General features: G+C 64.6%; 50 protein-coding genes (1 of these 50 only partly in view). 42 read left to right on the top strand and 8 right to left on the bottom strand.

Annotated elements, in window-relative coordinates:
* The 3 genes in view from ACUJB0_RS16035 to ACUJB0_RS16025 are tightly spaced (at most 3 nt apart) and all read left to right on the top strand, a layout consistent with a single transcriptional unit that may run on beyond the window.
* Positions 1–3793 carry the 3' portion of a DUF3683 domain-containing protein gene (locus ACUJB0_RS16035; RefSeq protein WP_444846101.1) on the top strand. It extends 215 nt beyond the left edge of the window, so 3793 of the gene's 4008 nt are visible here — the last part of the coding sequence; its start codon lies off the left edge, out of view; the stop codon is at positions 3791–3793.
* Complete coding sequence (locus tag ACUJB0_RS16030; RefSeq protein ID WP_444846100.1) at positions 3793–4221, top strand: HIT family protein; 429 nt, start codon at positions 3793–3795, stop codon at positions 4219–4221. The genes ACUJB0_RS16035 and ACUJB0_RS16030 overlap by 1 nt, the downstream gene beginning before the upstream one ends.
* 3 nt (positions 4222–4224) lie before the next feature.
* Positions 4225–4650, top strand: coding sequence for a gamma-butyrobetaine hydroxylase family protein (locus tag ACUJB0_RS16025; RefSeq protein ID WP_444846099.1), 426 nt, complete (start codon positions 4225–4227; stop codon positions 4648–4650).
* A gap of 5 nt (positions 4651–4655) precedes the next feature.
* On the opposite strand, the gene ACUJB0_RS16020 is transcribed toward ACUJB0_RS16025, so the two are convergent.
* Positions 4656–4946, bottom strand: a complete 291-nt coding sequence (locus tag ACUJB0_RS16020; RefSeq protein WP_444846098.1) for a hypothetical protein — start codon at positions 4944–4946, stop codon at positions 4656–4658.
* Positions 4933–5421, bottom strand: a complete 489-nt coding sequence (locus tag ACUJB0_RS16015) for a PIN domain-containing protein (protein ID WP_444846097.1) — start codon at positions 5419–5421, stop codon at positions 4933–4935. Before ACUJB0_RS16015 ends, ACUJB0_RS16020 begins: the two co-directional genes overlap by 14 nt.
* Before the next feature lie 131 nt (positions 5422–5552).
* On the opposite strand from ACUJB0_RS16015, the gene ACUJB0_RS16010 reads away from it, so the two are divergent.
* The 12 genes from ACUJB0_RS16010 to ACUJB0_RS15955 all read left to right on the top strand — a co-directional run bounded on the left by ACUJB0_RS16010 (position 5553) and on the right by ACUJB0_RS15955 (position 17746).
* Entirely contained in the window at positions 5553–6851 is a 1299-nt protein-coding gene (locus ACUJB0_RS16010) for an alpha/beta hydrolase family protein (RefSeq protein WP_444846096.1), read from the top strand.
* A 40-nt stretch (positions 6852–6891) separates the two neighbouring features.
* The gene (gene ubiE, locus ACUJB0_RS16005; protein ID WP_117014382.1) at positions 6892–7626 is read left to right on the top strand and encodes a bifunctional demethylmenaquinone methyltransferase/2-methoxy-6-polyprenyl-1,4-benzoquinol methylase UbiE; all 735 of its coding nucleotides are present in this window, start codon (positions 6892–6894) and stop codon (positions 7624–7626) included.
* A gap of 13 nt (positions 7627–7639) precedes the next feature.
* Entirely contained in the window at positions 7640–8551 is a 912-nt protein-coding gene (locus ACUJB0_RS16000) for a Tim44 domain-containing protein (protein WP_444846095.1), read from the top strand.
* Positions 8552–8642: 91 nt separating this feature from the next.
* Positions 8643–9245, top strand: a complete 603-nt coding sequence (locus ACUJB0_RS15995; protein WP_444846094.1) for a ubiquinone biosynthesis accessory factor UbiJ — start codon at positions 8643–8645, stop codon at positions 9243–9245.
* Entirely contained in the window at positions 9242–10810 is a 1569-nt protein-coding gene (ubiB, locus tag ACUJB0_RS15990; protein ID WP_444846093.1) for a ubiquinone biosynthesis regulatory protein kinase UbiB, read from the top strand. Before ACUJB0_RS15995 ends, ubiB begins: the two co-directional genes overlap by 4 nt.
* A gap of 1 nt (position 10811) precedes the next feature.
* Positions 10812–11420, top strand: a complete 609-nt coding sequence (locus ACUJB0_RS15985; protein WP_444846092.1) for a methyltransferase domain-containing protein — start codon at positions 10812–10814, stop codon at positions 11418–11420.
* Positions 11421–11493: 73 nt separating this feature from the next.
* Entirely contained in the window at positions 11494–11781 is a 288-nt protein-coding gene (locus tag ACUJB0_RS15980) for an FmdB family zinc ribbon protein (RefSeq protein ID WP_444846091.1), read from the top strand.
* A gap of 59 nt (positions 11782–11840) precedes the next feature.
* Complete coding sequence (locus ACUJB0_RS15975; RefSeq protein WP_444846090.1) at positions 11841–12467, top strand: DUF502 domain-containing protein; 627 nt, start codon at positions 11841–11843, stop codon at positions 12465–12467.
* Positions 12468–12516: 49 nt separating this feature from the next.
* Positions 12517–14316 carry an aspartate--tRNA ligase gene (gene aspS / locus ACUJB0_RS15970; protein WP_444846500.1) on the top strand — a complete coding sequence of 600 codons (1800 nt, stop codon included), beginning with the start codon at positions 12517–12519 and terminating at the stop codon, positions 14314–14316.
* A gap of 49 nt (positions 14317–14365) precedes the next feature.
* Positions 14366–14824, top strand: a complete 459-nt coding sequence (gene nudB, locus ACUJB0_RS15965; RefSeq protein WP_444846089.1) for a dihydroneopterin triphosphate diphosphatase — start codon at positions 14366–14368, stop codon at positions 14822–14824.
* Positions 14825–14918: 94 nt separating this feature from the next.
* Positions 14919–16871, top strand: a complete 1953-nt coding sequence (locus ACUJB0_RS15960; RefSeq protein ID WP_444846088.1) for a M10 family metallopeptidase C-terminal domain-containing protein — start codon at positions 14919–14921, stop codon at positions 16869–16871.
* A 59-nt stretch (positions 16872–16930) separates the two neighbouring features.
* Positions 16931–17746 carry an endonuclease/exonuclease/phosphatase family protein gene (locus tag ACUJB0_RS15955; protein ID WP_444846087.1) on the top strand — a complete coding sequence of 272 codons (816 nt, stop codon included), beginning with the start codon at positions 16931–16933 and terminating at the stop codon, positions 17744–17746.
* 15 nt (positions 17747–17761) lie between these two features.
* On the opposite strand, the gene ACUJB0_RS15950 is transcribed toward ACUJB0_RS15955, so the two are convergent.
* Positions 17762–18556, bottom strand: a complete 795-nt coding sequence (locus tag ACUJB0_RS15950; RefSeq protein WP_444846086.1) for a substrate-binding periplasmic protein — start codon at positions 18554–18556, stop codon at positions 17762–17764.
* An 88-nt stretch (positions 18557–18644) separates the two neighbouring features.
* Between ACUJB0_RS15950 and clsB the strand changes: the two genes are divergently transcribed.
* Positions 18645–19808 (top strand): cardiolipin synthase ClsB, encoded by a 1164-nt coding sequence (gene clsB / locus ACUJB0_RS15945; RefSeq protein ID WP_444846085.1) that lies wholly within the window; start codon positions 18645–18647, stop codon positions 19806–19808.
* Complete coding sequence (locus tag ACUJB0_RS15940) at positions 19805–20188, top strand: RNA-binding S4 domain-containing protein (protein WP_161087518.1); 384 nt, start codon at positions 19805–19807, stop codon at positions 20186–20188. The genes clsB and ACUJB0_RS15940 overlap by 4 nt, the downstream gene beginning before the upstream one ends.
* Here the strand turns inward: ACUJB0_RS15940 and ACUJB0_RS15935 are convergent.
* Positions 20185–21501, bottom strand: coding sequence for an MFS transporter (locus ACUJB0_RS15935; protein ID WP_444846084.1), 1317 nt, complete (start codon positions 21499–21501; stop codon positions 20185–20187). The two genes, ACUJB0_RS15940 and ACUJB0_RS15935, sit on opposite strands and share 4 nt — an antisense overlap.
* Complete coding sequence (locus ACUJB0_RS15930; RefSeq protein ID WP_444846083.1) at positions 21501–22520, bottom strand: LacI family DNA-binding transcriptional regulator; 1020 nt, start codon at positions 22518–22520, stop codon at positions 21501–21503. Before ACUJB0_RS15930 ends, ACUJB0_RS15935 begins: the two co-directional genes overlap by 1 nt.
* A 180-nt stretch (positions 22521–22700) precedes the next feature.
* Here ACUJB0_RS15930 and ACUJB0_RS15925 point away from each other — a divergent pair, with 180 nt between their 5' ends.
* From ACUJB0_RS15925 to ACUJB0_RS15820, 22 genes are all read left to right on the top strand, one after another.
* The gene (locus tag ACUJB0_RS15925) at positions 22701–25550 is read left to right on the top strand and encodes a TonB-dependent receptor (protein WP_444846082.1); all 2850 of its coding nucleotides are present in this window, start codon (positions 22701–22703) and stop codon (positions 25548–25550) included.
* A complete protein-coding gene (locus tag ACUJB0_RS15920) occupies positions 25537–26832 on the top strand; it encodes a BNR repeat-containing protein (RefSeq protein WP_444846081.1) in 1296 nt (431 codons plus the stop codon). The genes ACUJB0_RS15925 and ACUJB0_RS15920 overlap by 14 nt, the downstream gene beginning before the upstream one ends.
* A gap of 96 nt (positions 26833–26928) precedes the next feature.
* On the top strand, positions 26929–28080 hold the full coding sequence (locus tag ACUJB0_RS15915) for a glycoside hydrolase family 88/105 protein (RefSeq protein ID WP_444846080.1): 1152 nt from the start codon (positions 26929–26931) through the stop codon (positions 28078–28080).
* 9 nt (positions 28081–28089) lie between these two features.
* Entirely contained in the window at positions 28090–29343 is a 1254-nt protein-coding gene (locus ACUJB0_RS15910) for a DUF2264 domain-containing protein (protein WP_444846079.1), read from the top strand.
* A 1-nt stretch (position 29344) separates the two neighbouring features.
* Positions 29345–30556, top strand: a complete 1212-nt coding sequence (locus ACUJB0_RS15905) for a DUF4861 family protein (RefSeq protein ID WP_444846078.1) — start codon at positions 29345–29347, stop codon at positions 30554–30556.
* Positions 30557–30783: 227 nt separating this feature from the next.
* Positions 30784–31404: a TetR/AcrR family transcriptional regulator gene (locus ACUJB0_RS15900; RefSeq protein ID WP_117014361.1), complete on the top strand. Its 621-nt coding sequence runs from the start codon at positions 30784–30786 to the stop codon at positions 31402–31404.
* Between the two features lie 55 nt (positions 31405–31459).
* Positions 31460–33250, top strand: coding sequence for an acyl-CoA dehydrogenase C-terminal domain-containing protein (locus ACUJB0_RS15895; RefSeq protein ID WP_444846077.1), 1791 nt, complete (start codon positions 31460–31462; stop codon positions 33248–33250).
* Between the two features lie 18 nt (positions 33251–33268).
* On the top strand, positions 33269–35668 hold the full coding sequence (locus ACUJB0_RS15890) for a 3-hydroxyacyl-CoA dehydrogenase/enoyl-CoA hydratase family protein (protein WP_444846076.1): 2400 nt from the start codon (positions 33269–33271) through the stop codon (positions 35666–35668).
* A gap of 57 nt (positions 35669–35725) precedes the next feature.
* Positions 35726–36175: a PaaI family thioesterase gene (locus ACUJB0_RS15885; RefSeq protein ID WP_026334897.1), complete on the top strand. Its 450-nt coding sequence runs from the start codon at positions 35726–35728 to the stop codon at positions 36173–36175.
* 44 nt (positions 36176–36219) lie between these two features.
* Positions 36220–37416: an acetyl-CoA C-acyltransferase gene (locus tag ACUJB0_RS15880; protein WP_444846075.1), complete on the top strand. Its 1197-nt coding sequence runs from the start codon at positions 36220–36222 to the stop codon at positions 37414–37416.
* A gap of 70 nt (positions 37417–37486) precedes the next feature.
* Positions 37487–38266, top strand: a complete 780-nt coding sequence (locus tag ACUJB0_RS15875) for an enoyl-CoA hydratase (RefSeq protein WP_444846074.1) — start codon at positions 37487–37489, stop codon at positions 38264–38266.
* A 265-nt stretch (positions 38267–38531) separates the two neighbouring features.
* Positions 38532–41276, top strand: a complete 2745-nt coding sequence (locus ACUJB0_RS15870; RefSeq protein WP_444846073.1) for a type VI secretion system Vgr family protein — start codon at positions 38532–38534, stop codon at positions 41274–41276.
* Entirely contained in the window at positions 41273–42934 is a 1662-nt protein-coding gene (locus ACUJB0_RS15865; RefSeq protein ID WP_444846072.1) for a hypothetical protein, read from the top strand. The genes ACUJB0_RS15870 and ACUJB0_RS15865 overlap by 4 nt, the downstream gene beginning before the upstream one ends.
* Positions 42931–43530: a hypothetical protein gene (locus ACUJB0_RS15860; RefSeq protein ID WP_161086314.1), complete on the top strand. Its 600-nt coding sequence runs from the start codon at positions 42931–42933 to the stop codon at positions 43528–43530. Before ACUJB0_RS15865 ends, ACUJB0_RS15860 begins: the two co-directional genes overlap by 4 nt.
* A gap of 20 nt (positions 43531–43550) precedes the next feature.
* A complete protein-coding gene (locus ACUJB0_RS15855) occupies positions 43551–43817 on the top strand; it encodes a PAAR domain-containing protein (RefSeq protein ID WP_161086315.1) in 267 nt (88 codons plus the stop codon).
* 225 nt (positions 43818–44042) lie between these two features.
* The gene (locus ACUJB0_RS15850) at positions 44043–44453 is read left to right on the top strand and encodes a BPSL0067 family protein (RefSeq protein ID WP_161086316.1); all 411 of its coding nucleotides are present in this window, start codon (positions 44043–44045) and stop codon (positions 44451–44453) included.
* Between the two features lie 7 nt (positions 44454–44460).
* On the top strand, positions 44461–44895 hold the full coding sequence (locus ACUJB0_RS15845) for an STY0301 family protein (RefSeq protein WP_444846071.1): 435 nt from the start codon (positions 44461–44463) through the stop codon (positions 44893–44895).
* A 260-nt stretch (positions 44896–45155) separates the two neighbouring features.
* Positions 45156–45626 carry a hypothetical protein gene (locus tag ACUJB0_RS15840; protein WP_444846070.1) on the top strand — a complete coding sequence of 157 codons (471 nt, stop codon included), beginning with the start codon at positions 45156–45158 and terminating at the stop codon, positions 45624–45626.
* Between the two features lie 94 nt (positions 45627–45720).
* The gene (locus ACUJB0_RS15835) at positions 45721–46794 is read left to right on the top strand and encodes an SGNH/GDSL hydrolase family protein (protein ID WP_444846069.1); all 1074 of its coding nucleotides are present in this window, start codon (positions 45721–45723) and stop codon (positions 46792–46794) included.
* Positions 46795–46901: 107 nt separating this feature from the next.
* Positions 46902–49277 carry a beta-L-arabinofuranosidase domain-containing protein gene (locus ACUJB0_RS15830; protein WP_444846068.1) on the top strand — a complete coding sequence of 792 codons (2376 nt, stop codon included), beginning with the start codon at positions 46902–46904 and terminating at the stop codon, positions 49275–49277.
* Positions 49278–49378: 101 nt separating this feature from the next.
* On the top strand, positions 49379–49978 hold the full coding sequence (locus ACUJB0_RS15825) for a PEP-CTERM sorting domain-containing protein (protein WP_444846067.1): 600 nt from the start codon (positions 49379–49381) through the stop codon (positions 49976–49978).
* 137 nt (positions 49979–50115) lie between these two features.
* Positions 50116–52206 carry a DUF6600 domain-containing protein gene (locus ACUJB0_RS15820; protein WP_444846066.1) on the top strand — a complete coding sequence of 697 codons (2091 nt, stop codon included), beginning with the start codon at positions 50116–50118 and terminating at the stop codon, positions 52204–52206.
* Positions 52207–52216: 10 nt separating this feature from the next.
* Here the strand turns inward: ACUJB0_RS15820 and ACUJB0_RS15815 are convergent, their stop codons facing one another.
* Positions 52217–52987, bottom strand: a complete 771-nt coding sequence (locus ACUJB0_RS15815) for a substrate-binding periplasmic protein (RefSeq protein ID WP_444846065.1) — start codon at positions 52985–52987, stop codon at positions 52217–52219.
* Between the two features lie 179 nt (positions 52988–53166).
* Between ACUJB0_RS15815 and pnuC the strand changes: the two genes are divergently transcribed.
* Complete coding sequence (gene pnuC, locus ACUJB0_RS15810) at positions 53167–53760, top strand: nicotinamide riboside transporter PnuC (protein WP_444846064.1); 594 nt, start codon at positions 53167–53169, stop codon at positions 53758–53760.
* Positions 53761–53819: 59 nt separating this feature from the next.
* Positions 53820–55367, top strand: a complete 1548-nt coding sequence (locus ACUJB0_RS15805; protein WP_444846063.1) for a methyl-accepting chemotaxis protein — start codon at positions 53820–53822, stop codon at positions 55365–55367.
* A 33-nt stretch (positions 55368–55400) separates the two neighbouring features.
* On the opposite strand, the gene ACUJB0_RS15800 is transcribed toward ACUJB0_RS15805, so the two are convergent.
* Positions 55401–56204 carry a response regulator transcription factor gene (locus tag ACUJB0_RS15800; protein WP_444846062.1) on the bottom strand — a complete coding sequence of 268 codons (804 nt, stop codon included), beginning with the start codon at positions 56202–56204 and terminating at the stop codon, positions 55401–55403.
* 319 nt (positions 56205–56523) lie between these two features.
* On the opposite strand from ACUJB0_RS15800, the gene ACUJB0_RS15795 reads away from it, so the two are divergent.
* Positions 56524–57018, top strand: coding sequence for a winged helix-turn-helix transcriptional regulator (locus ACUJB0_RS15795; protein ID WP_117014348.1), 495 nt, complete (start codon positions 56524–56526; stop codon positions 57016–57018).
* Positions 57019–57022: 4 nt separating this feature from the next.
* Here the strand turns inward: ACUJB0_RS15795 and ACUJB0_RS15790 are convergent.
* A partial coding sequence (locus ACUJB0_RS15790) for an anti-sigma factor family protein (RefSeq protein WP_444846061.1) occupies positions 57023–57516 on the bottom strand: 494 nt, incomplete at its 5' end.

Genomic DNA, 57516 nt, shown 5'->3' with positions numbered 1-57516 from the left:
CGATATCTGGGCCGTCCGCCGCAATCCGTACCTGCAGGACGACATGCTGGACAACCCGAAGCGCCGCCAGGAACTGATCGACGCGCTGCATCACCGCCTGGCCGAGGTGGACAAGCGTCGCCTGACGGTGGACGATACCGGCGACGACGCGGCGCGCGAACGCAGCCTCAACGTCGCCAAGCTGCTGCGCGCGGCCGGCAAGGCGGTGGCCGACTTCGGCGAGGAATTCAAGCAGGTCTACGATCTGCGCAAGCGCACCTATAAGGTGCTGGGCCGCTACACCGACAAGCACAACATCTGCTTCGACGGCATGAAGCGCATCTCGCACGTGACCGACGCCACCGACTGGCGCGTCGAGTATCCGTTCGTGGTGCTGACCCCGGACACCGAGGAAGAAATGGCCGGCCTGGTCAAGGGCTGCATCGAGCTGGGGCTGACCATCATCCCGCGCGGCGGCGGCACCGGCTACACCGGCGGCGCGATCCCGCTGACGCCGATGTCGGCCGTGATCAACACCGAGAAGCTGCTCAACATGGGGGCGGTGGAAATGAAGGTGCTGCCCGGCCTGGACCGCGAATACGCGACCATCTACACCGGCGCCGGCGTCATCACCAACAAGGTGTCGGAAGCGGCCGAGAAGGCCGGCTTCGTGTTCGCGGTCGATCCGACCTCGGCCCACGCCTCCTGCATCGGCGGCAATATCGCGATGAACGCGGGCGGCAAGAAGGCCGTGCTGTGGGGCACCGCGCTGGACAACCTGGCCTCGTGGCGCATGGTCGACCCGAACGGCGACTGGCTGGAAGTCACGCGCCTCGACCACAACCTGTCGAAGATCCACGACACGCCGCTGGCCCGCTTCAAGCTGGAGTGGACCCATCCGAGCGCGCGCGGCGAAGCCAAGGGCGAGCCGTTCAAGACCGAGATTCTGGAAATCGAAGGCCGCAAGTTCCGCAAGGAAGGCCTGGGCAAGGATGTGACCGACAAATTCCTGGCCGGCCTGCCGGGCATCCAGAAAGAGGGCTGCGACGGCCTGATCACCTCGGGCCGCTGGATCCTGCACAAGATGCCGAAGTTCGCCCGCACCGTCTGCCTGGAGTTCTTCGGCCAGGCGCGCGACGCGATCCCATCGATCGTGGAAATCAAGGATTACCTGGACGGCCTGCCTGCCAAGGGCGAGCAGTTCAGCACGCTGCGCCTGGCCGGTTTGGAGCACCTGGACGAGCGCTACCTGCGCGCGGTCGGCTACGCCACCAAATCGAAACGCGGCGTGCTGCCGAAGATGGCGCTGTTCGGCGACATCGTCGGCGACGATGAGAACGCGGTCGCCATGGCCGCGTCGGAAGTGGTCCGCATCGCCAACACCCGCGTGGGCGAAGGCTTCGTGGCCGTCAGCCCCGAAGCGCGCAAGAAATTCTGGCTGGACCGCGCCCGCACCGCCGCCATCGCCAAGCACACCAACGCCTTCAAGATCAACGAAGACGTGGTGATTCCGCTGAACCGCATGGGCGAGTACACCGACGGCATCGAGCGCATCAATATCGAACTGTCGATCAAGAACAAGCTGCAACTGGCCGATGAGCTGCAGCAGTTCTTCGCCGCCGGCAATCTGCCGATCGGCAAGAGCGACGACGCCGACGACGCCGTGGGCGACGCCGAAATGCTGGGCGACCGCGAGCAGCAGGCGCAAGCGTTGCTGACCCAGGTGAAGGCGCGCTGGACCTTCCTGCTGGCCGAGCTGGACAAGCCGCTGACCGCCGTCACCGCGCAACTGGCCGAGCTGGGCCTGGAGCGCCTGCTGCCGGTGTTCGAGGAGCGCCTGAAGACCCAGCCGGACGCGACCTTGTTCGACGTGGTCCAGGACCGCACCATCCGCATCACGTGGAAGCAGGAAATCCGCGCCCAGCTGCGCCAGATCTTCAACGGCGCCGCCTACAAGCTGATCCTGGACGAAGCGACCGCCATCCACAAGCGCGTGCTGCGCGGCCGCGTGTTCGTGGCGCTGCACATGCACGCTGGCGACGGCAACGTGCACACCAACCTGCCGGTCAACTCGGATCACTACGAGATGCTGCAGCTGGCGCACCAGGCCGTCGCGCGCATCATGACGCTGGCCCGTTCGCTCAACGGCGTGATCTCGGGCGAGCACGGCATCGGCATCACCAAGCTGGAATTCCTGACCGAAGAGGAAATCGGCCCGTTCCGCGACTACAAGATGCGCGTCGATCCGGAAGGCCGCTTCAACAAGGGCAAGCTGCTGAACCTGGCCGGCATGGAAGCCGATTTGTCCAACGCCTACACGCCGTCGTTCGGCCTGATGGGCCACGAATCGCTGATCATGCAGCAAAGCGATATCGGCGAGATCGCCAACAGCGTCAAGGACTGCCTGCGTTGCGGCAAGTGCAAGCCTGTCTGCTCGACGCATGTCCCGCGCGCCAACCTGCTGTACTCGCCGCGCGACAAGATTTTGGCGACCTCGTCGCTGATCGAAGCCTTCCTGTACGAAGAGCAGACCCGCCGCGGCATCTCGATCAAGCACTGGGAAGAATTCGAGGACGTGGCCGACCACTGCACGGTCTGCCATAAATGCGTGACCCCATGTCCGGTCAACATCGACTTCGGCGACGTGTCGATGAACATGCGCAACCTGCTGCGCAAGATGGACAAGAAGAGCTTCAATCCCGGCAAGTCGGCGGCGATGTTCTTCCTTAACGCCACCGATCCGGCCACCATCAACGCCACCCGCGCGGCGATGGTGGGCATCGGCTACAAGGCCCAGCGCCTGGGCAACGACTTGCTGAAGAAATTCGCCAAGAAGCAGACCAAGGCGCCGCCGCCGACCGTGGGCAAGCCCAAGGTGCGCGAGCAGGTGATCCACTTCATCAACAAGAAGATGCCGGGCGGCCTGCCGAAGAAAACCGCGCGCGCCTTGCTGGACATCGAGGACGACAAGGTCATCCCGATCATCCGCAATCCCAAGGCCACCAATGCCGACACGGAAGCGGTGTTCTACTTCCCCGGCTGCGGCTCGGAGCGCCTGTTCTCGCAGGTGGGGCTGGCCACGCAGGCCATGCTGTGGGAAGTGGGCGTGCAGACCGTGCTGCCGCCGGGCTACCTGTGCTGCGGTTATCCGCAGCGCGGCTCGGGCGAGTACGACAAGGCCGAGAAGATGATGACCGATAACCGCGTGCTGTTCCACCGCATGGCCAACACGCTCAACTATCTGGACATCAAGACCGTGCTGGTCTCCTGCGGCACCTGCTACGACCAGCTGGCGACCTACGAGTTCGACAAGATCTTCCCGGGCTGCCGCATCATGGACATCCATGAGTACCTGATGGAGAAGCAGGTCAAGCTGGAGGGCGTGACCGGCACGCGCTATATGTACCACGAGCCGTGCCACACGCCGATGAAGATGCAGGAGGCGACCAAGACCGTCAACTCGCTGATCCAGACGCACGATAACGTCAAGATCGAGAAGAACGACCGCTGCTGCGGCGATTCGGGCACGCTGATGATCGCGCGTCCGGACATCTCGACGCAGGTGCGCTTCCGTAAGGAAGAGGAAGTCATCAAGGGCGCGGACAAGCTGCGCGCCGACGGCTTCGAGGGCGAGGTGAAGATCCTGACCAGCTGCCCGGCCTGCCTGGGTGGCGTGTCGCGCTACAGCGAGGACGCGGGCACGACGGCCGACTACATCGTGGTCGAGATCGCCAAGCATCTGCTGGGCGAGAACTGGATGGCCGACTACGTCAAGCGCGCCAACGACGGCGGCATCGAGCGGGTGCTGGTGTAATGGCCTGCGACCTGTGCAAGCTGCTGGCGGCGCCGGGTGCGGCGCTGGTCTGGGGCGACCATCAGCTGTCGGTGGTCGCCGTGGACGAGGCCGAGTATCCCGGCTTCACGCGCGTGGTGTGGAACGCGCACGTCAAGGAAATGACCGACCTGTCGCCGGCTGAACGCAGTCGCGTGATGGAGGTGGTGTGGGCGGTCGAGTCCGCACAGCGCGCGGTGATGGCGCCGGAAAAGATCAACCTCGCCAGCTTTGGCAATATGACGCCGCACGTGCACTGGCATGTTATACCGCGCTACGTGGACGACGCGCACTTTCCGAATCCGACCTGGGCTGTTGCACAGCGCGCGTCGGCGCCGGAGGTGCTGGCGGCGCGCCGCGCGCTGCTGCCGGCCCTGCACGCGGCGATCATCGAACGTTTGAAAGCATAAATCATGAGCAAGCAACCGACCGGCCTGACCGTCCACAACAAATCCAAGGTGCTGGATATCGCATTTGACGACGGCGCTTCGTTCTCGATTCCGTTCGAGCTGCTGCGCGTGTATTCGCCGTCGGCCGAGGTGAAGGGACACGGGGAAGGGCAGGAGGTGCTGCAAGTGGGCAAGCGCGAGGTGGGCATCGCGGCGATGGACCCGGTGGGCAACTACGCGGTGCAGCCGACCTTCACCGACGGTCACAATACGGGCCTGTACACCTGGGACTACCTGTACAAGCTGGGCAACGAGAAAGACGCCTTGTGGGCCAACTACATGGACCGTTTGCACGCGTCCGGCTTCGAAGGCGACAGCGGCCGCGAAACCGGCGTCACGCTGACCGGCCCCGGTGCGCAGAACCACAAGGGCTGCGGCCACAAGCATTAAGCTTCTCAACGAGTGACATGCTCACGCAGCACGTAGGCGAAGATCGCTCGTACATGCAGAGGTAGCTCGCGTAGTGCCTCGATATTAATGGATGGGGCGGGGCTGGAAGACGGCGGTTCGAAAGCCGGTTTCCGGGTTTTCCCCCAATCCCTGTACGGTGACATTTCCACCTGTCGTTTGCGTTCTGCCCTGTCGCGCGCGATCTCATCATGCAGCGCGTCTATCTCGGCCCGCGACTTTTCGTCTAATTCCGGAATTTCCAGGTCGGGCGGAATTTCCACGTCATATATTTTCATAGCGATTCTCCATCAGTTCAAAGGGTGTTACCAGTTCGGGCAGATGAAGCCTCTGCGCGTTGATTAGTATCCTTAGAAGTCGGAATTGCCCGGCGTTGGCGATGTCCCGGCAATTCCACGTGAGCAGAATTTCGCTCCGGTTCTGCGCGGCACAGGCAATGTGCTCGGCGGATTTCATGGCTCTTGCGTTTAGACCGCCTCCGCAGATTAAAAGTTCGGCAATGCCTTCCGTTCGGCCGCCATCGGGTAACCGGGGCAAGAATTCAATCTTTCTCAAGCGGCGTGACATGCTGAGCGGATCGCCGTGCTTTATTTCTGCGATGACGTACTCGGAAACATAAGTGTTGGTTGCGTCGCAGCGGGTATTCCACCCAAGCTGCGTCAGCTGTTGACAGGCACGGATGATCGGATTCGGACTTGGCGGATCGGCCAGGTGCAAAATGACAGAAGTGTCGAGATAGACGGTGGGTGGCATGGTGGAACCTCCGATGGCTTCAGCCAGATTAGCCCGTCCGGTTGGCTGCGGCTTCGGCTAAATCAAACGGATTTCATCAAGCTGTCACAGCGCCGTGCGATAGTTGGCGGTTTCGCTTGATGGGAGTTGGCATGAGGGATGTTTGCAGAGGTTTGTTGCTGGCGCTGGCCTTGATCGCCGCGCCTGTGCGCGCCCAGGAGTACTTCGGTGATGCGCGGCCCGATGCGCCGGAACTGGCGGCGCGCGGCCCCTTGCCGGTTGGCGTGCGCACGTTGACGGCCGAGCACACGGACCAGCTCGACATCCTGCGCTACAGCGACACTAATCCCAACCCGCGCTACAGCCGCAAGCTGACGCTGGAAGTCTGGTATCCCGCCCAGCTCCAGCCCGGCCAAAAAGAACATACGGTTTATACCGATGTGCTCGGCTCCGGTCCGAACGACCCGGCCCGTCCCAACACCCCGTTCACCTTCAACGGCCGAGCCGCGCGCGACGCCGCGCCGCAGGCCCCGGCCGCCACCGCGCCGGCCGGCGGCTATCCGCTGGTGATCGTCTCGCACGGCTATCCCGGCTCGCGCCTGCAGATGAGCTACCTGACCGAGAACCTGGCCTCCAAAGGCTACATCGTGGTGGCGATCGACCATCCCGAATCGACCCGCGCCGACAAGGCCGGCTTCGCCAGCACGCTGCTGAACCGCGCGCAGGACGACCTGTTCGTGCTGCAAACCGTGGCCGCGTGGAGCCAGCCCGGCAGCGGCAACTTCCTGTCCGGCCTGGTTGACGCCGACAACACCGCGCTGGTCGGCTACTCGATGGGCGGCTACGGTGTGCTCAACACGGTGGGCGCCGGCGTCAGCCCGGCGGCGGTGGCGTTCGTCCCCGGCGGCAAGCTGACCGTCAACCAGCAGGGCAACGCGCAATACGAGGCACGGCGCGATCCGCGCATCAAGGCGGTGGTGGCGTTCGCGCCATGGGGCGGCGCGCACAAGGTGTGGGAGCCGGCCGGGCTGGCCGGCGTGCGCACGCCGACGCTGTTCGTCAGCGGCGACCAGGACGACGTGGCCGGCTACCAGGACGGGGTGCTGCGCCTGTTCGAGGGCGCGATCCACGCCGACCGCTACCTGCTGACCTACCAGGGCGGCCGCCACAACTCGGCGCCGAACCCGCCGTCGCCGGCCATGCTGGCCAACTTCGACGACTTCATGTCCTATGCCGAGCCGGTGTGGGACAGCCGCCGCATCAACAACATCAACCAGCATTTCGTCACGGCCTTCCTCGGCATCCACCTCAAGCAGCAGCCGTTCCAGCCCTACCTGGACCTGCCGCCGCTGGGCGCGGACGGCACCATCAAGCCCGATCCGGGCCTGTGGAAGGGTTTTCCCAAGCGCGCCGCGTTGGGACTGGCGTGGCGGCACCTGCCGGCGCAGTAGCGTCTTGTATAATGCAGGCAAACTAACAGGCCTGCCTATCATGACCAATACCACTCACTTCGGTTACAAAACCGTCGCGGAAGACCAGAAGGTCCGCGAAGTCGCCAAGGTTTTCCATTCTGTCGCCGCCAAGTACGACATCATGAACGACGTCATGTCGGCCGGCCTGCACCGCATTTGGAAGATGTTCACCATCGCCAATGCCGGCGTGCGTCCCGGTTTCAAGTGCCTGGACATCGCCGGCGGCACCGGCGACCTGGCCAAGGTGTTCGCCAAGCAAGCCGGCCCGACCGGCGAAGTCTGGCTCACCGACATCAACGAATCGATGCTGCGCGTCGGCCGCGACCGCCTCTTGAATCGCGGCCTGATGACCCCCACCTTGTTGTGCGACGCCGAGAAACTGCCGTTCCCGGACAATTATTTCGACCGCGTCAGCGTCGCCTTCGGCCTGCGCAACATGACCCACAAGGACCAGGCGCTGGCGGAAATGCGCCGCGTGCTCAAGCCGGGCGGCAAGCTGCTGGTGCTGGAATTCTCGAAGGTGGCCGAGCCGCTGCAGAAGCCCTACGACATCTACTCGTTCAAGGTGCTGCCGTGGATGGGCCAGAAGATCGCCGGCGATGCCGAGAGCTATCGTTACCTGGCCGAATCGATCCGCATGCACCCGGACCAGGAAACGCTGAAGACTATGATGGAAGAGGCGGGCCTGGAACGCGTTACGTATTACAACCTGACGGCGGGTGTGGCCGCTTTACACACCGGTATCAAACTGTAGTCATAGGAATAGCATGTACGTCAAGAAAATCCTGATCGGCGCCGTGCTGGCCGTGTCCGCACTGTCGATGTTGGCCGAGGCGACCGCCCGTCCAATGGGCGGCGGCCGTACGATCGGGCGCCAGTCGCAAAACGTCAGCCGCATGCCGCCGGCCACCGCGCCGGCGCCAGCGCCGCGCCAGGCCGCTCCCGCGCCTGCACCGGCCGCTCCGGCCGCGATCCCGCCGAAGCCGGCCAGCCCGTGGAAGGGCATCCTGGGCGGCGCGCTGCTGGGTCTGGGCATCGGCGCCTTGTTCTCGCACTTCGGCATGGGCGGCGCCATCGGCAGCCTGTTCGGCACGCTGATCCTGCTGGCGCTGATGGGCGGCGTGGTGTTCCTCATCGTTCGCCTGGTCCGTGGCCGCGGTCAGCCGGCGCCGGCCGCGTTTGGTGGCAATGGCGGCGGCAATGTTTACCAGATGCAGCCAAGCCGCACGCCGGACATCGGCTCGCGCCTGCAGCCTGAGCCGGTGCAGCAGGCCGCCGCACCGGTTGCCCACACGCCGTGGGGTGTGCCGGCCGACTTCGACGCGCCGTCCTTCCTGCGCGTGGCCAAGAGCAATTTCATCCGCCTGCAAGCGGCCTGGGACAAGGGCGATTCGGCCGACATCCGCGAATTCACCACCCCCGAGGTGTTTGCCGAGCTGAAGATGCAGATCAGCGAGCGCGGCGCGCAGAAGGACTACACCGACGTCGTCACCATCGACGCCGAGCTGCTGGGCATCGAGACCAGCGAGCAAGATTACCTGGCCAGCGTCAAGTTCACCGGCACCATCAAGCCCGCGCCGGATGCGCTGGCCGAGCCGTTCAACGAGGTGTGGAACCTGTCCAAGCCGGTCTCCGGCGCATCCGGCTGGATGCTGGCTGGCATTCAACAACTTGCGTAATTGCCGTAAATTCCCGGCAAGCTGGTAAGATCAGGACCGCCCGTATTTCCGGGCGGTTTTGTTTTGCGGTTTTTGTTTTCATGGTTAGCAAATGACACCACCGAATTTCTCCGCCGCGGCGCCGGCCAGCGCCGCCATCAACCACCTGCTGGCGCAGGAGCCGTGGGCGCGCAAGGAACTGCTGCGCCACGCCGGCAAGATCGCCGCCATCGACACCGGCGCCGTCGTGCTGCGCCTGCGCGTGACGGCCGACGGCATGCTGGAGGCCGCGCCGCCCGAGGAACCGGCCCGCGTGACCATCCGCGTCAAGCTGTCCGACCTGCCGCTGATCGCGCAGAACCGCGAGCGCGCCTTTTCCTACGTGCAGATCGAGGGCGACGCCGAGTTCGCCAACGCCATCTCCAACCTGAGCAAGTCGCTGCGCTGGGAAGCCGAGCACGACCTGGAGAAAGTGGTGGGCCCGATCGCCGCCGTGCGCATGGTGTCCGGCGCCAGGTCGGTATTTGAAGCGATCAAGACCGGCCACCAGAAGCTGGCCGAGAACGTCGCCGAATTCCTGCTCGATGAAAAACCCGTGCTGATCCGCCCGCAAACGGTGGAAGCCTTCTCGGCCGACGTGGTGCGCCTGCGCGACGACGTCGAGCGCGCCGCCAAGCGCCTGGCCAAACTGGAACAGAAACTGGATCCCAAATGATGTTGAAATTCTTACGCCTGCTGAAGATCCTGCGGGTATCGGTGCAGTACGGCCTCGACGAAATCGCCATCTCCGGCCTGAAAAAGCCGCGCATCGCCAAGCTGATCGACACCGTGTTCTTCTGGCGCGACCTGTCGGCGCCGCGCGGCGTGCGCCTGCGCATGGCGCTGGAGGAACTGGGCCCGATCTTCGTCAAGTTCGGCCAGGTGCTGTCGACCCGCCGCGACCTGATCCCGGGCGACCTGGTCGAGGAACTGTCGCGCCTGCAGGACCGCGTGCCGCCGTTCGATTCCGACCTGGCCATCGCGCAGATCCGCAAGTCGCTGGGCGCCCACCCCGACCAGCTGTTCGCCCACTTCGAGCGCACGCCGGTGGCGTCGGCCTCGATCGCGCAGGTGCACTTCGCCACGCTCAAGGACGGCAAGCAGGTCGCGGTCAAGGTGCTGCGTCCGGGCATGAAGAAGTCCATCGACGAGGACGTCGCGCTGATGCACATCGCCGCCGAATGGATAGGCCGCATCTGGTCCGACAGCAAGCGCCTCAAGCCGAGGGAAGTGGTCGCCGAGTTCGACAAATACCTGCACGACGAGCTGGACCTGATGCGCGAGGCCGCCAACGCCAGCCAGCTGCGCCGCAACTTCGCCGACTCCCAGCTGCTGCTGGTGCCGGAGATGTACTGGGATTACTGCTCCAGCAGCGTGATCGTGATGGAGCGCATGCACGGCATCCCGGTCTCGCAGATCGACCGCCTGGAAGCGGCCGGCGTGGACCTGAAAAAACTCTCCAGCGACGGCGTCGAGATCTTCTTCACGCAGGTGTTCCGCGACGGCTTCTTCCACGCCGATATGCATCCGGGGAACATCCTGGTGTCGATCGATCCGCAGAGCTTTGGCCGCTACATCGCGCTCGACTTCGGCATCGTCGGCACGCTCAACGATTTCGACAAGGACTACCTGTCGCAGAACTTCCTGGCCTTCTTCCGCCGTGACTACAAGCGCGTGGCCGAGGCTCACATCGAGTCCGGCTGGGCGCCCAAGGAAACCCGCGTCGACGAGCTGGAGTCCGCCGTGCGCGCCTGCTGCGAGCCGATCTTCGACCGGCCGCTGAAGGACATCTCGTTCGGCCAGATCCTGCTGCGCCTGTTCCAGACCTCGCGCCGCTTCAACGTCGAAGTGCAGCCGCAGCTGGTGCTGCTGCAAAAGACGCTGCTCAACATCGAAGGCCTGGGGCGCCAGCTCGATCCCGACCTGGACCTGTGGAAGACCGCCAAGCCCTACCTGGAAAACTGGATGGCCGAGCAGGTCGGCTGGCAGGGCATGTGGCAGCGCCTGAAGGCGGAAGCGCCGCGCTACACCCACGTGCTGCCGCAACTGCCGCGCCTGCTGCACCGCGCGCTGGAGCAGCAGGGTGAGCGACCGTCCGATAACGGCGAGCTGATCAAGGTGCTGATCCACGAGCAGCAGCGCACCAACCGCCTGCTGAGCCTGGTGATCTACTTCGCCTGCGCGTTCGGCGTCGGCGTGGCCGGCTACCAGCTGTACCTGCGCTGGCATCACTTCGTCTGACATGGTCGACTTCGCACAGCGCGATCCGATGTCGCCGGCGTTCTGGGACGAGCGCTTCGAGCGCCAGTTCACGCCCTGGGACCGGGGCGGCGTGCCGCAGGCGCTGCGCGAGTTCGCCGCCACCAGCGCGCCGCTGACCACGCTGATACCCGGCTGCGGCTCGGCCTACGAGCTGGCCTTCCTGGTCGACGCCGGCTGGGACGCGGTGGCCATCGATTTCTCGCCGGCGGCGGTGGCGGCCGGCAAGGCGGCGGTCGGCCCGCACGCGGCGCGCGTGGTCGAGGCCGATTTCTTCACATGGCAGCCGCAGCGGCCGCTGCAACTGATCTACGAGCGCGCCTTCCTGTGCGCCTTGCCGCGCGCGATGCGGCCGCGGGTGGCGGCGCGCTGGGCGGAACTGCTGGCGCCGGGCGCGCTGCTGGCCGGCTACTTCTTCTTCGACGAGGCGCCCAAGGGTCCGCCGTTCGGCATCGTCCGCGCCGAGCTGGACGCCTTGCTGCAAGCCGGCTTCGAGTGCATCGCGGACGATGCCGTCAGCGATTCCATCCCCGTGTTCAAGGACAAGGAACGCTGGATGATCTGGCGCCGCCGGGGCGAAATCGGCGGCTGATGGCGGGAAACAGGCAGCTTGCCGGCAAAAAGCTTTATAATTCAGGGTTTTGATGATTTTTGCGGAGTAATAGATGCCGATCTACGCCTACCGCTGCGAGGCATGTGGTTTTGCCAAGGATGTCTTGCAGAAGATTTCCGACCCGCAGCTGACTGTTTGCCTGTCGTGCGGCAAGGAAACGTTTAAGAAACAATTGACTGCCGCCGGCTTCCAGTTGAAGGGCTCGGGCTGGTACGTGACCGATTTCCGTGGCGGCACGCCGCCGGCGACCGGGACCGCGACCGGACCGGCCACGCCTGCGCCGACGGAAACGCCGGCCGCCGCGCCGGCCGCCCCGTCCGGCGGCAAGAAGTCGGACTAAACGCGGAATAAAACGCGGGCTGAAGCCCACCGCAGCCACACCCACTCCAAGAGTAATCGATGCGTAAATATTTCATTACCGGCTTGCTGGTCCTGGTGCCTCTGGCGATTACCGCCTGGGTGCTGAACCTGGTCATTGGCACCATGGACCAGTCGCTGCTGTTGCTGCCGACGGAATGGCGGGCGGATATGCACAAGCTGATCGGCTTCGACCTGCCGGGCTTGGGTGCGCTGCTGACGATCCTCATCGTGTTCCTGACCGGCCTGCTGACCAACAACCTGGTCGGCAACTACGTGGTCAAGCTGTGGGAAAAACTGCTGACCCGCATCCCGGTCGTCAGCTCGCTGTATTCCAGCGTCAAGCAGGTGTCGGACACGCTGTTCTCGTCGTCCGGCAACGCCTTCCGCAAGGCGGTGCTGATTCCGTACCCGCACCAGAACTCGTACACCATCGCCTTCCTCACCGGCACCCCCGGCGGCGACGTCAAGAACCATCTGGTGGGCGACTACGTCAGCGTCTACATCCCGACCACGCCGAACCCGACGTCGGGCTTTTTCCTGATGATGGCGCGCAAGGACGTGGTCGAACTCGACATGTCCGTGGACGCCGCCCTGAAGTACATCGTGTCGATGGGTGTGGTGGCGCCGGAAGACGCGCCCAAGATCATCGACACCGCCGGCAAATAAAAGATTAACTGAGTAACTTAACCTGAACCGAGAAATAAACATGTCCTCAATGCGTACTCACTACTGCGGCCTCACCACTGAAGCGCTGCTTGGCCAAACTGTCAGCCTGTGCGGCTGGGTACATCGTCGCCGCGACCACGGTGGCGTGATCTTCATCGACCTGCGCGACCGCGAGGGCCTGGTGCAGATCGTCTGCAATCCGGAACAGGCTGAAGTATTCAAGGCCGCCGAAGCCGTACGTAACGAGTTCTGCCTGCGCGTCACCGGCGTGGTCAAGGATCGCCTGGCCGGCACCGTCAACGCCAACCTGGCATCGGGCAAGATCGAAGTCATCTGCTCGCAGCTGGAAGTGCTGAACCCATCGGTTGCCGTGCCGTTCCAGCTGGACGACGACAACCTGTCGGAAACCACCCGCCTGACCCACCGCGTGCTGGACCTGCGCCGTCCACAGATGCAGAACAACCTGCGCCTGCGCTACAAGGTCACGATGGAAGTGCGCAAGTACCTCGACGACCTGGGCTTCATCGACATCGAAACCCCGATGCTGACCAAGTCGACCCCGGAAGGCGCGCGCGACTACCTGGTGCCGTCGCGCGTCAACGCCGGCAACTTCTTCGCGCTGCCGCAATCGCCGCAGCTGTTCAAGCAGCTGCTGATGGTCGCCAACTTCGACCGCTACTATCAGATCACCAAGTGCTTCCGCGACGAAGACCTGCGCGCCGACCGCCAGCCTGAATTCACCCAGATCGACTGCGAGACCTCGTTCCTGACCGAACAGGAAATCCGCGATCTGTTCGAGGACATGATCCGCAAGGTGTTCCGCAACACCATGAACGTCGAACTGCCTAACCCGTTCCCGGTGATGGACTTCGCCGAAGCCATGGGCAAGTACGGTTCGGACAAGCCGGACATGCGCGTCAAGCTGGAATTCACCGACCTGACCGAGGTGATGAAGGACGTCGACTTCAAGGTGTTCTCGGGCGCCGCCAACCTGCCTAACGGCCGTGTGGTCGGCCTGCGCGTACCGAAGGGCGGCGACATGCCACGTTCGGAAATCGACGCCTACACCCAGTTCGTCGCCATCTACGGCGCGCGCGGCCTGGCTTACATCAAGGTCAACGAGAAGGCCAAGGGCCGCGACGGTCTGCAATCGCCGATCGTCAAGAACCTGCACGACGCCGCGCTGGCCAAGGTGCTGGAACTGACCGGCGCCGAAGACGGCGACCTGATCTTCTTCGGCGCGGACAAGGCCAAAGTGGTCAACGACGCCATCGGCGCGCTGCGCGTCAAGATCGGCCATTCGGAATTCGGCAAGAAGGCCGGCCTGTTCGACGACGTCTGGGCGCCGCTGTGGGTGATCGACTTCCCGATGTTCGAATACGACGAAGAGTCGGACCGCTGGACCGCGACCCACCACCCGTTCACCGCGCCGAAAGACGGCCACGAAGACTGGCTGGAAACCAATCCGGGCGCCTGCATCGCCAAGGCCTACGACATGGTCCTGAACGGTTGGGAACTGGGTGGCGGTTCGATCCGTATCCACCGCGAGGAAGTGCAGTCGAAAGTGTTCCGCGCCCTGAAGATCGACGCCGACGAAGCCCGCCTGAAGTTCGGCTTCCTGCTCGACGCGCTGCAATACGGCGCGCCGCCGCACGGTGGCCTGGCGTTCGGCCTGGACCGTATCGTGACCCTGATGACCAAGTCCGATTCGATCCGCGACGTGATCGCCTTCCCGAAAACCCAGCGCGCGCAGGATCTGCTGACCCAGGCGCCGTCGGAAGTGGACGAAAAGCAGTTGAAGGAACTGCACATCCGTCTGCGCGCCGCCGAGCCGAAAGTGGCAAGCTAAATCTTTGCAATGGAAAGGGCGCTTCGGCGCCTTTTCTTTTATCCGAACCATGAAGCCTTACAAGATTCCCGAGTCGGTGCTGGTGGTGATCCACACGGCCGACCTGCAAGTGCTGCTGATCGAGCGCGCCGACCGGCCCGGCTACTGGCAGTCGGTGACCGGCTCGCTGGACGCGCCCGACGAGCCGCTGCTCGACACCGCCCGCCGCGAGCTGTTCGAGGAGACCGGCATCGTCGCCGACGGCGAACGCATCGTGCTGCGCGACTGGCAACTGTCCAACGTCTACACCATCTACCCGGTGTGGCGCCACCGCTACGCGCCGGGCGTGACCGAGAACACCGAGCACGTGTTCAGCGTCGAGGTCCCGCGCGACATCGCCATCACGCTGGCCCCGCGCGAACACCTGAATTACGTCTGGCTGCCCTGGCTGGAGGCGGCCGACCGTTGTTTTTCTTCCTCCAATGCTGAAGCTATATTACAATTGACAAGATATTGCCGTACGGCATAATTTTTCAGCTCGCGGGTTTCCTGTTCATTCCGGTTCTTTTTGCATAGAATCAAGAGGCAGGCCCGTCTGACGGTCCGCTTCCAGGAGAACCCGCATGACCAGCCCCACCAAGTCCAGCCCGGCCTCGTTTGTTTTCGATTCCGGCACCTTGTCCATTGACGCGTTGTTGAGCGGTTACAAGTGGGGCGGCGGCGCCGGCACGGGCGCCACGGTCACCTACAGCTTCCCGTTTGCCTTCGGCTCGGCCGTCTTCAGCGGACCGGGCGGCGGCAGCTACTCCGACCTGGACGAGCCGCACGCCAGCCAGCATTACGGCCTCGACACGGTGCAGCAGGCGGCCGCGCAGACCGCGCTGCAGGCCTGGGCCAATGTCGCCAATGTCAAGCCGGTGCTGGTGGCCGACACCACCACCTCGGTCGGCGACATCCGCCTGGCCTGGACCTCGGCCAGCGAGACCGCCAGCGACGGCGGCGGCGCCTGGGGCTGGGCCAGCTTCCCGAGCAGCATCTACCCGTCCGGCGGCGACGTCTGGATCAGCACCGACGCGGACGGCGCGCTCAGCAGCAACGACTGGTCGGTGGGTTCGTACAATTACATGTCGCTGGTGCATGAGCTGGGCCACGCGCTCGGCCTCAAGCATCCGTTCGAGGACAATCCGGTCGATCCGGCGCACTCGACCCGCCAGTACTCGCTGATGGCCTACGACGACGCGCCGCACAGCCTGTTTGTCCGCGTCACCGAGACCGCCAATTCGGCCTCGTGGAAGTCCTTCACCGTGGTGCCGAACTCGCCGATGCTGGACGATATCGCGGCGATGCAATACCTGTACGGCGCCAACACCACTTACCACACCGGCAACGACACCTACACCTTCGATCCGTCCACGCCGTTCCTGAGCACCATCTGGGACGCGGGCGGCAACGACACCATTTCGATCGCCAACTTCAGCAACGGTTCGCTGATCGACCTGCAGCAGGGACATTTCTCGTCCATCCACATTCCGTCCGACACCGGCGCCGGCATCAACTGGCAGACCGATCCGCCGGTGCCCACCTACGACGGCACCGACAACCTGGCCATCGCCTACGGCACGGTGATCGAGAACGCCATCGGCGGCAGCGGCAGCGACACGCTGATCGGCAACAGCGGCGCCAACCACCTGCAGGGCAATGGCGGCCACAACATCATCGACGGCGGCGCCGGCATCGACACCGCCGTCTACACGGGCGCCTTCGGCAGCTACACGCTGGCCGCCAGCGGCGCCGGCTACACGGTCACGTCCAAGGCCGATCCGGGCCAGAGCGACACCCTGAGCAATATCGAACGCCTGGCGTTCGCCGACGGCACCATGGCGCTGAGCCAGGCCGCGGTGGACGAGGATGCGGCGCGCGCGCCGTATGCGGCGATGGCGCAGAAATTCTATATCGCGTATTTCGGCAATCCCGCCGACCCCGGCGGCCTGAACAGCATGGTCAACCAGATGATGACCACCAACGCGCCAACCACCACCGGCGGCTTCATCATGGCGTATTACACCAACGCCACGGTCAAGGCGATGGTGGATAACTTCGCCCTCAGCTCCGACCCCGCCGCGCTGGGCAACGGCAGCGACCTGGATTTCCTGACCGCGATCTATGCCCACGTGCTGGGCCGCGCCCCGGACGAGGGCGTGAATTACTGGGTCAACTCGCTCAAGGCCGGCTTGCCGCGCCCGCTGGCCGCGCTCAGCGTGCTGGAAGGCGCGGAGCACAACACCAGCGCCCAGGGCCTGATGGACGGCGCGCTGGTGAACAACCGCCTGGTGGTCGCCTCCAATTTCACGTCGCTGCTCGACACGCCTGCCGAGCTGGCCGGCTACTCCGGCAGCGCCGCGGCGTCCGTGGCGCGCTCCTTGCTGACGCACGTCGACCAGAACACCAGCGTGCTGGCCTACGAGTCCACGGTGATCCAGACGGTGGCCACGCTGGCGGGCAGCGTCCAGACCAGCGCCGCGCCGCAGGACGTGGTGCTGGTCGGCACCAGCACGCTCGAGCACGCCTGGGCCTAGGCCCGCGTTGTGTGCGGCAGCATACGCCGCAATTCCGGACTCAGGGTTAGAATATAAGGATGAAAATCCGAGTCGCGACCTACAACATCCACAAGGGCGTGTCCGCCATCCGCAGCGAACCGCGGGTGCTGGCGCTCAAGCAGGCGATCGGCCTGTTCGACGCCGACGTGGTGTTCCTGCAGGAGGTGCAGGGCAAGCATGACCTGAACGCCGCCAAGTACGGCGCCGAGCACCTGGGCCACAAGCACTGGCCGGCCACGGCGCAGCACGAGTACCTGGCCGGCGAGTCGCGCCACGCCCACGCCGCCTACGGCATGAACGCGGTGTACGACCATGGCCACCACGGCAACGCGCTGCTGAGCGCCTTCCCGATCGCCAACCAGTCCAACCACGACGTCTCCGACCACGCCTACGAGCAGCGCGGCATCCTGCACTGCGTGCTCAACACGCCCAAGGGCGCGGTGCATTGCTACGTCGTGCACCTGGGCCTGTTCGAGGCGGGCCGGCGCCGCCAGACCCAGGCGCTGATCTCGGCCGTGCGCGCCTCGGCGCCGGACGGCGAGCCGGTCATCATCGCCGGCGATTTCAACGACTGGCGCAACACCCTCAGCGCCGAGCTGCGCAACGCGCTTGGCGTGGTCGAGGCCTTCGACCAGATCGGCTCCAACTCCACGCTCGACGAGCTGGTGCGCACGCTGCGCCGCAAGGCCAGCGTCACGCCGGCGCGCACCTTTCCGGCCGCGCTGCCGTTCTTCCGGCTGGACCGCATCTACGTGCGCGGCTTCAAGGTCGAGACGGCCGAGGTGATGCACGGCAGCCTGTGGGCCAAGCTGTCCGACCACGCGCCCATCGTCGCCAGCCTGGCGCTGGGCTGAGTTATTCGCGGACGATTATTTGCGCACCAGCGTCGCGCTGTCGAGCTTGACGTCCAGCTGCTGCAGGCTGCTGTTCAGCATGACGAGGTTGGTCTTGTTGGCCACAAGTTCCTTGAGCCGCGCCTCGAAGGCGTCGAGGTGGCGGGTGCACGGGCTGAGCTTGGCGAAGGCGAAATAATTCTTGTCCTCGGTCAGGAAGGGGCGCATCGCCATGAACTGCGCGCCGCCGCCGTGGCGCGCCAGCCACGCCTCGCCGGTGAACAGGCCGCTGATGAAATAATCGATGCGGCCCAGACCCAGCTTGCGGAAGTTGCTGTCGGCCGTGCCCGATTCCTCCAGCCGCAGGTGGGCGGCGGAGAACGCCGAGAACTCGCGGCCGAAGGTGTTGCCGAGCGCGATGCCGCCCTTGTGGCTGGCCAGGTCCTGCCAGGTGTTGAAGATGAAGGCGTGCCGGCGCGGCACGAACACCGCCACCGGATTGGGGAAGGCCGGCGTGCGCACGAAGTCCAGGTAGCGTTCGCGCTCGGGCTGGATCTTCAGCGTCGCCACCAGGTCGATCTTGCCGGCCGCCGCCGTGGCCAGCACGCGCTTCCACGGGCCGACGTAGCGCACTTCGTAGGGGATCTTCAGGTCGGACAGGATGCGCGTGGCCAGGTCGATGCTGGGGCCGCGCAGCGTCTTGCCGTCGTACCAGTGCAGCGGCGGATAGTCGGGGTCGGCGGACACCACCACCTTGGGGCAATCGGCCAGCACGGCGGCAGCCGCCGGCTGCAGGCAGGACAACAGCATCATCATCGACAGGCTACGCATGCTCCGGGCGCTCCATTCCCACTGGGGTTGCAATTTATTATAGACTTGTTTCGCGCCGTATTTTGGAACTCAAGGGTAGAATCCAGCCATGCGCACAGTTAATTTCATCGCCGATAACGAAGTCACGCTGCTCCACACCGGCGCCGACTTCTTTCCGGCCCTGGTCGCCGCCATCGACGCCGCCAGCTACGAGGTGTATTTCGAGACCTACATCTTCGCCGCCGACGACACCGGCAAGATGGTGATGGCGGCGCTGATGAACGCGGCCCGGCGCGGCGTGCAGGTGCGCATGATCACCGACTGGTGGGGCACCGGCCGGCGCCAGGTCAACGGCATGCACGTGGAGCTGGTGGCGGCCGGCGTCGAGCACCGCGTGTTCAATCCGTGGTTCAAGCGCGGCGTCACCCGCACCCACCGCAAGATCTGCGTGGTCGACCGCCAGGTGGCCTACGTGGGCGGCATCAACATCAACGACGACATGTTCTGCGACCGCAACCGCTCCATCGAGCTGGTCGCGCCGCGCTGGGATTTCGCGGTGCAGGTGCGCGGCCCGCTGGTGGCGGCCATCCACCTGGAGGCGCTGACGCAGTGGCGCCGGCTGGGCCGGCTGGGCATCATCAAGCGGATCGGCCTGTTCCGCGACATGCGCAAGGTGAACAAGATCGCCACGCAGAACATGGTGCAGGCCGGCTTTGTGGTGCGCGACAATTTCCGCAACCGCCGCACCATCCAGCGCGCCTACCTGCAGGCGCTGGGGCGCGCGCGCCACAGCGTGCTGCTGGCCAATCCGTATTTCGCGCCCGGCGCCAAGTTCCGCCACGCGCTGGCCGCCGCCGCCGAGCGCGGCGTCGAGGTCACGCTGCTGATCGGCGTCGGCGAGATCTGGCTGCAGGACGCGGTCGCCCACTCGTTCTATCCGAAACTGCTGGCGGCCGGCGTCAAAGTGGTGGAATATCACAAGACCCAGTTGCACGCCAAGGTCGCCGTGGTGGACGACGACTGGGCCACCGTGGGCTCAAGCAATGTGGACGGCTTGAGCCTGTTTTTGAACCAGGAAGCGAACGTGGTGATCAAGGACGCGGTGTTCGCGCAAAACCTGCGCCGGCACATCGAGGCCGCCATCGCCGAGGGCGTGCTGATCAACCCGGCCGACATCAAGCACGTCGGCCGCTTCCGCCGCATCGGCTACGAGGTCGCGTTTTTCGCGTACAAGATGGTGATGCGGGTCTTCGCAGTGGGGAAATACGCTTGAGCGAAAGTGTCAGACTGGACAAGTGGCTGTGGGCCGCGCGCTTCTTCAAAACCCGTTCGCTCGCCACCGAGGCGGTCGACAGCGGCAAGGTCAAGCTGGGCGGCGACAAGGTCAAGCCGGCGCGCGCGGTGCGCATCGGCGACACGCTGGACATCGATAACGGCTCCGACCGCTGGGAGGTCGACGTGATGAACCTGTCCGACGTGCGGGCCGCCGCGCCCATCGCGCGCAACCTGTACGAGGAAACCGACGCCAGCGTGGCGCGCCGCGCCGACGTGGCCGAGAACCGCCGCCTGTACCGTGAGCCGGGCGCGGACATCAAGGGCCGTCCCACCAAGCGCGACCGGCGCCAGCTGGGCAAGGCCGGCGGCTACGATTAGAGGCGTGGCCGCAGGCGCGCCAGGCACATCAGGCTCAGCAGCGCGAACACGGCGCCGCTGAGCAGGGTCAGGCGGTAGTCGTGGCCGGACAGGTCGAGCACCGGCCCCTGCACGCCGCTGACCACGATATTGCCCAGCACGACCATCAAATCCTTGGTCGAGTTGTACTGCACGAACCGGGCCTTCGGGAACAGCGCCATCGGCAGCGACGCCGCCGCCGTGAACCAGGCGCCGGACACCACCACATGCGCCAGGTAGAACCACGGGAAGCAGGCCGGATCGCCCAGGCTCAGGTAGCCGAGCGCGGCGGAAGCTCCGTACGCGCCCATGATCAGGCTGGACACGCGCAGCGCGCCGTAGTGGTCCACCAGCCAGCCGATGCCGAAGGCGGAGAGGATCGACACCGCGTAGCCGTACGCCGTCAGCGTGCCCAGCGTTGACTTCGGGATGCCGGACAGGTGGGCGTAGTACTGGTAGAAGGTGTTGAACGGACTGAAGGTGACGCTGGCCAGCATGAAGGCCGCCACCGCCCACAGGAAGGGCCGATGCGCGAAGCAGGCCAGCACGTGGGCGCGCGGCACGGCCAGCGCGCGCCAGCCGGCCGGGCGCGGCGCGTTGTCGACATCGATGCAGGGCGGCTCGCGCACCATCAGGCACACCAGCAGCAGCGCCACGCCGAACACCAGGCCGATGGCCAGCAGGATCTCGCTCAGGTAATGGTCGGTCAGCGCGAACACCCAGGTGTTGAAGGCGATGCCCACGCCCAGCCCGACAATGCGGAAGGCCGCGTAGAAGCGTCCCAGCAAACCCTGCGGCACGACGTCATTGACCAGGCCGGTGAACAGCGACACCGCGCTGATGCCGGCGCATTCGAAGATGGTCCAGAACAGACTGAAGGCAGTCAGGTTGCACAGCCGGCGCCCCGGCGACAGCGCGCCCAGCGCGGCGTCGGCCAACGCGCCCAGCGCCGGCGAGCAGGCCAGGCCCAGCATGGCGGCGCAGCCGACCGGCGCGGCCACCAGCAGGAAGGGCCGACGCCGGCCCCAGCGGCTGCGCAGGCGGTCCGAGTGGTAGCCGAGCAGCGGGACCAGCAGCACGCTCAGCAGCGCCGGCACGGTCGACATCAGCAGCGAGGTGGTGGTGTCGGAGGCGCCGTTGCGGCGCAGCAGTTCCAGTCCGCTGGGCAGCGCGGCGCGTTCGCGGATCGAGATCGCCAGGTCGCCCACCAGCAGCCAGAACAGCACCGCCAGCAGGCCGGCCGAGGCCACGCCCCAGGCGGCGCGCTGCCCGGCCATGGCGCCGCCCTTGTCCATCAGCCAGGCCGGCGCAGAGGACCGGTGGAACTGCGCACCACCAGCTCCATCGCGAAGCCTATGCGCTTGGCCTGTATCTCCTCGCCCTGTATCTGCGCCAGCAATTCGTTGACGGCGCGGGCCGCCATGTCGGCGTTGGACTGGCGCATCGTGGTCAGCGGCGGATGCACAAAGCTGGACGTGGAGATATCGTCGAAGCCGATCACCGAGATATCGTCCGGCACCTCCAGGCCACGGCTGTGGATGGCGTCGATGGCGCCGAATGCGGTCTCGTCGTTGGCGGCGAAGATGGCGGTCGGTGGCGCGGCCAGCGACAGCAGTTTTTCGGTGGCCGCGTAGCCGCCGTTCTGCGAGAAGTTGCCGTCCACCGCCAGCGCCGGATCGGGCGTCAGGCCTGCCGCGAGCAGGGCGTCGTTGTAGCCCTTGAGCCGCTCGGCGCCTTGGCCGGTGCCGGCCGTGCCGCCGATGAAGGCGATGCGGCGGTGGCCCAGCGACAGCAGGTGCTCGACCGCGGTGCGGGCGCCGAGGCGGTTTTCCACCACCACCACCGGCAGGTTGACCGGGCGCGCGTCGAAGCCGACGAACACGCAGGGCAGGCGCTGGCGCTCGAGCACGTCGAGGTAGCCGTCGGCCGCGTTCGGCAACAGCAGCACCAGGCCGGCGCACAACTGGCTCAGCATCGCGCAGGTTTCCATGCGGCTGGGCAGGTCGAAGCGTTCTGCGTTGTAGAGCAGGATGTCGTAGCCCTGGCGGCGCGCCTCGTCGCTGATGGCCTTGGTGATTTCGTGCAGCACCAGTGAGCCGTAGTGGTTGACGAACACGCCGATCAGTTTGCTTTTGTCGCCGCGCATGCGGCGCGCCAGCATGTCGGGGGTGTAGTTCAGCTGCGCGGCGGCGGCCAGCACGCGCGTGCGCGCCGCCTCCGACACGTAACCATTGCCGCGGATCGCCCGCGAGGCGGTGATCGGCGAGACCCCGGCGATTTTCGCCACTTCACTGAGTTTGCTGGCTTTTGTCATGTGGTTACGATACCACATCCGCTGTGGCCGTTGAAGATTTCAGTTGTACGATGAGTTTAAGGGGTGGTAACGTGACCACATGCCGAAAAATCAGGCAACGTGGCGCGTTTTTTCAGGAGACACCGGCGCGCCGTGACAAAACTACACAGTGAATTGTTGTACACAACAACGGGGGAAATAATGCATAAGAAACTACTCGCCACTCTGCTGCCGCTGGCATTGGCAGCGGCCTACGGCAACGACGCCGCCGCCCAGCAGGCGGCCGCGCCAGCCGCACCGGCAGAGGGCGCCGCCGCCGAACCGACCACCGTGGTGGTCACCGGCTTCCGCTCCAGCCTGCAAAAAGCCTTGAACCTCAAGCAGCAGGCCATCGGCGTGCGCGATTCCATCGTGGCGGAGGACATCGGCAAATTCCCCGAGGCGAACATCGCCGAATCGCTGCAGCGGGTGCCCGGCATCATCCTCAACCGCGACGAAAGCTCGGCCGAAGGCCAGCGCATTTCGATCCGCGGCCTGCCGACCGAATACTCGGTGACCACGCTCAACGGCGCGCCGGTCAACACCACCTCCACCAGCACCATCGGCAGCGCGGCGCGCGGCTTCAACTACGATGTGTTCGCGTCGGAATTGTTTGGCCGGGTCGACTTCTACAAGTCGCCGCTGGCCGAGTTGAGCGAAGGCGGCTTGGGCGGCGTGGTGGACCTGCAGACCCCGCGTCCGTTCGACAATCCCAAGCGCACCATCCGCTACGCCGTGTCCGAGGCGTACAACACCATGTCGAAGAACGCCGACCCGATGGGCTTCGCGCTGTACTCCAACACCTGGGGACACTGGGGCTTCCTGGCCGGCGTCTCGCATTCGGCCAGCACCAACAACCGCTCCGGCTTCGAGGCCACCGGCGGCTACAACAGCTCGGCGCGCGGCAGCCAGAATCCGGTCAAGGGCAACTTCGCGATGCAGCTGGACTACGACGATCCGCGCGCCAACCTGGGCGGCTACACCCGCAGCCAGATCGACAACGCGCTGCTGCCGCGCATCTACCGCTTCTACGGCTCGGCCAACGAACGCACCCGCGACGGCCTGGTGTCGTCGCTGCAATACAAGACTGCCGACCTGAACCTGAGCCTGGACGTGCTCGGTTCCAAGTTGACCAACCACCGCGACGAAATGTACATGGGCCTGCTGATCCGCAACAGCAAGACCACCAACCGCGCCGCGCCGGCCGGCCAGAATGGCCACAACGGGCTGGTACCGTTGAACGTGCACATCGATCCCGATTCCAACCTGCTGACCGGCACCTTCGGCAACACCTCGTACAGCAGCGGCGTCACCTACAGCGAGGACGAAACCAAGTTCGGCTACGCCGCCTTGAACGGCCGCTGGGCCGCCACCAGCAAGCTGGCGCTGACCGGCCAGCTGAGCGCCAACAACAGCAACGCGCTGACCTACCAGGACACGCTGTCGGGCCAGATCTTCGGCGTCGACTCCACCATCGACTACGGCAGCGACCACGTCTATCCATCGCTGTCGTCCACTTCCAGCTATACCGACCTGAACAACTACCAGGGCTTCGGCGTCGGCACCACCTGGACCCGCGAGACCGACAAGGGCAAGCAGGGCCGTCTGGTCGCGGACTGGGACTACGACCTGCCAGGCGACTGGACCGGCCACCTGAAGGCCGGCGTGGTGTACGTGGAAACCACCAAGGGCATCGCCAAGCGCAACGGCACGGCCGCCGCCACGGCCAAGCTCAATGGCCTGGGCAACGCCGGCATGCGCGGCCTGATGACTACCACGCTGCCGGTCGACAATCTCGACATGGGCGCCGGCTGGCCACACGCCTGGGGCACCTTCACTCGTGGCGCCACCTACTCGGCCTTCGATCCGCTGGCTTACAACACCGAGGCGACCTTCACGCCGGCGCAGAGCTTCAGCGCGACGGAGAAAGTGTCGACCGGTTTCATCCAGTCCGACTTCAAGGGCGAGGTCGCCGGCCACGAGCTGCGCTTCAACGCCGGCGTGCGCTACTCGCGCACCGAGACCGGCATCGACAACTTCAAGCAGCAGGGCGCCAGCCTGACCTACGCCGCCAACCACGAGCAGGGCACCTACAGCAATGTGCTGCCGGCCTTCAGCGCGGCGCTGGACGTGACCGAGAACCTGATGTGGCGCGCCTCGTGGGGCAAGACCGTGAGCCGGGCCTCGCTGTCGATCATCGCGGCGCAGACCGTCATTCCGAATCCCTTCGACAACTCGGCCACCGCCGGCAACGCCAGCCTGAAGCCGCAGCAATCGAAGAACCTGGACACCAGCCTGGAGTGGTACTTCCAGCCGGGCAGCCTGCTGTCGGCCGCCGTGTTCCGCAAGAAGCTGACCGACGCCACCGTGGCCAACACCACCAACACCACCTTCGGCGCGCTGGGCTTGCCGGACACGGCGCTGGGCGCGATCTTCCAGGATGCCAACGGCCACGTCGATCCCAACCTGCCGATGACCTTGCGCAGCTACACCAACGCCGGCGAGCAGACGCTGAAGGGTTACGAGCTGGCCTACCAGCAAGCGTTCACCTTCCTGCCGGAACCGTTCAAGGGCTTTGGTGCGCTGGCCAGCTACACCCATATCGATCCGTTCAACAGCGCCAAGTGGATCACCAACGCAGGCAAGGAGATCGAGGTCAACTCGGTGCCGAAGTATGCCTACAGCACCACCGCTTACTACGAGCGCGGACCGCTGGCGCTGCGCATGTCCTACAACTACAAGGGCCGCTCGCTGCACCCGGACAATCCGCGCAACCTGGGCGACGACCTGATCCGCTGGCACGCGGGACGCGGCTACCTGGACGCCAACGCCAGCTACAAGATCAACGAACAGCTGGAGCTGCGCATCGACGCCATGAACCTGTCCAACACGCTGTCCTACGATTACTTCGAGGACGCCAGCGGCCAGTACGGCAGCGGCAAGAAGACGCGCATGGACTACGCCAAGTACGACGGCCGTACCATCAAGGTTGGACTGCGTGGCAAGTTCTAAGCACCTGCTGCCGCTGCTGCTGGCTTGCCTCGCCTGCGCGGCGCAGGCCGCCGGTCCCGCGCGCGTGGTCGATGTCGCGCCGGGCTGGGCGAACAATTCGGTCAACGCCGTGGTGTTCCGCAAGAACTCCTTGGTGTCGGATGGCGATACGCAGTACATCGCCTTCTACGGCAAGGACGCGGCCGTGGTGCTGGGCAAGCGCAAGCTGGGCAGCACACGCTGGACGCTGCAACGCACGCCGTACCACGGCAACGCGGCCGACGCGCACAACAGCATCAGCGTCATGGTGGACGGCGCCGGCTACCTGCACCTGGCGTGGGACGCGCATAACCAGCGCCTGCGGTACGCGCGCGGCACGCGTCCCGGCGCGCTGGAGCTGGGCCCGGAAACGCCGATGCTGGGCAAAGACGAAGACTCGGCCACCTATCCCGAGTTCTTCCGTTGCCCGGACGGTGGCCTGCTGTTCCTCTACCGTGATGGCGGCTCTGGCCACGGCAACCTGGTGATGAACCGCTACGACGTGGCGAGCGCCAGCTGGACCCGCTTGCACAGCAAGCTGATCGACGGGGAAGGGCAGCGCAGCGCCTACTGGCAAGCCTTCGTCGACCGTGCCGGCACCATCCACCTGTCGTGGGTGTGGCGCGAATCGCCGGACGTGGCCAGCAACCACGACATGGCCTACGCCCGCTCGCGCGACGGCGGCCTGACGTGGGAACGCAGCAACGGGGAACGCTACACGCTGCCAATCACGGCCGGCAGTGCGGAATACGCCGCACACGTCCCGCAGAACAGCGAGCTGATCAACCAGACCTCGATGGCGGCCGGTGCCGACGGCGAGCCGGTGATCGCCAGCTACTGGCGCGTGGCCGGCTCGACGGTGCCGCAGTACCACCTGCTGTACCGCGACGGCGGCGCGTGGCGGCAACTTGATCTGGATTTCCGCCGCACGCCGTTTTCGCTGAGTGGTCTGGGCACGAAGGCGATACCGATATCGCGGCCGCAGATCATGGTGGACCATCAGCGCGCCTTGCTGGTGTTCCGCGACGCCGAGCGCGGCAACAAGGTATCGGTGGCCACCATCGCCGACCTGCACCGGCCGCGCTGGACCGTGCGCGACCTGGGCACGGCGCCGGTGGGCGCGTGGGAGCCTTCGTTCGACACCGAGCTGTGGCGACGGCGCGGCGAACTGCATCTGTTCGTGCAGGACGTGCCGCAGCTGGACGGCGAAGGCGCATCGGCCGGCGCATCGTCGCCGGTGCAGGTGTGGCAGTGGAAACCTTGAAGTACCGAGCACTCCAGACCGGAGCCACGTCATGGTTCCGGGCATTTATGCCGAAGGTGGCGGTCCCGCGCCTTCGGCCCTTTTTTACATGACACTATGAACCTAAAAAAATACGCGCAAGGATTGCTGCTGGTGCTGGCCGTCACGCTGGGCGGCTGCGCCACGCCGGCAAAGGATGGCGCGCCCATCGACGCCAGCAGGGCGGAAGTGGTCGCCATCATCGACCAGGTCAACGGACACTGGCAGCGCAGCACGCCTGCGCAGCAGTGGGCGTTCTGGCACGTGGCGGCCTATCAGACGGGGAATATGGCGGCCTACCAGGTCACGCACAACGAGGCCTACCGGCGCTACGCCGAAGCCTGGGCCGAGCACAACCAGTGGATGGGCGCGCGCTCGCCGGACAAGAGCCGCTGGCAACACACCTACGGCGAGACCGACGATCACGTGCTGTTCGGCGACTGGCAGATCTGCTTCCAGACCTACACCGACCTGTACAAGCTGGCCCCCGATCCGCGCAAGATCGCCCGCGCCCGCGAGGTGATGGAATACGAGATGAGCACCGCGCGCGACGATTACTGGTGGTGGTCCGACGGCCTGTACATGGTGATGCCGGTGATGACCAAGCTGTACGGCGTGACGGGCGACCGCCGCTACCTGGAAAAGCTGCACCAGTATTTCGAGTACGCCAACAGCATCATGTACGACCCGGTCGAGCACCTGTACTACCGCGACGCCAAGTATGTCTATCCCGCGCACGCCAGCGTCAACGGCAAGAAGGACTTCTGGTCGCGCGGCGATGGCTGGGTGTTCGCCGCGCTGGCCCGTGTGCTGGACGAACTGCCGGCCGACGATCCGCATCGCGCCGACTACGTGGCCCGTTTCAAGGACATGGCGCAGGCGCTCAAACGCGCCCAGCAGCCGGAAGGCTATTGGACCCGCAGCCTGCTCGATCCGCAGCACGCCCCGGGACCGGAGACCAGCGGCACCGCTTTCTTCACCTACGGCTACCTGTGGGGCATCAATCACGGCGTGCTGGCGCGCGACGAATACCTGCCTGTGGCGCGCAAGGGCTGGCATTACCTGAGCAAGGTGGCGCTGCAACCTGACGGCCGCGTAGGCTATGTCCAGCCGATAGGCGACCGCGCGATACCGGGCCAAGTGGTGGACCAGAATTCGACCGCCGATTTCGGCGTCGGCGCTTTCCTGCTGGCGTCGGCGGAACTGGTACGCTTGCTCGATCAAAAATAAGGAGACACGATGGAACGTCGCAACTTTATGCAAGCGGTGCTGGCCGGCACGGCTGCCACCGGATTGATAGGCACCGCAGCCGCCGACAGCGCGCCTGTGGCCGGCGGCGAGCGCGCCTACATGGCCGGCCTGTTGCAGCAGATGGCCGAGCCGGTGCTGTCGAACATGGCGCAGGGCAAGCTGAAGAAAAACTTCCCGCTGGAGCTCAGCCCGACGTGGGACGGCCGCGATCCCGGCGTCGCCTATCTTGAGTGCTTCGGCCGCCTGATCGCCGGCGCCGCGCCCTGGCTGGCATTGCCGGACGACGGCACGGCCGAGGGCAAGACACGCCATCGCCTGCAACAGCTGGCGCTGCAAAGCTACACCAACTCGGTGGACCCGAAGAACCCGGATTACCTGCTGTGGAAAGGGCCGGGCCAGACGCTTGTCGATTCGGCCTACTTCACCAACGCGCTGATGCGCGCGCCGAAAGCGCTGTGGGATCCGCTGGAAAAAATCACCAAGCAGCGCATCATCGCCGAGATCAAGAGCCTGCGTCGGATCGAGCCGCCGTACATCAACTGGCTGCTGTTCGCCGCGATGAACGAAGCCTGGCTGCTGTCGATCGGCGAGGAAGCCGATCCGCTGCGCATGAACGTGGCCATCCGCAAGATCAACGAATGGTATGTGGGCGACGGCTGGATCAAGGATGGCGAGTCCTTCCACTTCGACTACTACTGCTCGTACGTGATGTATCCGATGCTGCTGGAAATCCTCGAAGTGCTGGTGCGCTGCAAGGGGCCGTTCTGGAACGCCAAGCCGGAGGAGCTGCTGGCGCAGGCGCTGCAACGCACGCAGCGCTATTGCGAGCATCTGGAGCGCTTCATCTCGCCAACCGGCACCTACCCGCCGATAGGCCGCTCGCTGACCTACCGCACCGCCGTGTTCCAGCCGCTGGGCCTGCTGGCCTGGCGCAAGCAGCTGCCGGCCAGCCTGCCGGCAGGACAGGTGCGCGCCGCGCTGCACGCCGTGCACCAGACGGTGTGGTCGGGCCCGAGCAACTTCACCCGCGACGGCTTCCTCAACATCGGCTTCGTCGGCCACCACCCCGAGCTGGGCGACTGGTACTCCAATAACGGCAGCATGTACATCGCTTCCGAAGGCTTCCTGTCGCTGGGCTTGCCTGAGAACGATGCCTACTGGACCGCGCCGGCGCAGGACTGGACCCAGAAGCTGGCCTACTCGGGCCGCCAATTCCCCAAAGACTATCCGGTGAAATACTGACATGCACGCACGTTACGCACTCTTGCTGGCGCTGGCCGGCACCTCCGCCGGCGCGGCGGAACGGCTGGCCATCACGGCCACCCACGAGCTCGACGCGGCCCGCCCGGCCGAGACCATCGCCATCCCGTGGTCCGAGGTCAACAAGGCCCTGCCGGGTGCGCTGCTGCAACGCCTGACCGTGCGCGACGCGGCCGGCCACAGCCTGCCGTACCAGGTGACCAACGTGGCGCCGGAGGCCAAGGACCCGCAGGGCAAGGGCATCGCTTACGGCGAGCTGATCTTCCAGCACGACTTCGCCGCCGGCGAGCACAGCGCCAGCTTCACGGTGGAGAAGAGCGAGTCGGTGGCGCCGCCTTTCCCGGTGCGGGCCTTCGCCCGCTACGTGCCGGAACGGCTGGACGACTTCGCATGGGAAAACGACCGCATCGCCCACCGCACCTACGGCCAGGCGCTTGCCGCGCCCGACACGCAGGGCAGCGGCAAGGAAGTGCTGGTGACGAGCGGGCTGGACATCTGGTTCAAGCGGGTGCGTTATCCCATCGTCGACCGCTGGTACAACAAGGGCCACGACCATTACCACAAGGACGAGGGCGAGGGGCTGGACATGTACGGCGTGGGCACCACGCGCGGCGCCGGCGGCACCGGCATCTGGGATGGCAAGCAGCTCTACACCAGCCGCAACTACGCCAAATGGAAAGTCATCGCCAACGGCCCGATCCGCGCCGTCTTCGAGCTGAGCTACGATGCCTGGGACGCCGCCGGCGCCCGCGTGTCGGAAGTGAAGCGCTTCACCGTCGACGCCGGGCACGACTTCGACCAGATCGACAGCACCTTCAGCTTCAGCGGCCCGGCAAGCCTGACCGCCGCCATCGGCCTCAATAAAACACCGGCCTACGCGCCCCAGGAGCCCAAGGTGGCCGCGACGCCGCTGCCGGCCGCACGCGCGCTGACGCAGTGGGTGACCCAGCGCAGCGCCGGCGATTTCGGCGTGGCCATCGTGCTGCCGTCCGGCGAGCCGGCCTACGCGGCGGACGCCGCCAACGAGCTGATCCTGGCCCCGATCCGCCCCGGCCAGCCGCTGCGCTACTACGTCGGCGCCATCGCCAGCTGGTCCGGCGAGGTGGGCGACGCCGCCGCCTGGCAGCGCCGCGTGACCGCCTTCGCCGCCCGCCTGCGCGCTCCTATTTCCATCCAGCTTCGCCCCCTGCCATAACCCCCGCTGTTGCCGCCCGCTGTCCCCCTGCGGCAACAGCTCATGTTGCACCGCGACAATAGAACGCCACCTCTAACGGTACTGTTTGACATTTACCCCTCGCTGGATAATAGTACGAGCGTTCGCAATTCTTTTCACACGGAGTAAATTCAACTGGAGCAGAATACTCATTTCTCTCCGTGAATGTTACCTTGGGACGCAATCTTATTAATACCTCAACTAAATTTATGCGCAAAGGCGAACTGACCCGCGCAGCAATCCTGGACGTGGCGCTGGACCTGGCCAGCCGTGATGGTCTGGAAGGCCTGACCATCGGATTGCTCGCGGATAAGATGAACATGAGCAAGTCCGGCGTGTTCGCGCACTTCGGCTCGCGTGAAGATTTGCAGTTGGAAGTCCTTAAGCTGTACCACCATCGTTTCGAACAGGAAGTGTTTTTCCCCAGCGTGAAAGAACCGCGCGGCATCCAGCGGCTCAAGTCGATGTTCGCGCGCTGGGTCAAGCGGGTCAGCGTGGAGGTGGCGTCGGGCTGCATCTACATCAGCGGCGCGGTGGAGTATGACGACCGTCCAGGTCCGATCCGCGAAGAGCTGATGGCGATGGTCGGCGCCTGGCAGGGCGCGCTGCTGCGCTGCGTGAAGCAGTGCATCGAATGCGGCGACCTCAAGGCCGACACCGACCCGCAGCAGCTGGTGTACGAAATGTACGGCCTGATCCTGGCCCTGCACCACGATGCGCGCTTCCTGCGCATACCGGGCAGCCTGGGCCGGGCCGGCGTCGGCTTCGAGCGCTTGATCGAAACGTACCGCAATCCGCAAACACCGTCCGCGGTGGTGGCGCAGCAATAACGTAAAACACACTAATTCACATCGTAGTCACTACAAAAGTCATCAGGAGAAAATCATGGGTCAATACGTCGCGCCAATCCGGGATATGCAATTCGTTCTGCACGAGTTCCTGAAAGTGGAAGAGGAACTGAAATCGCTGCCGGACTATTCCGAAGTCGATGCCGACATCATCAATCAGGTGCTGGAAGAAGGCGGCAAGTTCACCGCCGAGGTGCTGTTCCCCCTGAACCATTCGGGCGACCGCGAAGGCTGCAAGCACGACGCCGCGACCCACACCGTGACCACGCCTAAAGGCTTCAAGGAAGCGTACAAGCAGTACGTCGACGGCGGCTGGGCGGCATTGGCCTGCGATCCTGAATTCGGCGGCCAGGGCCTGCCGGTGGTGCTGAACAACTCGTTCTACGAGATGCTGAACTCGGCCAACCAGGCATGGACCATGTACCCAGGCCTGTCGCACGGCGCCTACGAGTGCCTGAAGGAACACGGCACCGACGAACAGAAGAAAGTCTACCTGCCGAAGCTGGTTTCGGGCGAGTGGACCGGCACCATGTGCCTGACCGAACCGCACTGCGGCACCGACCTGGGCATGCTGCGCTCGAAAGCGCTGCCACAGGCCGACGGCTCCTGGCTGATCACCGGCAACAAGATCTTCATCTCGGCCGGCGAGCACGACATGTCGGAAAACATCCTGCACCTGGTGCTGGCCCGCGTGCCGGACGCGCCGGAAGGCTCGAAAGGCATCTCGCTGTTCCTGGTGCCTAAGTACCTGCCGAAGGAAGACGGCTCGGTCGGCGAACGCAACCCGATCACCTGCGGCGCCATCGAAGAGAAGATGGGCATCCACGGCAACTCGACCTGCCAGATGAACCTGGACGGCGCCAAGGGCTGGATCATCGGCCAGCCGAACAAGGGCCTGAACGCAATGTTCGTGTTCATGAACGCGGCCCGCCTGGGCGTGGGCATGCAGTCGCTGGGCCTGACCGAAGTCGCCTACCAGAACGCGCTGATCTACGCCAAGGACCGCATCCAGATGCGCTCGCTGTCGGGCGTGAAGAATCCGGAAATGCCGGCCGATCCGATCATCGTCCACCCCGACGTGCGCCGCATGCTGTTGACCGGCAAGGCCTACGCCGAAGGCGCGCGCGCCTTCACCTCGTACGTCGCGCTGCAGATCGACCGCGAACTGCACCATCCGGACGAAGAAGTGCGCAAGGAAGCCGCCGACGAAGTCGCGCTGCTGACCCCGATCGTCAAGGCCTTCATCACCGACAACGCCTGGATCGCCACCTCGGAAGCGATGCAAGTGTTCGGCGGCCACGGCTACATCTCCGAATGGGGCATGGAGCAGTACGTGCGCGACGCCCGCATCAACCTGATCTACGAAGGCACCAACACCATCCAGTCGCTGGACCTGCTGGGCCGTAAGATCCTGGGCGACAACGGCGCCAAGCTGCGCAAGTTCGGCGAGAAGATCAAGGCCTTCGTGGAAGAGAACGGCACCGACGAAGCGATGAGCGAATTCGTCACCCCGCTGGGCGACCTGGGCGACAAGGTCACCAAGCTGACCATGGAAATCGGCATGAAAGCCTTCCAGAACCCGGACGAAGTCGGCGCGGCATGCGTACCTTACCTGCGCGTGGTCGGCCACATGGTGTACAGCTACTTCTTCGCACAGATGGCGAAAATCGCCCTGGCCAAGGAAGACAGCGGCGACAACTTCTACAAAGCCAAGCTGGCCACGGCGCGCTTCTACTTCGCCCGCCTGCAGCCAGAAACTGCAACCCTGATTCGCCAGGCACGTTCGGGCTCCGCCAACCTGATGGCTCTCGACGCCGACCTGTTCTAAGAACCTAGAGGAAACGACATGACCAATTTCATCGTTAAAAAAGTAGCCGTGCTGGGCGCCGGCGTGATGGGCGCGCAAATCGCCGCTCATTGCGTCAACGCCAAAGTGCCAGTCGTACTGTTCGACTTGCCCGCAAAAGAAGGTCCGAAGAACGGCATCGTGCTGCGCGCCATCGAGAACCTGAAAAAACTGTCGCCTGCACCGCTGGGCAACAAGGACCACGCCGCGCTGATCGAAGTAGCCAACTACGAAGACGACCTGGCCAAGCTGGCCGAGTGCGACCTGATCATCGAAGCCATCGCCGAGCGCATGGACTGGAAGCACGACCTGTACAAGAAGGTCGCTCCGCACATCGGCGCCAACGCGATCTTCGCCTCGAACACCTCGGGCCTGTCGATCACCAAGCTGTCCGAAGGCTTCGACGCCGACCTGAAATCGCGCTACTGCGGTGTGCACTTCTTCAACCCGCCGCGCTATATGCACCTGGTAGAGATCATCCCGACCGAGTTCACCAAGCCGGAAATCAGCGACCAGCTGGAAGGCTTCCTGACCACCACCCTGGGCAAGGGCGTGGTTCGCGCGAAAGATACGCCTAACTTCATCGCCAACCGCGTCGGCGTGTTCGGCATCCTGGCGATCGTGCACGAAGCCGAGAAGTTCGGCCTGTCCGTGGACGTGGTCGACGACCTGACCGGCGCCAAGCTGGGCCGCGCCAAGTCGGGCACCTTCCGCACCGCGGACGTGGTCGGCCTGGACACCATGGGCCATGTGATCAAGACCATGCAGGACTACCTGCCGAACGATCCGTTCGCCGCCGTCTACAAGACTCCTGCCGTGCTGGCGGGTCTGGTGGAAAAGGGCGCGCTGGGCCAGAAGACCGGCGCCGGCTTCTACAAAAAAGTTGGCAAGGAAATCCAGCGTCTGGACTTCGCCACCGGTGAATACGTGGCCGGCGGCGCCAAGGCTGCCGACATCATCGCCCGCATCCTGAAGGAAAAAGATCCGGTCAAGAAGATGAAGGCCCTGCGCGAATCGACCAACCCACAAGGCCAGTTCCTGTGGGCGATCTTCCGCGACGCTTTCCACTACATCGCGATCCACCTGGACACCGTGGCCGACAACGCGCGCGACATCGACTTCGCCATGCGCTGGGGCTTCGGCTGGAACGTCGGCCCGTTCGAAACGTGGCAGGCCGCAGGCTGGTCGCAAGTGGCCCAGTGGGTCAAGGAAGACATCGAAGCCGGCCACGCACTGTGCAACGCACCGCTGCCAGCATGGGTGTTCGAAGGTCCGGTCGCTGAAAAAGGCGGCGTCCACACCGCTGAAGGTTCGTGGTCCGCAGTATCGAAATCGTTCGTGCCGCGTTCGTCGCTGGCCGTGTACGACCGTCAGCAGTTCCGCGCGCCGGTACTGGGTTCGGGCGAAGCCAATGGCCGTACCGCCGGCACCACCGTGCATGAAGACGACGACGTGCGCCTGTGGCACTCGGGCGACGACGTGCTGGTGATCTCGCTGAAAACCAAGATGCACGTGATCAGCCCAGGCGTGATCGCCGGCTTCAAGAAGGCACTGGCCGAAGCCGAGAAGAACTTCAAGGGTCTGGTGATCTGGAGCGCGGACGCGGCCGACGGCGGCGCGTTCTCGGCCGGCGCCGACCTGCAATCGGCACTGCCTGCGTTCATGCAGGGCGGCGCGAAAGCGGTCGATCCGATCATCAAGGAACTGCAAGACACCTTCATGGCGATGAAATATTCGAACGTGCCGGTGGTGGCTGCCGTTGCTGGCCTGGCGCTGGGCGGCGGTTGCGAAATGGCGCTGCACGCATCGAAGCGCGTGGCCTCGATCGAATCGTACATCGGCCTGGTGGAAGTGGGCGTTGGCCTGATCCCTGCGGGCGGCGGCTTGAAGGAAGCGGCAGTGCGCGCGTTCAAGGAAGCCAAGGGCACCGACATCCTGCAATTCCTGAAGACCGGCTTCACCAACGCGGCCACCGCGAACGTGTCGAAATCGGCTCTGGAAGCGCAAGCCATGGGCTACCTGAAGGAAGACGACGTGATCGTGTTCAACCCATACGAGCTGCTGCACGTGGCCAAGGTGGAAGCGCGCGCCATGTTCGACAAGGGCTACCGCGCGCCGCTGAAGGCGCCGGTGCAGGTGACCGGCCGCTACGGCTGGGGCACCATCAAGGCCCAGCTGGTCAACATGCGCGACGGCGGCTTCATCTCGGCCCACGACTTCAAGCTGGGCGACATGATCGCCGAGATCGTGTCGGGCGGCGACATCGACCAGGGCTCGTTCGTCAGCGAACAGTGGCTGCTGGACATGGAGCGTAAAGCCTTCCTGGAGCTGCTGAACCATCCGAAGACGCAGGAACGCATCATGGGCATGCTGCAGACCGGTAAGCCAGTCCGCAACTAAGAGCGTATGTCGATCCTGAAACTGGTATTCAAAGTTTTACTGCGCGTGAGGCCTAGCATGGTGTATGACCGTATCAAGCAACAAATGATGGACACCTTGCCCTTCGTGCGCCTGCTGGGGATCAGGATCGACGAGATCGGCAGCGGCACTTCGAAAGTGTCGATGCCGGAAGACCCGAAGCTCAATAACCACCTGGGCACGCAGCACGCCGGGGCCTTGTTCACGCTGGCCGAAACGGCTTCCGGCGCGGCCATGGCTGGCGGCTTCGCGGAGCTGATCCTGGGCTTGCGCCCGGTCGCCAAGGAATCGCGCATCCAGTACCAGAAAGTAGCCAAGGGCGCCACCCGCGCCGAAGGCCGCGTCCCTGGCGACCTGGCCGCGCTGAAGGCCGAGCTGAAAGAGCAGGGCAAGGTGGCGTTTCCGGTGGAGGTCGACATCTTCGACGCCGCCGGCACGCTGGCCGCACAGGTTCAAGTGGATTGGTATTTATCCGAGAAGCGGGCGTAATCGTTCCGCATAAGTCTTCGATCAAAAATTTTCGAAAGAACAAAATGAGCAAACAAATTCAAGACGCATACATCGTCTCTGCCACCCGCACCCCGATCGGCAAGGCGCCGCGCGGCATGTTCAACAAGACCCGCCCGGACGACCTGCTGGTGCGCGTGCTGCAATCGGCCCTGGCGCAAGCGCCTGGCCTGGATCCGGCGCTGATCACCGACGCCATCATCGGCTGCTCGTTCCCGGAAGCGGAACAGGGCTTCAACATCGCCCGTCAATCGGTGCTGCTGGCCGGCCTGCCCAAGACCGTTGGCGGCGTGACCGTCAACCGCTACTGCGCATCGGGCATCACCGCGCTGGCCATGGCCGCCGACCGCATCCGCGTTGGCGAAGCCGATGCGATGATCGCCGGCGGCGTTGAATCGATGTCGATGGTGCCGATGATGGGCCATCACCCATCGATGAACCTGAACATGTTCACCGACGAGAACGTCGGCATGGCATACGGCATGGGCCTGACCGCTGAAAAAGTGGCGACCCAGTGGAAAATCTCGCGCGAAGCGCAGGACGCGTTCGCTGTTGAATCGCACCGCCGCGCCATCGCCGCGCAGCAGGCCGGTTTCTTCAAGGACGAGACCACCCCGGTTGAAATCATCACCCGCACGCCTGACCTGGCGACCGGCGAGATCAAGGTCAAGACCCGCACCGTCGATACCGACGAAGGCGCACGTGCCGATTCGACCGTGGAATCGCTGTCCAAGCTGAAGCCAGTGTTCGCCGCCAAGGGTTCGGTCACCGCCGCCAACTCGTCGCAGATGTCCGACGGCGCCGGCGCGCTGCTGGTCGTGTCGGAGAAGTTCCTGCGCGAGCACAACCTGACTCCGCTGGCCAAGTTCTCGTCGTTCGCTGTTAAAGGTGTTCCACCGGAAATCATGGGTATCGGTCCTAAATTCGCGATTCCTGACGCGTGCAAGGCCGCCGGCATCACCCAGGACCAGCTGGACTGGATCGAGCTGAACGAAGCGTTTGCCGCACAGGCACTGGCCGTGATCGGCGACCTGGGTCTGGATCCAGCGAAGGTCAACCCGATGGGCGGCGCGATCGCCCTGGGCCACCCGCTGGGCGCGACCGGTGCGATCCGCGCCGCGACCGTGGTGCACGCACTGCGCCGCAACAACCTGAAGTACGGCATGGTGACGATGTGCGTCGGCGCCGGCATGGGCGCTGCGGGCATTATCGAACGCGTGTAAACTGAGCACGGAATCATAAAGAAGGGCGCTGCGGTTCAACCACGGCGCCCTTTAATCATTTGGAGATCACATGGATATTTTGAGCAGCAAGACCAACGGCGTGCTGACGCTGGAATTCAACCGCCCCGAACGCAAGAACGCCATCACCTCGGCGATGTACCAGAGCATGGCCGACGCCATCAACGAAGCGGAGCAGGACGCGGCCGTGCGCGCCATCCTGATCGTCGGCAAGCCGGAGATTTTCACCGCCGGTAACGACCTGGAAGACTTCATGAAGACCTCGCGTCCGACCGACGGCTCGGGCATCGAAGAGCGTTCGGTGTACAAGTTCATGATGGCGCTGAGCGGTTCGACCAAGCCGGTGGTGGCCGCAGTGGCCGGCGCGGCGGTCGGCATCGGCACCACGCTGCTGATGCACTGCGACCTGGTCTACGCTGCCGACAACGCCAAGTTCTCGATGCCGTTCGTGCAGCTGGGCCTGTGCCCTGAATTCGCGTCGAGCCTGCTGCTGACGCAAATCGCCGGCTACCCGCGCGCCGCCGAGAAGCTGATGCTGGGCGAAGCTTTCCTGGCACAGGAGGCGCTGGAGATGGGCCTGGTGTCGAAGATCGTGCCGGCCGCTGAGCTGCGCGCGTTTGCCGAAGGCCAGGCCGCCAAGCTGGTCGCCTTGCCGGCCAGCTCGATCCGCGCCACCAAGCAGCTGATGAAGGCCGCCCGCAAAGGTCCGGTGACGGAAGCCATCGCCGCCGAAAACAAATTCTTCGGCGCCATGCTGGCCGCACCGGAAGCGAAGGAAGCGTTCACCGCCTTCTTCGAGAAGCGCAAGCCGGATTTCACCAAGTTCAATTAAGGTAATGCGGCAGGTCGGGACGATTCAGATTGCCCCGGCCTGCGAGTTGTACCTCCCCCCGCAGCTATTCGCGCTCGCAAATCCTCCTTGCGTCACTTTCCGGCCTCCAAGCGGTTTCAACCGTGCGGTGCCGCGGCCTGAAACTGTGTAGAATTTAATATTGTTTTTTAGATATCTTGTGCCTTTTCGGAGAAAACCGATCCCTGTCGTTTTTTCTTTCTTGCGCTATCTCTGCTTGCTCATTCAGTGAGAAATGATTCTTCCAATGGCTGATCTGCAAAACTTCCTATCCGTTGGCACCGCCCTGCTAGGCCAGCAAGACCGTCTGATCAAATTAAGTACGCCGTTAGGCGAAGATGTCCTGCTGCCGCAACGCGTCGTCGCCCAGGAACGTCTGGGCAGAAGCTACGAGTACAGTGTCGATTGCGTTTCGGTGCGCGACGATATCGAGTTGAAGAAGCTGATCGCCCAGCCTGTCACGCTATGGGTTCAGCAGGCGGACCGCGCGTATCTGCCGGTGCACGGTTATGTGCATACGATTAAGCGCCTCGGCAGTGACGGGCAATTGATGTTCTGTCAGCTGTCGTTCGCGCCGTGGCTGCATTTCCTGAAGTTCCGCAAGGATGCGCGCATCTGGCAGGATAAAACCGCCGACAATATTCTCAGCGAGGTGTTTAATGGCCATCCTGAGGCGCAGGGCAACTTTCGCTTTGAAATCAAGGCGCCGGCGTCCCAGCGCTCGTATTGCACCCAGTACGAAACCGACTGGCATTTCGCGCAGCGCCTGATGGAGGAAGAAGGCTGGTACGGCTATCACGAGCAACATCCCGACGGCTCCGCCCATGTGCTGGTGATTACTGATTCAACCGACCAGCTCAAGCCGCTCGCGCAGCAGTCGATACAATTCTACAGCGCCGGCACCGAAGACGAACTGCATAAAATCGTCCACTGGAGCGCCGATCGTACGCTCGCCTCCAGCCAGTTCACCGGCCGCACCAACGACTACAAGGCGACGGCTCAGCCGATGCAGAGCAATATCCAGGTGCAGGCCAGCCATGGCGGCCTGCCGGCGCAGATGGAGGTATACGAATACACCGGCGCCTACACCTATTCGAACCGCGAACAGGGAGACCGGCAGTCGCGCTTACGGGTCGAACAATGGGAGTCGACAATGAAGCGGTTTGCCGCCGTTTCCGGCGTGCGTTCCTTGCCCGTGGGTAGTTGGTTCATCCTCGACGATCATCCTGCGCACCAGGGCGATGCGCAGGATGAGCGCGAGTTCGTCGTCATTGCGGTGGAATGGGCGATTGAGAATAATCTGCCGTTGTCGAACAAGGTGAAAGATTTTCCCGGCAGCCTGGTGCCGCAACTGGATGCGATGAAGGCGGCGATGGGGCGCGACCTGGCGCCGGACTTGGCCGGCAACCAGCACACCGGCCATTGTTTTAACCGCATGGAAGTGCAGCGCCGCAAGGTGCCCTTCCGCAGCCCGTTCGAGCACCTGAAACCCACGCTGCATCCGCAGACCGCCGTGGTGGTCGGCCCCGCAGGCGAGGAAATTTATACGGACGCCCTGAACCGCGTCAAAGTGCAGTTCCGCTGGGACCGGCTGAACCCGGGCGACGAGGGCGCTTCCTGCTGGGTGCGGGTCAGCTATCCGAATGCCGGCCAAGGCTGGGGCGGCTTGAACGTGCCGCGCATCCGTCAGGAGGTGATCGTCACTTTTCTCGACGGCGACGCCGACCGGCCGGTGGTGACCGGCCGCCTATATAACGAAGAGCAGGCGCCGCAGTGGCATACGGACGGCAAACTGTCGGGCTACAAGTCGAAGGAATACAAGGGCAGCGGGTTCAACCAACTGGTGCTCGACGACACCACCGGACAAAACCGCGTGCACTTGTACAGCACCAGCAGCCACGCGCAACTGAACCTGGGTTATCTAGTCAGCCAGCAGGGCAATACGCGCGGCGGCTTCTATGGCGCCGGGTTCGCCCTCAGCACCGATGATTTCGGCGCCATCGTCACCCACCGGGGCCTGTATCTGAGTACCTTTGGTCGTCCGGGGCCGCAAGGCATCCAGCTCGACGCCACCGAAGCAACCAGTCAGTTGAAGGCGGGTGCTTTGCTTACTAAAAACCTGTCCGATACCGCGGCCAAGGCCGGTGCGGAACCGCTGGCCGGGCGCGACGCGCTGGATCACTTCATCGATGCCACGCAAGAACGTTATAACGGTGAAGGCGAGGGCGGTGCCAACCGTTTCAAGGAGGCGATCCTGCTGGCGGCCTCGCCGGCCGGCATCGGCTTGGCCAGCGGCAAGGGTGCCCACGTCCATGCCGGGGGCGAAGTGACGCTATCGTCCGGCGCGGATGCAAATATCGCGGTCGGCAAAAGCCTGCTTGCCAGTGTCGCCGAAAAAATCAGCCTGTTTGCCTATAACGCCGGCGTCAAACTGTTCGCCGCCAAGGGCAAAGTGGAGATCCAGGCGCAAAGCGACGACCTCGACTTGATCGCTGAAAAAGTGGTGCGGCTGCTGTCGACCACCTCGCGCATCGAAATCCATGCCAAGGATGAGGTCATGCTCTCCGCCGGCGGCTCCTTCATCAAGATCGACGCCTCCGGTATCACCAACGGCACACCCGGCACCTGGACCGCGCAGGCATCGATGCACACCATGCCCGGGCCGGCGCGCCAACCATACGTGATGCCGCACGTGCAGAAACCTGAATTGCCAAAGAACGAGCTGGAGTTTCGCCATCTGACCGACTGGGGCGCGCCGCTGGCCGGTGCCGCTTACAAGGCGACGTTAAGCGACGGCACCATCCGCAAGGGTGCGCTCGATGCGCTCGGCATTGCGCGCATCAGCGGCGTGCCACCCGGTGTGGGGGCAAAAATTGAATACGATTATCAACCGCTGCAGGCAAGTTCCACGGTGGACAGCGAGCTGCATGAGGACGTCCATGAGTTATTGAACTGGACGCCGGGCGGTGCGGCTGCGAAGGGGCGGGCATGAGCCAGCAAGCGCCGGACCAACATTCGATACTCGACGATGCCTGGGGTCAGGTCGTTGGCGGCATGGATTGGCTCAAGTCGGTACTGTTCGGTGAATTCTCGGATCACCGGCCGTTGTCGGCCGTAGTGGCCGACATGCTTGTCAGTTTTATTCCGGGCGTCGTCATCGTCACCAGCGCGCGCGATGCGGTCGCCGTCATCCTGCGGCTGGCCAATCATCCGGAAAAGCGCGAGGAACTGATGGAGTGGGTGCTGCTCAGCGCCTGCCTCATCGTCATCGCCTTGCCGGTGGCGATGGCGGCCGGGGGCGCCGTGGCTGCCGGGGTCGGCGCCATCGTCGGTGGCATCGCCGGCTCGGAACTGGGTGCCGCATTGCGCGCAGTGATGCTGATGTTGATTAAGGAGGCATCCAAGCTGGTAGAGCTGGTACGCTTCCTGCAAAAATTCATCAAGGGTGACATCCTGAAATTCTTGCGCGCGATTCAGTTCGCCAAATACGAGAAACCGCTGATGCAGGCCATGAGCAAGATCACCGGTAAGCTGGTGGACATGGTCAAGGCCCTGCGGACTCACTTGGAGAGCTTGCGTTATTTCGACAGCGTCAAGGCCACCATCGCCAAGCTGGCGGCGTGGGAACATAAATTCTATGCGGTGCAGCAGGATGCACTTAGAAACATGCCGAAAGCGCTTGCCGAACTCGATGCGAGACTGGCCAAGGTGCTGGCACAGACCGCGCCGAAGGAAGCACATACGGTGGCGGCCGGCGTTCAAGCGGACAAGAAAGTGGCGGAATTGCCCGTGAGGCAGCGGGTCAGGGATACGCCTGGCAAGGTGATGCCCAAGTCCAAAGGGGAGGCCAAGGCCCCAGCGGCACGTGCCAAACCGGACGCCGCTAAGCCCAAAGCGAAGGCTATCGATCCACCAAAAACTGCGGCAGATGTGCCATTGAAGGATGCCCCGGTTCCGGCCAAGCCGCCCGACAACGGCGTCAACACCAAGCGGCAGGCGGTGGCAGATGCCGCAGTGGCGGCAGATCGCGAGCGGATCACGCAACTGTCTAAGGAATCGCGGGATGCCGAAAAAAATGGCGACATGGTTCTGGCCGAGGCCAAGCTCGATGAAGCCCGGGAGATATTAAAGCCCCATTTCCCGACTAAGGCCGGTGATACCTGGGACGAGGTGATCAAACGGCTGGATGTTAGTTCGCCTAAGGATGGCGCGGTGTTCTGGTCGGGAACGGGATGGCAAGCGAAGCAGTTGGGCCATCCCGATGCCGCGAGAGCATTTGCCGAAAAGATCGGTGGCGTCACTTTGGAAACGACATCGGGTGGACGTATTATCGATGGCTGGCCGGATATCAACAATTTACCTTGGGACGCCTCCAAGGGGCCGCCGCCATTTTCAGGGCCGCTCTGGCAAGGGGTGTCGGAAAAGTATGCCGAAGGCACGTCGGGTATCGTGAACGTGGTGCAGACACCGAATAAATTGTGGGATCCATTGACCGTCTGGCACAATCAGGAAAAGCCGTTGCTGCTTGACCGTTTGGAGCAGGGGAAGATCAGCGATATCCAGTTACACGTGGTCGACCTCAGCTCGGCGCCTCACCAGTTATCGCCCAATTATATTGACCAGTTATTGAAGTTCGACCAACGCCCATGAATGCATACCAGAATTTTTTAGATTTCTTTTCAATGAACAACAGGGAGCGCCTGGATGGTCTGAGTGAAATTTATTTCACAGATATGACTCGCGAAGAACGCGCGATGGCGTTTGAGTACCTGTTGAAAATGGTGGAGGAGGGCGGCAGCAGGGAAAGCGTCAACGGGCTATTCATCGTCGATGCGGAGCGGGCGGCACCTGTCGTTAGGAAGTTACTGGAGGCTCACCAGTTGCGCGAGGATGCTGAGATTGCGGCCGCCTGGAACCTTAATCGCGGGCAGCGGGATTCGTCACTGATTCCCGTGTTTATCCGGTTGATGTCGAGTAGCGATAAATACAATCGTGCCAATGCCGCCTTTTATGTACCGGCCGACGACTTTACGCCGGAGCTGGATGCTGCGCTCAAAGGTATGATTCGCACGGAAACGGAGACGTTGCCATTGGTGAATGCCACAAATAAATACCTCGAATGCTACGGTATTACCAGGGAGTCGGTGAGCAAGGAGGAATTTTCCCATTTTTATCGCGGTCTGCGCAGCGACGAAGCCCGTGATAAAGAGGCCATGTTCAAGGAACTGGAAAAGCTGTTTCAATAGACCGGTCGTGGAGGCGAAAAATGGCGTTACCAGTTGTTCGCTTGGGGGATGCGACGTCACATGGCGGAAAGGTCATCACGGCATCGCCCGCGCATCGCATTGGTGGTATCGGCATCGCGCGTGTGGGGGACATGGTGACGTGTCCTCTGCCGGGTCATGGCGTGAACGCCATCGTGGAAGGCGCGGCTACGTATCTGATCAGCGGGCGCATGGTCGCTTTGCATGGTCACCGCGGCGCGTGTGGATGCAGCTTGATCGCCAGTCTGGTATCAGCCACGCACGGATAGACGCCGCTGCGTGTGGAAAGGCACGGTACGGTCTGGCGTAAGCGGCCCCGGGTATCGAAGATCGTGCCATGCGCGCTTTTGTCGAAGGCTAGGCCGCCAAGCTGGGCGCCTTGCCGGCCGATTCGGACCTGGCGCATAGAACGCCCGTCTTGTGCCATCTCAAAAACGTAAAGCAGCCGCAGCGCGACACTAGCACGATCATGTTGACGCTGAGAGGTGCTGAAAATGCGATACGTTTATGCGATGGCGCGTGCCCTACAAAGGAAACCCAAGGTTGGTAACGGCGATTGCGTGGCACTCCTCCAGCACTATGCACACGCACCGAACACCCAGCTGTGGAAACAAGGTATTGCCGTTCTGGATGCGAAGGACATCGCGCCAGGAACGGCAATCGCCACATTTGTAAAAGGCCGCTACCCAAGCAACAACAGGGGAAATCACGCGGCGTTCTTTTTGCGACACGCCGCTCCTGGGCAGGGCTTCTACGTCATCGACCAGTGGATACCAAAGCCTGGGCGCGGCGAAAAACCTTACATTTCCTCACGGTTGATTTATGCCAAGCACAAGAAACAAAACGCCGATGGCTCGTGGCCCGAAGCCAGCGATAATGCGGATGCATTTTCGGTGATCGAGTAGGAAACTCATGCGCGCCCTTATCGCCGTGATCGCGGTCTGGTGCTCAGGTGGGCTGGCCGCCGAGCATAAGATTGAATGTCCCAAAGAGATAAAACGGGACACAATCCAGATCACTCGCGCACCCACAGGTTGGACACCTTTCTATTTATACGAATATGAACCAGGCTTGCCGCTTAATGGCGCGGGCTTGATGTGGGGGCCACCTTCGTCCATTGCCATGGCGAAGCCGAACTGGTCGGGCAAGGTCGCCGGCAAGGATACCGTTAAATGGACTGAGCTTGGCGGTAAGGAATCGGGCGAGAAATGGTTGGCATGCTATTACGGTGACCATGGACAAAATGATGCGATCTTGTCGAAGCAACTGGATGCCAGCGTTACCGAATGTACTGTCACATATCCCAAGGCGCGTGGCGGTGATCTTGAAGTCACATGCAAGTGGTAGTGTTTAGTAGTTTTTAGTTCCGAAAATAGCGCGGAGTCGTACGAAATATCGATGGTTAGTATTGGGTAGTAGTGGTTAGCGGGTTTTAGTAAAAGCCGAAAAAATAGACCCCGCCCTGCACATCCCCTGATTTCACCAGGTTTGCGTGAACTGGCACCTCTGTTCCTACAAGCAGATGAGTGTTCTTCTGACGGGCTGGGCTCCATGAACAGGTAAGCTGGTTGTGCAAACCCTGCCATATTTCATGGGAGTTCCTGAAGATGAATATTCGCAACCTGCTTTCCTCCGCTCTGATAGGCGCCGTCGCAAGCGCGCGCTCGATGACGCCGATGGCCACCATCGCGGCGGCCCGCCTCGCCGACCGCCGCACGCCCGGGCAACTGGTTTTGTTAGACCGCCCGCTGTTCAAGGCCGGTGCGCTGGCGATGGGGGCCGGTGAACTGTTCGGCGACAAGATGAAGACCGCCCCGGACCGCACTGTTTTCCTGGGATTGGCGGCGCGCGTGATGAGCGCCGGCATTGCCGGAGCGGCGTTGGCGCCGCGAGGCCGGGAGCCGGCCGGGGCGGCGGTCGCCATCGCCACCGCCGTGCCGCTTGCCTACCTGACGCTGACGGGCCGCAAGCGGGCCATGGCGCGCATCGGCCAGACCCGCAGCGGACTGATCGAAGACGCGCTGGTGCTCGCTGCGGGAGCCGCGATCGTGGCGCTGTCGACGAGGCGAAGCGAATAATTGCTGCGCCAGCGGCTAGTCAGCGCATGAACGGTTAATCGTTTACCATGCCGGTACAGCTCGATTTGACGAGCATCGGACAGGAGACGATTTGATGAGGTTCACAGCAGGATTGGCGGCGTTGTTGTTGGCCGGGCAGGTGTTCGCGGGCGTGGCGGTTCAGCCGGATGATGCGCAATTGCGCTACACGGGGCGCATCGATTTCGCCGACCGCGCGCGGCCGATGTTGTCGTGGCCCGGCACCAGCATCGAGGGGAATTTCACCGGCGCGAGCCTGGCGGTCAAGCTGGACGACCAGTTGGGCAAGAACTTCTTCAACGTGTTCATCGACGGCGACCTGGCCAAGCCGGCGGCCGTCATCGAGGCCGCGCAGGGCGGCAAGACCTACGCGGTGGCCAGCGGCCTGGGTCCGGGCCCGCACCGCTTCCTGATCACCAAGCGCACCGAGGGCGAGGAGGGCGGCACCGTCTTCCAGGGCCTGGAGCTGGCGGACGGTGGCAAGCTGCTGCCGCCACCGCCGGCCAAGCAGCGCCGCATCGAGTTCTTTGGCGATTCCATCACCACCGGCATGGGCGACGAGTCGCCGGACGACGGGCCGGATCATCTGGTGAAGGACAAGAACAACTTCCTATCCTATTCGTCGGTCACGGCGCGGGCGCTGGATGCGGAGGCGCACATCATCTCGCAGAGCGGCATCGGTGTGATGATCAGCTGGTTCCCGTTCACGATGCCGGACTTCTACGACCAGCTGAGCGCCGTCGGCAACAACGACACCCACTGGGATTTCCATTCCTGGACGCCGGACGTGGTGGTCATCAACCTGTTCCAGAACGACCGCTGGCTGATCGACCGCGAGAAGCGCCTGTCGCCGATGCCGGACGACGCGCAGCGCGTGCAGGCCTACCAGAGCTTTGTGCAGAAGATCCGCGCGCTGTATCCGCAGGCGTACATCGTGTGCGCGCTGGGCAGCATGGACGCGGTGCAGGAAGGCTCCAAGTGGCCGGGCTACGTGCGCGCGGCGGTGGACCAGATGCGGCAAGGCGGCGATCAGCGCATCGACACCATCGTGTTCCCGTGGACCGGCTTCGGCGGCCATCCGCGCGTCAAGCAGCACCAGGCCAACGCCGCGCAGCTGACCGCCTTCATCCGCCAGAAAATGGGCTGGTAAGCGCTGCATTGTGCAGATTTCGTCATCCTTTTAGCGGAGCCTGCACAAGACCGCCGCCGGCCAGGCACGTACATTAATGGGGTAAATCGTTTACCTCGGAGGTATGCATGCATCGTCGACAGCTATTGCGGGGCGCCGCCGGTCTGGGATTGATCCCGGGCTGGACCGCCACGGCCAACGCGGTGGCCGCCGCCGGGAGTGCGGTGGCCACCGGCGTTCCATCCACCGCGCGTGCGTTGCCGCTGTCGTCGGTCCGGCTGCTGCCTTCGATCTACGCCGACGCGCTGCAAGCCAACCAGGCCTACCTGCTGCGCCTGAGCGCCGACCGCTTCCTGCACAACTATCACCGCTTCGCCGGCCTGCCGACCAAGGGCGCCATCTACGGCGGCTGGGAGTCCGACACCATCGCGGGCGAGGGACTGGGCCACTACCTGTCCGCGCTGTCGCTGATGCTTGCGCAGACCGGCAACGCGGCGCTGAAGCCGCGCATCGATTACATCGTGGCCGAACTGGCGCGCGTGCAGCAGGCGCATGGCGACGGCTATGTGGCGGGCTTCATGCGCAAGCGCGCGGACGGCACGGTGGTCGACGGCAAGGAGATCTTCCCCGAGATCGTGCGCGGCGAGATCAGGTCCGCGGGCTTCGACCTGAATGGCTGCTGGGTGCCGCTGTATAACTGGCACAAGGTCTTCGCCGGCCTGTTCGACGCGCAGACCCACGCCGGCAACGATCAGGCGCTGCAAGTGGCGCTTGGCCTGGCGGGCTATATCGACAAGGTGTTCTCCGCGCTCAGCGACGAGCAGGTGCAGCAGGTGCTGGCCTGCGAACATGGCGGCATCAACGAGAGCTTCGCCGAACTCTATGCGCGCACCAACGACCAGCGCTGGCTGGCGCTGGCGCGGCGGCTGTACCACACCAAGGTGCTGGCGCCGCTGACGCAGGGGCGCGATGAACTGGCCAACCTGCATTCCAACACGCAGATCCCCAAGCTGATCGGCCTCGCGCGCCTCCACGAGCTGACCGGCCGCCGCAGCGACGCCGACGCCGTGGACTTCTTCTGGAAGCGCGTCACGCAGCACCACAGCTACGTCATCGGCGGCAACGGCGACCGCGAATACTTCTTCGCGCCCGACGGCATCGCCACCCACATCACCGAGCAGACCTGCGAGGCCTGCGCCAGCTACAACATGCTGAAGATGACGCGCCATCTCTTCAGCTGGGCGCCGGACGCCGCCTACTTCGACTACTACGAACGCACGCATTTGAACCACATCCTCGCGCACCAGAATCCGCGCACCGGCATGTTCACGTATATGACGCCGCTGATGTCCGGCATGGCGCGCGAGTACTCCAGCGAAGACAACGACTTCTGGTGCTGCGTGCTGTCCGGGATGGAGAGCCACGCCAAGCATGGCGATTCGATCTACTGGGAGAACGGCGACACGCTGTTCGTCAATCTCTACATTCCATCGACGGTGGAGTGGAAGGCCGCGCGGCTGGAGCTCAACACGCGCTATCCGTTCGAGGGCGACATCGACCTCAAGGTGCGCCGGCTGGCGGGGCCGCGCCAGTTCACGCTGGCGCTGCGCGTGCCGTCGTGGGCCGGCGGTCACACGGTGCTGGTCAACGGCAAACCGCAGACCGCCAGCAAACATAAGGGCTACTTGCTGATACGCCGGCGCTGGCGGGCGGGCGACAGCGTGCGCCTGTCGCTGCCGTTGGACCTGCGGATGGAGGCGGCGGCCGGCAACGATCATGTGGTGGCGCTGCTGCGCGGCCCGATGGTGCTAGCGGCGGACCTGGGCGCGGCCGACAAGCCGTTCGACGGACTGGCGCCGGCGCTGGTGGGCGCCAACGTGCTGGCCGCGTTCGCGGAGGCGGACAAGGGCCGGGCCGTGTACCGCAGCGTGGGTACGGGCCGTCCCGGCGACATGAAGTTCACGCCGTTCTTTTCGCAGTACGAGCGGCGCGCGGCGGTGTACTTCAACGTCTACACCGAGGCCGAGTGGGCGGCGTCGGAAGTGGCCTTCCGCAAGGAGGAGGCGCGCCTGAAGGACCTGGCCGAGCGCTCGGTCGATGTCATGCACCTGGGCGAGATGCAGCCGGAGCGCGATCACGACCTGCAATCGGCGATTTCCTATCCGGTCGCCTACCGTGGCCGCAACGGACGCGATGCGCGCACCGGCGGCTACTTCAGCTTCCGCATGAAGTGCGCCGACGGCCCGCTGCTGCTGCAGGCGAGCTACTGGGGCGAGGAGCGCAACCGCGATTTCCACATCAGCATCGACGGCGAGCGGATCGCACACGTCAAGCTCGATGGCGGCCAGCCGGGCGTGTTTGTCGATCAGGAATATCCGGTGCCGGAGCGCATCACCAACGGCAAGGCCAGCGTGGTGGTGCGCTTCGATCCCGAGCCGGGCCACACCGCAGGGCCGGTGTTCGGCGTGCGCCTGTTCACGCAGCGCGCGGCGATGTCGTCCTGAACGCGGCGTCGCGCACGCGAGACACGGCGGCTTGAATGTTGGCGAGCCCATGCTATTCTGGATTTCTGTCTTATCAATTTTATATTGCTTAAGGAGAAGATATGAAGAAGCTCGCGATTGCGCTGGCCTGCCTGGCCTGCGCCGGTTCCGCCCTGGCAGACACCAACGTCGCCATGGGCGGCGGCGTCACGCTGACCGGCAGCGGATTCTGGAATAGCGGTGAATGGGGCTTTGGCGTACCGGCCTTGCCGTCGTCGGTCACGGACGGCGTCTACTTGCCGATACAGACGCAGTGGAACCTGGGGACGGTGTTCTGGACCGGCGACTACGGCGCCGACTCGGTGACCATCACCCTCAGCCAGGCGGCGATGGTGAACCAGCTCAACATCCAGGCCGATAACGACAACCTCTACCGCATCCAGTACCGCGACCAGGCCAACACCTGGCACGACCTGGCGGTGATGGCGCCCAACCTCTCGTGGGGCATGGACAACGGCAGCACGACGCTGGACACGCCGGTCGCGGCTACCGCCTTCATGATCAGCGGTGCCGCCGGCCGTGGCGACAACCACTTCGCCGTCTCGGAATTCCAGGCCATCGGCACCGTCATCCCGGTGCCGGAGCCGGCCAGCTACGCCATGCTGGGCGCCGGCCTGGGCTTGCTGGGCTGGACCGCGCGCCGCAAGCAGCGCCGTTCCTGAACGCACGCCGCTGAGATTGCGCCGCCCCGCGCCGCCTCGGCCGGGGCGGCTTCTTGCGCGGACGTGCGGCAGCGAACAGTATCCGGCGCGCCGTTCGGCTATGTTGGGCTCATCGCAGATTTTTTCCGAGCTCCATCATGTCTATCCGAATCCTGCTGGCGCTGGCCGGCGCCGCCATGTGCTGCAGCGGCGCCGCGCTGGCCGATCCGCCGGCGCGCGTGGCGCGCCTGGCATACCTCTCCGGTCCCGTGAGTTTTTCCGCCGCCGGCGCCGATGACTGGCAGACGGCCGGCATCAACCGGCCGCTGGTCGCGGGCGACCGCCTGTGGACCGCGGCCGGCGCGCGCGACGAGGTGCAGGCCGGCCCCGCCGCCGTGCGCATGGGCGGCGAGACGCTGGTCACGCTGCTCAACGCCGACGACACCAAGACCCAGCTGCAGCTGTCGCAAGGGCGGCTGAACCTGCGCGTGCGCCAGCTGCGTCCCGACGAGGTGCTGGAGGTCGACACGCCGAACCTGGCGTTCAGCATCCGCAGGCCGGGCCACTACCGGCTGCAGGTGGACGCCTCCGGCAACGCCACCGAGGTCGCGGTGATCGACGGCCAGGGCGAGGCGTATGGCGACAACACGTCCTACCTGGTCGATCCCGGCCAGGCGTATCGCTTCACCGGCACCGGCCTGCAGGATTTCAGCGTGAACCAGTTGCCGCCGGCCGACGATTTCGACCGCTGGGCGGCGCAGCGCGACCGCCGGCTGGAGCATCCGGTGGCGGCGCGTTATGTGTCGAGCGACGTGGTCGGCTACGAGGACCTGGACGACAACGGCGACTGGCGCGACGTGCCGGGCTACGGCAATGTGTGGATGCCGGCGCATGTGGCGCACGACTGGGCGCCGTATCGCGACGGCCACTGGGCCTGGGTCGACCCGTGGGGCTGGACCTGGGTCGACGATGCGCCGTGGGGGTTCGCGGTGTCGCACTACGGCCGCTGGGCGCAGACGCCCGCCGGCTGGGGCTGGGTGCCGGGGCCGGTGGTGCAGCGGCCGGTGTACGCGCCGGCGCTGGTGGTGTTCCTGGGCGCGGCGACGCTGATGGTGGGGCAGCGCGATCCCGGCGTGGCCTGGTTCCCTCTGGGGCCGCGCGAGGTGTACCGGCCTTCGTACCGGGCCAGTCCGGTGTATGTCACCAACATCAACACCAGCAACACGGTCATCAACAAGACGCAGATTACCAACGTCTATAACAACGTCAACATCACCAACGTGCGCTATGTGAACCGGCAGGCCGTGACGGCGGTGCCGGCCAGGGCGTTCGCCCAGGCGCAGCCGGTGCGGCAGAACGTCGTGCGCGTGGCGCCGCAGGCACTGGCGTCAGCGCCGCTGGCCGTCGCGCCGCAGGTGAAGCCGCAGCGTCCGGCGGCGCTGGCCGGCGGGCAGGGTGGTCCTCGTCCGGCGCCGGCCATCCTGGCGCGGCCGGTGGTGGCGAAGACCGCGCCGGCCGCTGTGGCGGCGCGGCCGATGGCGCCGAAGCCGGCGCAGGGCGTTGCGCAGGCGGCCGCCAATATCCATATGGTGCGGGCGGCGCGGCCGACGGTTCCGGTGCCGGCGCCCGCCGCCGCGCAGCCACTGGCGCAGAAGGGTGGGGAGCATGGTCCGGCGGCAGCCGCGCCTGGGTCGGCGCCCTTGCCGCAGGCGGGGCGGCCGCTGAAACCGGGGGAGATTCCGCCGCAGGCGGCGTTGCATCCGCAGCCGGCGACACCGGCGCAGCCTGCCCCGCGTCCCGAGCCGCATCCGCCCGTTGTGCAACATGCGCAGACCGAATCGCGGCTGCCGCCGGGGCAGCATCCTGTAATGGAACCGCATGCTTCGGCGCCGCCGCAGACTGTGGCGCAAGCAACGCATCCGCAAGCGGTGCCGCATCCGCAAGCGGAGAACCGGCCGCCACCGGCTCCGCATCCACAAGCTGACGCTCGTCCGCAGCCCGCGCCGCATCAGCAGGCCGAGGGCCGCCCGCAACCGGCGCCACATCCGCAAGCGGAGGCGCGGCCGCAACCGGCACCGCATCCGCAAGCACAGGCACGTCCGCAACCGGCGCCGCATCCGCAAGCCGAGGCGCGGGCAGCCCCGCCGCCGCGAGAACCGCAGCACGGCGCGCAGCATCCGCCAGCCGAGGCGCCGCCGCATCGCGAGGCCGCGCATCACGATCCCAAGCAGGAACCGAAGCGCGAATAACGGCCGTCGTCTACGAGACGCCGTAACGGCTGCGGATTTCCGCCAGCACGCCTTGCTTCTCCAGCCGCAGGATGGCGGCGTTGAGCAGGTCAAGCTCGGCCTGGGTCGTGCTGTGCTTGTTGAGCATCAGATGCACCGGCGCCCGCAGCACGGTGAACGGCAGCGGCGCGATGGCGATGCCCTGTTCCCGCGCCTCGTGGCGCAGGGCTGCGGTGTCGCCGAGGATCAGCTCGGCCCGTCCGGCGTCCAGCATGCGCATGCCTTGTTCAAAGTTGAGGAAGGTGCTCAGGTGGCCCGATGCCAGCAACCGCGGCTGCACGCGCGCATATGCCGCGCCGTACCAGCCCAGCTTGGGCGCCAGCAGCGACAGGTTTTTTCCCGCCAGCGCCTCGACACTGCGCACCTCGCGGTAGCGCGCCAGGTTGGCGCTGCGGGTGAAGACGCTGACCGATTCAAAGCGATAGGCCACACTGAAGCGCGCATACTTGCGCCGCTCGGCGGTGTCGGACGCGGCCAGCAGCAGGTCCAGTCCGCCCTGTTCGAACTGGCGCTGGCGGCGCGCGGTCGGCAGCGCCGGCAGCAGCTGCAGCGCGCAGCCGGCTTCCTTGAAGATCGCCTGCGCCAGCTCCAGGTCCAGCCCGGCGGGCGGACCGTCGGGCCGGGTGTAGACGTAAGGCGGCCATTGTTCCAGCGCCATTTTCATCTGGCACGGCGCGGCCTGCGCCTGCAACGCGGACGCGACCATGAACGCCATGACGGGACCAACGCGACGCGCTTGCATGGCGTAACCCTTTCTAGTCTTATGGCTACAATTTGCCAGATGCGGCGGGAATGTCAAGGCCGCCGATCGCCCGCCATCGATCCGGGCGGCGGCATGGCTATTGCGTTCATCGCGCGGCTGGATGAAAATGGGCGCCTTGCCTAGCAATTAACAACCACGCGCCGGACTGGAACCTTCTGTTGATCTCCCCCCTCGAAATCGCCGCCAACGTCGTCATGACGGCCTCCATCGTCCTGGCCGGGCGCAACAACGTGCATTCGTGGTGGCTGGGCGTGGTGGGCTGCGCGATGTTCGCCGCGCTGTTCTACAACGTCAAGCTGTACGCCGACGTGGCGCTGCAGCTGTTCTTCATCGTCACCTGCTTCATCGGCTGGCTGCGCTGGCTGCGCGGCGACGCCGGCGGCGCGCTGCCGATCAGCCGCGCCAGGTTGGGCGCGCTCGGCTGGATGGTCGGCGTCGGCATCGCGGCCACGCTGGGCTATGGCCTGATGCTGCAGGCCTACACCAACGCCTACGCGCCATTCATCGATTCGGCGGTGCTGATGTTCAGCATCGTGGCCCAGCTGCTGCTGATGGGGCGGCGCGTCGAGACCTGGCCGTTCTGGCTGCTGGTCAACACCATCTCGGTGCCGCTGTACGCCAGCCGCGGCCTGCACCTGACCGCCCTGCTGTACGCGGCCTACTGGTTCAACGCGCTGGTGTCGTGGTTCTTCTGGCGGCGCCAGATGCGCCAGGACGACGCCCAAGCCACATTGCACGCAATGAAGGGGTGACATTCACCGTTTGCCGACTTATGATGATATTTCCATACGGAATGGCCTGAGGAGATACCATGCAATGGTTTTATGATTTAAGAATCGGCAAGAAGCTGATCGTTTCGTTTGGCGTGGTGATCGCGCTGACCTGCGCGCTGGGCCTGTTCACGCTCAGCCAACTCGCCAGGGTGAACCAGGCCTCGACCGACATCGCCACCAACTGGATGCCGGCGGTGCGCTACCTGGGGCAGATACAAACTTCGCTGTCGCGCTACCGCATCTCCGAAGCCACCCACATCCTGCTGGCCGAGGACACCGAAATGACCGCCACCGACAAGTCGATGGCGACCCGACTGGAAACCTTGCGCAAACAACAAGCGTCGTACGCGGCGCTGGTGTCCGAGCCCGAGGAAAAGCGCCTCTACGCCGAGCTGCGGAAATCGCTGGACGATTACCTGGCCACCAGCGGCAAGCTGACCGCGCTGTCGCGCGAGGGCAAGAAGGACGACGCGCGCTTGCTGTTCCGCGGCGGTTCCAACAAGCTGTTCCGGCAAGTCAACGAGCAGCTCGACGCGCTGGTCAAGATCAACGACGACGGCAGCGCCGCCGCCGACAAGTCGGCCTCCGACACGTATTCGATGTCGCGCAAGATGGTGCTGGGCACGCTGGCGCTGCTGATCGTGGTCAGCATCGCGCTGGCGACGGTGGTGGCGCGCATCGTCGCCGCGCCGCTGGAGGAGGCGGTGGGCATCGCCCAGCGCGTGGCCGACGGCGACCTGACCGGCCACATCGTCAGCCATGGCAAGGACGAGACGGGCCAGCTGATGCATTCGCTCAAGGCCATGAACGACAGCCTGCTGCGGGTGGTGGGCGAGGTGCGCGGCGGCACCGACACCATCGCCACGGCGTCGGCGGAAATCGCCAGCGGCAACCTGGACCTGTCGGCCCGCACCGAGGGCCAGGCCAGCTCGCTGGAGGAGACCGCGTCGGCGATGGAGGAATTGACCTCGACCGTGAAGCAGAACGCCGACAACGCGCGCCAGGCCAACCAGCTGGCGCAGTCGGCGTCCGGCACGGCGGCCGATGGCGGCAAGGTGGTGGGCGAGGTGATCGCCACCATGGAATCGATCAGCGCCTCGTCGCGCAAGATCGTCGACATCATTTCCGTCATCGACGGCATCGCCTTCCAGACCAACATCCTGGCGCTGAACGCGGCGGTCGAGGCGGCGCGCGCGGGCGAGCAGGGCCGTGGCTTCGCGGTGGTGGCTTCCGAGGTGCGCAACCTGGCCCAGCGCTCGGCGGCGGCGGCCAAGGAGATCAAGGGCCTGATCGACGACTCGGTGCAGCAGGTGGACAACGGCACGGCGCTGGTGCAGCAGGCCGGCAGCACGATGGAGCAGGTGGTGGCCAGCGTGCGCCGGGTGAGCGACGTGGTGGCCGAGATCTCGGCCGCCAGCAGCGAGCAGAGCACCGGCATCGAGGAGGTCAACAAGGCCATCACGCAGATGGACGAGGTGACCCAGCAGAACGCCGCGCTGGTCGAGGAGGCGGCGGCCGCGGCCGGTTCGCTGCAGGACCAGGCCGCCAAGCTGGCCAGCGTGGTGGCGGTGTTCCGCCTGCGCTGACGCGCCCCGCTTCGCCACAGAACGCCGCCGGCATCAGCCGTGCGGCGTTTTTTTATGCTGGATGGCCTGGCGGAAGGCGCTCGGCGTGGTGCCCAGGCGCTCGCGGAAGGCGGTGGCGAAGTTGCCGGCGTTGTTAAAGCCGATCATCAGGGCGATGTCCTGCACGTCGATGTCGGTGTCGCGCAGCAGCTCCTCGCCGCGCCGGATGCGCGCCTCGCGGATGTAGGCAAACACGGTCATGCCGGTCTGCTCGCGGAACACCTGCGACAGTTTTTCGCGGTAGGTGCCGACGCTGCGGGCGATGTCGGCCAGGCCGGGCAGCGAGGCCAGGTTGTCGGCGATCAGGCGCTTGGCGGCGTTGACCAGCACCGCGTCGGGATCGGCCTCGGCCGGACGGCCCTGCGCGGGGGCCGGCGCGGCGGCCGGCGCCGCGCGCTGCCGGTTGGCACGGCGGGCCAGCTTCAGGTGGACCTGGATGCGCGCCGCCAGTTCGCCCGGCGAAAACGGCTTGGTGACGAAATCCACGCCGCCGATCGACAGGCCCATGATGCGCTCCTCGTCGGCGTCGGCGCCGCTCAGGAAGATGATGGGGATGTCCTCGGTGACGGGGTTGGCCTTGAGCAGGCGGCAAGCGGTGTAGCCGTCCATATTGGGCATGCGCACGTCGAGCAGGATCAGGTCGGGATGCTGGGCCAGCGCCAGCTGGTAGCCTTGCAGGCCGTTGACCGCCACCGACACCTTGTATGGCAGCTCGCTCAGCAGATCGACCAGCATGCGCTGTTCGAACGCGGAGTCGTCCACGATCAAGATGCTCTGTTGTGTGTCGCTGGCAGTCATGGGCTCCCACCTTCGATACCGGGTTGATAACGTTTTATCACGCCTATGAGTATTATGCCTATCTTTTAAAAATTTTTAATAGATTTGACCGCTGGCGGAACACGCTTGTTGGTACTGGATTGGTACGTCCGGCTTGCATGGCTGTTGCATATTTCTCCTATCCACCAATTTTTTTTAATAGATTTCTACGCAATCAAAACTGTAGTCTCCTGTAGCAAAAGCGCATGTTTCTTGGATAGATAATAATGAATTCAGCCGTGACGCGAAGGCGGATCTACCCGCCCTGAAGTGCTAACCCTGGAACCGAGGAGTCAAAAAAATGAAACATACCGATTTTGGCCGTATGCCTTGCCCCATCGCCCGCAGCCTGGGAAAAGTGGGGGAGTGGTGGAGTATCCTGATCCTGCGCGACGCATTCTACGGCCTGTCGCGTTTCGACGAATTTGAAAAGAGCCTGAAGATCGCCCCCAATATGCTGACCCGCCGCCTGGCCGGCCTGGTCGAGGGCGGCCTGATGGAGCGTCGCCAGTACAGCGCCCGCCCGCCGCGTTATGAGTACGTGCTGACCAAGGCTGGCCGCGCATTCAAACCGGTGCTGCTGGCCTTCATCGCCTGGGGTAACGACCACCTGGCGCCCGAGGGTGCCAGCCTGCTGGTGGTCAGCCGCGAGACCGGCAAGCCGGCCGACCAGGTGCTGGTCGACGCCAACAGCGGCCTGGCCATCAACGACGAGGACTATATGTTCGCGCCCGGCCCGGCCGCCACCGACGTCATGCGCTCGCGCCTGATCGAGATCAGCAAGCACGCTTCGTAAGCGTTCACAGCGCCGGTTCCAGCTGGGCGTAGACGGCGCTGGCCAGCGTGGCCAGCGCCGCCTTGTCCAGGTTGCCGGACAGGGCGTAGCCGAAGCGCCCGTCTATCCAGTAAAACACCCCCACCTGTCCCTCCTGCGCGAAGCGGAAGCCGGTTTCCTGGTTGTGGGTCTGTTCGGTCGACACGTACAGCGTCAGGCGCGCGCCCGCGCCGTCGCGGTACATGAACTGCGCCACCGGCCCGCTCTGGCCGGGCAGCAGCCTGCCTCCCTCCAGCGCATAGCCCAGCGACGCCAGTTGCGGCGGCTTCAATTGCGCTCCCAGCCGTTTCGACAGCCAGGCCACCAGATGCGCCTGCTGGTCGGCGCCCACTTCGACCGGGTGCCGGATTTCCGGCGTATAGACCACGTGCGCCAGCGCGGCGCGGCGCGGCAGCGCGGCCAGGCGGGCGTTGCCGCCCAGGGCGCCGTCGTCGCCGGCGGCGCCGCGCAGCAGCCAGC

Source organism: Duganella caerulea (genome assembly GCF_040362985.1).
Lineage (GTDB): Bacteria > Pseudomonadota > Gammaproteobacteria > Burkholderiales > Burkholderiaceae_D > Rugamonas > Rugamonas vulcania.
The sequence above is the reverse complement of the archived record's forward strand: the minus strand, read 5'-3'. Positions and strand labels throughout refer to the sequence as shown.

Excerpts from the sequence above, each read along its gene's own strand:
- ACUJB0_RS15820 (WP_444846066.1), top strand. The coding sequence starts at position 50,116 with ATGTCTATCCGAATCCTGCTGGCGCTGGCCGGCGCCGCCATGTGCTGC.
- ACUJB0_RS15840 (WP_444846070.1), top strand. The coding sequence starts at position 45,156 with ATGAATATTCGCAACCTGCTTTCCTCCGCTCTGATAGGCGCCGTCGCA.
- nudB (WP_444846089.1), top strand. The coding sequence starts at position 14,366 with ATGAAGCCTTACAAGATTCCCGAGTCGGTGCTGGTGGTGATCCACACG.
- ubiB (WP_444846093.1), top strand. The coding sequence starts at position 9,242 with ATGATGTTGAAATTCTTACGCCTGCTGAAGATCCTGCGGGTATCGGTG.
- ACUJB0_RS15875 (WP_444846074.1), top strand. The coding sequence starts at position 37,487 with ATGGATATTTTGAGCAGCAAGACCAACGGCGTGCTGACGCTGGAATTC.
- ACUJB0_RS15995 (WP_444846094.1), top strand. The coding sequence starts at position 8,643 with ATGACACCACCGAATTTCTCCGCCGCGGCGCCGGCCAGCGCCGCCATC.
- ACUJB0_RS15915 (WP_444846080.1), top strand. The coding sequence starts at position 26,929 with ATGAACCTAAAAAAATACGCGCAAGGATTGCTGCTGGTGCTGGCCGTC.
- ACUJB0_RS15950 (WP_444846086.1), bottom strand. The coding sequence starts at position 18,556 with ATGCGTAGCCTGTCGATGATGATGCTGTTGTCCTGCCTGCAGCCGGCG.
- ACUJB0_RS16025 (WP_444846099.1), top strand. The coding sequence starts at position 4,225 with ATGAGCAAGCAACCGACCGGCCTGACCGTCCACAACAAATCCAAGGTG.
- clsB (WP_444846085.1), top strand. The coding sequence starts at position 18,645 with ATGCGCACAGTTAATTTCATCGCCGATAACGAAGTCACGCTGCTCCAC.
- ACUJB0_RS15795 (WP_117014348.1), top strand. The coding sequence starts at position 56,524 with ATGAAACATACCGATTTTGGCCGTATGCCTTGCCCCATCGCCCGCAGC.
- ACUJB0_RS15800 (WP_444846062.1), bottom strand. The coding sequence starts at position 56,204 with ATGACTGCCAGCGACACACAACAGAGCATCTTGATCGTGGACGACTCC.
- ACUJB0_RS15865 (WP_444846072.1), top strand. The coding sequence starts at position 41,273 with ATGAGCCAGCAAGCGCCGGACCAACATTCGATACTCGACGATGCCTGG.
- ACUJB0_RS15835 (WP_444846069.1), top strand. The coding sequence starts at position 45,721 with ATGAGGTTCACAGCAGGATTGGCGGCGTTGTTGTTGGCCGGGCAGGTG.
- ACUJB0_RS15955 (WP_444846087.1), top strand. The coding sequence starts at position 16,931 with ATGAAAATCCGAGTCGCGACCTACAACATCCACAAGGGCGTGTCCGCC.
- ACUJB0_RS15895 (WP_444846077.1), top strand. The coding sequence starts at position 31,460 with ATGGGTCAATACGTCGCGCCAATCCGGGATATGCAATTCGTTCTGCAC.
- ACUJB0_RS15870 (WP_444846073.1), top strand. The coding sequence starts at position 38,532 with ATGGCTGATCTGCAAAACTTCCTATCCGTTGGCACCGCCCTGCTAGGC.
- ACUJB0_RS15935 (WP_444846084.1), bottom strand. The coding sequence starts at position 21,501 with ATGGACAAGGGCGGCGCCATGGCCGGGCAGCGCGCCGCCTGGGGCGTG.
- ACUJB0_RS15980 (WP_444846091.1), top strand. The coding sequence starts at position 11,494 with ATGCCGATCTACGCCTACCGCTGCGAGGCATGTGGTTTTGCCAAGGAT.
- ACUJB0_RS16010 (WP_444846096.1), top strand. The coding sequence starts at position 5,553 with ATGAGGGATGTTTGCAGAGGTTTGTTGCTGGCGCTGGCCTTGATCGCC.
- ACUJB0_RS15845 (WP_444846071.1), top strand. The coding sequence starts at position 44,461 with ATGCGCGCCCTTATCGCCGTGATCGCGGTCTGGTGCTCAGGTGGGCTG.
- ACUJB0_RS16000 (WP_444846095.1), top strand. The coding sequence starts at position 7,640 with ATGTACGTCAAGAAAATCCTGATCGGCGCCGTGCTGGCCGTGTCCGCA.
- ACUJB0_RS16030 (WP_444846100.1), top strand. The coding sequence starts at position 3,793 with ATGGCCTGCGACCTGTGCAAGCTGCTGGCGGCGCCGGGTGCGGCGCTG.
- ACUJB0_RS15850 (WP_161086316.1), top strand. The coding sequence starts at position 44,043 with ATGCGATACGTTTATGCGATGGCGCGTGCCCTACAAAGGAAACCCAAG.
- aspS (WP_444846500.1), top strand. The coding sequence starts at position 12,517 with ATGCGTACTCACTACTGCGGCCTCACCACTGAAGCGCTGCTTGGCCAA.
- ubiE (WP_117014382.1), top strand. The coding sequence starts at position 6,892 with ATGACCAATACCACTCACTTCGGTTACAAAACCGTCGCGGAAGACCAG.
- ACUJB0_RS16020 (WP_444846098.1), bottom strand. The coding sequence starts at position 4,946 with ATGAAAATATATGACGTGGAAATTCCGCCCGACCTGGAAATTCCGGAA.
- ACUJB0_RS16015 (WP_444846097.1), bottom strand. The coding sequence starts at position 5,421 with ATGCCACCCACCGTCTATCTCGACACTTCTGTCATTTTGCACCTGGCC.
- ACUJB0_RS15960 (WP_444846088.1), top strand. The coding sequence starts at position 14,919 with ATGACCAGCCCCACCAAGTCCAGCCCGGCCTCGTTTGTTTTCGATTCC.
- ACUJB0_RS15900 (WP_117014361.1), top strand. The coding sequence starts at position 30,784 with ATGCGCAAAGGCGAACTGACCCGCGCAGCAATCCTGGACGTGGCGCTG.
- ACUJB0_RS15830 (WP_444846068.1), top strand. The coding sequence starts at position 46,902 with ATGCATCGTCGACAGCTATTGCGGGGCGCCGCCGGTCTGGGATTGATC.
- ACUJB0_RS15860 (WP_161086314.1), top strand. The coding sequence starts at position 42,931 with ATGAATGCATACCAGAATTTTTTAGATTTCTTTTCAATGAACAACAGG.
- ACUJB0_RS15905 (WP_444846078.1), top strand. The coding sequence starts at position 29,345 with ATGCACGCACGTTACGCACTCTTGCTGGCGCTGGCCGGCACCTCCGCC.
- ACUJB0_RS15890 (WP_444846076.1), top strand. The coding sequence starts at position 33,269 with ATGACCAATTTCATCGTTAAAAAAGTAGCCGTGCTGGGCGCCGGCGTG.
- ACUJB0_RS15855 (WP_161086315.1), top strand. The coding sequence starts at position 43,551 with ATGGCGTTACCAGTTGTTCGCTTGGGGGATGCGACGTCACATGGCGGA.
- ACUJB0_RS15825 (WP_444846067.1), top strand. The coding sequence starts at position 49,379 with ATGAAGAAGCTCGCGATTGCGCTGGCCTGCCTGGCCTGCGCCGGTTCC.
- ACUJB0_RS15910 (WP_444846079.1), top strand. The coding sequence starts at position 28,090 with ATGGAACGTCGCAACTTTATGCAAGCGGTGCTGGCCGGCACGGCTGCC.
- ACUJB0_RS15925 (WP_444846082.1), top strand. The coding sequence starts at position 22,701 with ATGCATAAGAAACTACTCGCCACTCTGCTGCCGCTGGCATTGGCAGCG.
- ACUJB0_RS15815 (WP_444846065.1), bottom strand. The coding sequence starts at position 52,987 with ATGCAAGCGCGTCGCGTTGGTCCCGTCATGGCGTTCATGGTCGCGTCC.
- ACUJB0_RS15985 (WP_444846092.1), top strand. The coding sequence starts at position 10,812 with ATGGTCGACTTCGCACAGCGCGATCCGATGTCGCCGGCGTTCTGGGAC.
- ACUJB0_RS15880 (WP_444846075.1), top strand. The coding sequence starts at position 36,220 with ATGAGCAAACAAATTCAAGACGCATACATCGTCTCTGCCACCCGCACC.
- ACUJB0_RS15930 (WP_444846083.1), bottom strand. The coding sequence starts at position 22,520 with ATGACAAAAGCCAGCAAACTCAGTGAAGTGGCGAAAATCGCCGGGGTC.
- ACUJB0_RS15975 (WP_444846090.1), top strand. The coding sequence starts at position 11,841 with ATGCGTAAATATTTCATTACCGGCTTGCTGGTCCTGGTGCCTCTGGCG.
- ACUJB0_RS15885 (WP_026334897.1), top strand. The coding sequence starts at position 35,726 with ATGGTGTATGACCGTATCAAGCAACAAATGATGGACACCTTGCCCTTC.
- ACUJB0_RS15805 (WP_444846063.1), top strand. The coding sequence starts at position 53,820 with ATGCAATGGTTTTATGATTTAAGAATCGGCAAGAAGCTGATCGTTTCG.